We start from the raw sequence: 56,833 nt of genomic DNA, 5'->3' as shown, positions 1-56,833 counted from the left end.
GGCAGCTGCTCGGCGCGAAAACGCTGTCCTACGCGACGAATATGGCCGCGCTGCGGTTCGCGCACCGGATGGGCGCCGACGACGTGATCTTCACCAGCACCGAGAACCGGGTGCTGGAGGGTCCGCGCTCCACGGTGGTGATCGCGCGCGACAAGAAGCTCATCACGCCGCCCGCGAAAAACGGTGTGCTGCCGGGCGTCACCCAGCGCGCGCTGTTCGCGGAGGCGGAGAAGGCGGGCTGGACGTGCAGCTACGAATTGCTCTTCACGGCGGATTTGCTGACCTGTGACAGCATCTGGATGCTTTCCAGCATCAGCCTTGCCGCGCGGGTGAATTCGCTGGACGGTTTGCGTATGTCCGCGCCGGACAACGCGCAAGAGATCATCGACCTGGTCGATCGCGGTATCGATCGGGCGGGAGCCATCGGGGATTGGTGAGGTGACGTCCGCCTCTTCGGGGCGGACGACCTTCGCTTACCGAGGCGTGGTGTCCTAACGCACGTTGATTGCCGGACCCCGGCACGTAGCATTTACTACGACATGTCGTAGACGGTGCTGGAGGGTCGGATGAGTGTGCTGGACATCTCGCGTTGGCAGTTCGGTATCACGACCGTCTACCACTTCGTGTTCGTCCCGCTGACGATCGGGCTCGCCCCGCTCGTCGCGGGCATGCAGACCGCGTGGGTGATCACCGGCAAGGATCACTGGTACCGGCTGACGAAGTTCTTCGGCAAACTGTTCCTGATCAACTTCGCGCTCGGCGTCGCCACCGGCATCGTGCAGGAATTCCAGTTCGGCATGAACTGGAGCGAATACTCGCGCTTCGTCGGCGACGTGTTCGGCGCGCCGCTCGCGCTCGAGGCGCTGGTCGCGTTCTTCCTCGAATCGACCTTCATCGGTCTGTGGATCTTCGGCTGGACGCGGCTGCCGAAACTGTTGCACCTCGGCGCGATCTGGATGGTCGCGATCGGCGTGAACGCCTCGGCGTATTTCATCGTCGCCGCCAACTCGTTCATGCAGCACCCGGTCGGCGCGCGATACAACCCGGAACGCGGGCGCGCGGAGCTGACCAGCATTTGGGAGGTCCTCACCAACAACACGACGCTGGCTGCCTTCCCACACGTGGTCGCGGGCTCGTTCCTCACCGCGGGCACCTTCGTCGCGGGCATCGCGGGCTGGTGGATGGTGCGCAACGCGCGCAGCGGCGACCCGGCGAAGGCGGCCGAGGCGCGCACCATGTGGCGCTCGGGCGGGCGCGCCGGCATGTGGGTGATCGTGGTCTCGGGTCTCGCGCTGGTGCTCAGCGGCGACATCCAGGGCAAGCTGATGTTCGAGCAGCAGCCGATGAAGATGGCCTCGGCGGAATCGTTGTGCCACACCGCGACCGATCCGCACTTCTCGGTGCTCACCGTCGGTACGCACAACAACTGCGACAGCGTCACCCACGTCATCGAGGTGCCGTACGTGCTGCCGTACCTGGCCAAGGGCGAGTTCAGCGACGTCACCCTCGACGGTGTGCAGGATCTGCAGAAGGCCTACATCGAGAAGTTCGGTCCTGGCGACTACCGGCCCAACCTGTTCGTCACCTACTGGTCGTTCCGCGCGATGATCGGCCTCGCCGCGGGCTCGATGTTGCTGGTGCTCGCCGGACTGTGGCTCACCAGACGCGGCCGGGTGCCGGACCAGCGCTGGTACTCGTGGCTGAGCCTGCTGGCCATCCCGACGCCGTTCCTCGCGAACAGCGCGGGCTGGGTGTTCACCGAAATGGGCCGCCAGCCTTGGGTAGTGGTGCCGAACCCGACCGGTGACCCCGCCCTGCGGATGACCGTGCAGCAGGGTGTCTCGGACCACTCGGCGGGCACCGTGATCACCTCGCTGGTGGTGTTCACCCTGCTCTACGGCGCGCTCGCGGTGGTGTGGTTCTACCTGATGCGGCGGTACGTGATCGCCGGTCCGGAACAACCGCACACGCACGAACCGGACGGCCCGGACGACTCGGGCGATGGTGAGCGCAAGCGCGCCGAAGAACCTGCCGTCGAACAGCTTTCGTTCGCGTACTGAGGAGCCCGACGATGAGTCTGCAAGAGTTCTGGTTCGTCCTGATCGGCGTCCTGTTCACCGGCTACTTCGTGCTGGAGGGTTTCGACTTCGGCGTCGGCATGCTGATGCCGATCCTCGGCAAGGGCAGCGACACCCGGCGGCGCGTGGTGCTCAACACCATCGGCCCGGTGTGGGACGGCAACGAGGTGTGGCTGATCACCGCGGCGGGCGCGATGTTCGCGGCGTTCCCCGAGTGGTACGCGAGCCTGTTCTCCGGGTTCTACTTCGTGCTGCTGCTGATCCTGATCGCGCTGATCCTGCGCATCTGCGCCATCGAATACCGCGCCAAGATCGACGACCCGGTCTGGCGGGCCCGCTGCGACATCGGTATCGGCATCGGTTCCTGGCTACCGGCGTTCGCGTGGGGCTGGGTCTTCGCCAACATCGTGCGCGGTGTGCCCCTGAACGAGAAGAAGCAGATCGTCGGCACCGTGGCGGACCTGTTCAGCCCGTACGCGCTGCTCGGCGCGCTGACCACCGGCCTGCTGTTCCTGCTGCACGGCGCGATCTTCGTCAACCTCAAGACCGGCGGCGAGGTGCGGGCCGACTCGATGCGCATCGCGCGGCTGCTGCTCGCCCCGACCGCGCTCGTCGTCGGCGGCTTCGGCGTCTGGACGCAGTTGGCCTACGGGGCCGGGTGGACCTGGATTGCCCTGGGAGTCGCGGCTTTCGGGCTGGGGGTCGCGGCGGTAGCGATATTCGCCGAACGCGACGGGTGGGCGTTCACCGGAACCACCTTCGCCATCGCGGCCGCGACGGTGCTGCTGTTCGGCTCGTTGTTCCCGAACGTGTTGCCCTCCACCATCGGTGACGCCTTCCACCTCACCATCGACAACGCGTCGTCCACGCCGTACACGCTGAAGGTGATGAGCTGGGCGGCGGTGATCGTCACGCCGGTGGTGCTTGGCTACCAGGGCTGGACCTACTGGGTCTTCCGCAAACGCCTGACCGTGGACCACATTCCGGCGCACATCGGACTGCCGCCGAGGCCGGGCAAGGACTGATCGGCCATGGCACGTCCGCCCGTCGACCCGCGCCTGTGGCGGTATGCCCGCTCGGCGCGCCGGTATCTGGTGCTGAGCGTCGCGCTGTCCGTGGTGATCACGGCGTCGATAGTGGTCACCGCCGTGACGTTGGCTCGGGTGCTGGCCGGGGTCATCACCGATCCCGGTGCGCGCGGGTTCGGCTCGTGGACAACCGAACTCGCGGTGCTGACCGTGTCCGTCGGTGCGCGAGTGGCGGCGAGCTGGGTGCAGGCCAGGGTGGCGCACCGAGCCGGGGCCGGTGTGGTCGCGGAGCTCGAGTCGGCCGTGCTCGCGGCCGGTGCACGGCTGTCGCCGCGCGAATTGGAGAGCCGGAGAACCGAACTCGCGGTGGTGGTCGGGACCGGTCTCTCGGGATTGCGGGGTTATCTCAGCGGGTATCTGCCCGCACTTTTGCTCGCCGTGCTGGTGCCGCCGATCGTTTTGGCGGTCATCGCGATGCACGATCTGGTGTCCGGCGGGATCGCGGTGGTCACGTTGCCGCTCATTCCGATCTTCATGGTGCTGATCGGGTTGCTGACGCAGGGGCGGGCGGCGGCGACGCTGGAGGCGACGACTCGGCTGTCGGATCAGTTGCTGGACTTGTTCGCCGGGATGCCGACGTTGCGTGCGCTGGGGCGGGAAAGTGCTGCTGCCGGGCGGTCGCGTTCGGTGCGGGAGCAGGGCGCGGATGCTGCTCGGTCCGGCTCCGGACGGGATGGAGGCGTGGGTGCCGCTCGGGTGGGGAGTGGCTCGGCCGAGGAACGGCAGGGCGCGGTATCGGCGACGGGGCGGGATGCGGACGTGGACCGGACCGGGCGCGAGTCGATGCGGTCGCGGCGAGGCGCGGAATCGGCGGCGGATTCGGATCGTGTGGGTAGCGGGCAGGATTCGGCGCGGACCATGGCGCACCGGGTCCGCGATCTCGGGGACGCGCTGCGCTCGCGCACGATGCGGGCGTTGCGGATCGCGTTCCTGTCGTCGATGGTCTTGGAGTTGCTCGCGACGCTCAGCGTGGCGCTGATCGCGGTGTCGATCGGCCTGCGCCTGGTCTTCGGCGAGATGGAGTTGTACGCCGGGCTGGTCGCGCTGATCCTCGCGCCGGAGGTGTATCTGCCGCTGCGGATGGTGGGAGAGCGGTTCCACGCGGCGCAGGACGGGATGGCGGCGGCGGACAAGGCGTTCGCGATTCTCGAGCCGGATGGAGTGGGCGAGCCGACGCAGGATTCGGGTGCGGCGCGACCGGAGTCGCTCGGCAGCGTCGAGTTTCGCGATCTCGGCGTGCGGGCGCGGGACGGGTTGGCGCCGGACGCACTCTCGGTGGTGTTGCGTCCCGGCGCGGTGACCGTGCTGACCGGGCCCAACGGGAGCGGCAAGTCGACGGCGTTCCTCGCGATGCTCGGCCTCGTGCGGCCGGAGAACGGATGCGTGCTCGTCGACGGGACCGATGTGCGCGAGCTGGACGCCGAGGCGTGGTGGGCGCGGGTGGCTTGGCTGCCGCAGCGGCCGGTGCTGGTGCCGGGCACGTTGCGGGAGAACCTGGAACTGCTGGGCGCGCGGGCCGCCGACGATTCGGATCGCGCAGCAGCGCTCGAAGCCGCCTGCGCCGCTACCGGATTCGACGCCGTGCTGGACGAGTTGCCGCAGCGCTGGGACACCGTCGTCGGTGCGGGCGGCACCGGCCTGTCCCTCGGCCAACGCCAGCGCCTCGCGCTGACCAGGGTGCTCGCGGCCGACCGCCCCGTCCTCCTGCTCGACGAGCCGACCGCCCACCTCGACGCCGAGAGCGAGTCCGCCGTGCTCGCCGCCCTCCGGGCCAAAGCCCGCGAGGGCGCCACGGTCGTCGTCATCGGCCACCGCGCCTCGGTTCTAGCCGCCGCGGATCACGTTGTGCACGTGCGAGCCTCGGTCTACGACGGGGTGAGCGGATCATGAGGACGAAGAACGATCGTGATGTGGGCGACGTCGCCGATTCCCGCTCGAGCACGCGAGGTCTGGCGCGCTCGTCGCTCGGCGGCGACTTCCGCCGGATGTGGGGTCTGCTGGAGTTGTCCCCATGGCGGGTCGCGGTGGCGGTCGGGTGGGGCGTGCTGGCGCTCGGCAGCGGGCTCGGGCTGGCGGCGCTGGCGGCGTGGCTGATCGCGCGGGCGTGGCAGATGCCGCCGGTGCTGGATTTGAGCGTCGCGGTGGTGTCGGTGCGGGCGCTCGGTATTTCGCGCGGACTGTGCCGGTATCTGGAAAGGCTTGCGACGCACGACGTCGCGCTGCGGTCGATGACCACCGCGCGCACGAGCGTCTACCGCACGCTGGCGGGATCGGATGTGTGGTTGCGCCGGGCGCGCGGTACCGATGCCGAGCCGCGGAGCGCGGCGCCGTTGCGGCGCGGTGATCTGCTGGTCCGGATCGGCAGCGATATCGACGATCTCGGTGCGGTCGTGGTGCGGGCGCTGGTGCCGATCGCGGTCGCTGTCGTGCTGGCGTTCGCCGCGATCGGGCTGCTGGCCACGATCTCCGTCGCGGCGGCGGTGATTCTCGCCGTGGCGCTGGGGGTTTCGGGCATTCTCGCGCCCTGGCTCTCGGCGCGGGCCGCGCGGGAAGCGGAGACGGCGGTGCGCGCCGACCGCGCCGAATTCACCGCGCAGGCGCTCACCGTGCTGGACCACGCGGCCGAACTGCGCGTCGCCGGACGACTGGACGCGGCGCTGACCGCGGCGAAGAAGGCGGGCGAACGCGCGGTCGCCGCCGAGGACAAGGCCGCCTCCCACACCGCTTCGGCCGCCGCGGCGACACCGCTCGCCATCGGGGCCAGCGTGCTCGGCGCCCTGCTCATCGGCATCGCGATCTACGGCCCGAACGGTGGCTCGCCCGGCGCCATGACGCCCATGGCGCTCACGATTCTCGTGCTGCTGCCGCTCTCGGCTTTCGAAGCGGTCGGGCCCCTACCGGCCGCCGCGCAGGCCATCACCACCGCGCGGGCCGCGCTGCGCAGGCTCTCGGCCGCCGAAGCCGCCGACCCGCGCCGCGAGTCCGGCCTGCGCGAACTGCCCGAACTCCCCGCCGGACGCCGCATCGCCGTCGTCGGTCCGAGCGGCGCGGGCAAGACCACGCTGCTCATGTCGTGGGCCGGGCTGTTCGACACCCCTAGGCCCGACACCACCTTCTTCGCCGAGGACGCGCACCTGTTCGGCACGAGCGTCCTGGAGAACCTGCGGGTCGCTCGTGGCGACATCACCGAAGCCGAGGCCGAGAAGGCGCTGCGCGCGGTCGGTCTCGGCGACTGGCTGGATTCGCTGGCGGACGGTATTCACACCGAGCTGGTCGGCGGGGCGGCCGCGGTCTCCGGCGGACAGCGCCGCCGCCTCCTGCTCGCCCGCGCTCTGCTCGCACCGGCCCGGGTCCTGCTGCTCGACGAGCCCACCGAACACCTCGAGGCCGAGGACGGCGCCGACCTGCTGCGCGCCCTGCTCGACCCCGCGAGCGGACTGGTCGATCCGGACCGGACAGTGGTGGTCGTCACGCATCAGCTGCCGGACGAGCACCGGGCCGACGCGATCGTCCACTTCGACGCATCGGCCCAGGTCACGGTCGAATATCGAGCAGATTCCGCCCCGCGCGAAAATACGTTGCCGACCTGCTGATCCTTCGCTAATTTCGTCAGTACACAGGAAGGAGGTGGTTCGAAGAATGAGTAATTCCAGGACACGTGAGGTGGCTGTCCGCTAGCGCCACCGCTGCAGGTGGTATCCGCCCGCGCGAGGCGCCGAGCGAATACCAGGCAGTCACCCGACCCCCGAGCCCCCGGTCTTGTCCGACCGGGACCCGCGCAGGTTCCCGAACCCGCCGGGTATGGCTCGGGGGTCGTTCCATTTTTGGTCAACAGCGCGTCCCAAGTGGCGCTACGCTGGGGCGATGACCGTTGAGCCGCTGCCCGATTGGGTGATTCCGCCTGCCGGTGGTTTCACTGTCGAGGAGTTTCTACGGATGCGCGGCCTCCCGAAGCACACCGAGCTGATTGATGGGAGTCTCATCTTCGTGAGCCCGCAGCGGAAGTGGCACCGTCAGGTACTCGACCTCTTCCGGCGGGAACTGGACCTACAGGCACCTCCGCATCTCCGGGCCGACCGCGAGATGGCAGTCAAGCTCGGAAAGCGCCAGATGCCGGAGCCGGACGTGATCGTGGTGACGCTCGACGCGATGAACCGCGAGGACCCGGACACTTATTACTTCGCCGAGGATCTGGTCTTGGCCGTCGAGGTTGTCTCACCGGATTCAGAAGAGCGAGATCGCGAAACGAAGCCGTTGAAGTACTCGAACGCCGGCATTCCGCACTACTGGCGGATCGAGGGGGGAGACGGCACCGTTGTGGTGTACGTCTACGAGATCGATCCAGCCACGCGTCGCTATGTCCCAACCGGGATCTTCCACGACCGACTGAAGGTCAGCGTGCCGTTCCCGATCGACATCGACCTGACCGCGATCGGTCAGCGGGGCTGAGTCACGACGACCGGCTGGCCGCCGACCTCGGCCGGGGAAGACCGGGGCGGCGGGTCAGCCGATGTAGCGCTGAAGGCGGGCGGAGAGGCGGGGTTCGAGGGGCCCGTCGGCGACGACGCGCTCTTCGACGTAGGCGAGGTCGCCGCCCTCGATGATGCCGTAGAGGCGCTTGGCTCCGCCGACGACGACGCCGGACTGGCTGCGGATCACCACGTCGGTGGCCAACTCCCAGGAGGACTGGGTGAGCGCGGTGCCGTAGAAGAGTTCGACGATGCCGGAGCTGTGCGTGAGCAGGAGCTCGATGACCTCGTCGTTGCCGTCGATGCCGACCCGCCAGAAACCGCTTTCGCGGAGATCGGGTCCGCCGTAGCCGCCGTCGGCCTCGATGACCCAGGAGCGGGAGTCCCAGGAAAGGTAGTCGCCGCCGTCGTGCGAGACGACGATCTGCTGGCCGAAGCGGTAGTCCCCGCGCTCGGGGTCGTTGCCCTCGCCTTCGCCACGCCACACGCCGACCATGGGCAGCAGGGCCAGCATGGAGGCGCTCAGATCCGGACCGAGTCGCAGGTTCGCGGTGTCCTCGGGCAGCGGCAGGTCCGGCAGCACCGGAATGTTGCGAGCGCCGGTCGATTTGGCGCGTTCGGCGGCCTCGGCCACGGCTTGGTCGCCGCTGCGCCGGGTCACGTCGTCACCCCGCTCGGGCTTCCCGGCGGGAGCGCTGCCGTTCATCTGTTCACTCGCTCGCTCGGCCGAATTGGAACCTTCGCTCGCGAGGTCACTCATGACTCGGTGAACAGCCGGTAGAAGACGTACAGACCGAACCAGCCGATCAGCACGGACACCAGGACCAGCAGAATTTCGAAGAAGAGGACCACGTCTCGGAGTCTAACGAGCGCCACTTCCGGGCAACACAACGGCCCCGGCGCTTCCTCGGGGAAGCGCCGGGGCCGTTGGTGGTTACTACTACGTGCCTTACTTGGCGACCGCGACGTCCACGGCGTGGATGCCCGCGCCCTCGGGGCGGACCTCGGCCGAGCCGTTGCCCGCGGAGGACAGCGCACGCACGGTCCACGAGCCCGGAGCCGCGAAGAAGCGGAAGTCACCGGTGCCGGAGGCGACGACCTCGGCGGTGAAGTCACCGTTGCCGTCGAGCAGCCGCACGAACGCGCCGCCGACCGGCTGACCGTCGGTGCTCAGGACACGGCCGGTGATGACCGTCTCCTTCTCCACGTCGACGCCTGCGGGGATGGCCTGACCCTGGGTAGGTGCTGCACACATGTTGATTACGCTCCCAACTCGATCGGTGCACCGACGAGGGAGCCGTACTCGGTCCAGCTCCCGTCGTAGTTCTTGACGTTCTGGTGGCCGAGCAGCTCCTGCAGCACGAACCAGGTGTGCGAGGAACGCTCGCCGATGCGGCAGTAGGCGATGGTGTCCTTCTCGCCGTCCAGACCGGCTTCCTTGTAGATCTCGGTGAGCTCGGCGTCGGACTTGAAGGTGCCGTCCTCGTTGGCCGCCTTGCTCCACGGCACGTTGATGGCGCCCGGGATGTGGCCGGGACGCTGGCTCTGCTCCTGCGGCAGGTGCGCGGGAGCGAGGATCTTGCCGGAGAACTCGTCGGGCGAACGCACGTCGACCAGGTTCTTGGTGCCGATGGCCGCGATGACCTCGTCGCGGAACGCGCGGATCGACAGGTCGGGCGCCGACGCCTTGTACTGGGTGGCGGGACGGTTCACGGCCTCGGTGGACAGCGGACGGCCGTCCAGCTCCCACTTCTTGCGGCCGCCGTCGAGCAGCTTGACGTTGTTGTGGCCGTACAGCTTGAAGTACCAGTAGGCGTACGCGGCGAACCAGTTGTTGTTGCCGCCGTAGAGGATGACCTCGTCGTCGTTCGAGATGCCGCGCGCCGAGAGCAGGTCGGAGAACTGCTCCTGATTCACGAAGTCACGACGAACCTGATCCTGCAGGTCCTTCTTCCAATCGAGCCGGACGGCGCCCTCGATGTGTCCGCCGTCGTAGGCGGAGGTGTCCTCATCGACCTCGACGAAGACGACGCCGGGGGCGTTGAGGTTCTCTTCGGCCCAGTCAACGGAGACCAGGACATCGGAGCGAGCCATTGTGTTCCTTTCAGATATGACTTGCAGGGTCAGTTCGGTGCCGAGACTGGGGTCCGGCGGAAGCGGGCCACCAGCGGATAGATCTGGCAACCCAGGCAGATCCCGAACGCCGCGTTCAGGAACGCCGCGAACAGGGCAAAGCCGGCGAACACCGCGCCGACGACTGTGGAGCCGAGCACGAAGCCCAGCAGGCTGACGGCCGCGAACACGAAGCCGAGCAGCTGCGCGAATCGCAGCGGCGGCGTCGGCTCGGTCTCGCTGGTGGGGGCGAGGCGCGGCGCGAGGAACGTGGCGAAGATCCGGCCGTACGGGTGCTTGCGCGGACCGGCGGCCGCGCCGACCGCGAAGACGACCGCTTGCAGCGCGATCAGGACCGCGGCGGCGACGGGCGAGACGGCCGCGGCGAGCAGGACCAAGACGAGGACGGCGGTGGTCACCCAGGCCGCGAAGCGCGGACCGCGCACGTCGACGCGGTCGGTCGCGAGGGGAATGGCTTGATCTTCGGAAGTGTTCCGGGTTTCGGTGGACATTGTGCGTACTCCTGCGCTGAATGCGTTGATTGGCTGGAAAGTTGCCAGTTCGCCGGGGGATCGTGAGATCACTCGCACGGCGGGCAGCGGTCGGCGTCAGGAAAGACTGGGAAGCCGACCGATCAGCGGCACAGGCAGCAACAACCACCGAGCCGACACAGATCAACTGTGCGGCGTCGGGTGAGCATCAGCTCGTGGTTGGCTTGCACGAGAGGCAGTTTACCCAATTGGGACGGAGAATTGGACCCGGGGTACGTCACAGTCGCCATCCGGCGGCGTCAGGACTGGTTCTGCCCCGTCAAGGGGGCCAACGCGGAGCGGAGATCGCCCGCCTTGGGGACGCCCGAAATGCGGAAGCGCTCCTTGCCCTCGATGTCGAAGACGAACGTCGTCGGCAGCGACAGCACGTTCAGCTCCTTGGCCAGTGCGGGTTCGGCGTCGATGTCGACCTCGATGTCCTGCGGCGGGCGCGGGGTCTCGGCCAGATCCGTCGCGACTCCGGCAACCACCCGGCGAACCGCGTCGCACGGTCCGCACCAGTCGGCGGAGAAGTGCAGCACCGCAGGACCCGAACCGGTCACGCCGACCGCGGCGAGCAGGTCGGCGCGCGCCGAGGCGGTTTCGACGGGCGTGGTCGCGCGCAACTTGCCGTGTCGGCCGCGCAGCGCCAGCCCGACGGCCAGCGCGGTGATCAGAACGAGAGCGAGCAGTGTGATTTCGGTCATGGTCTCTGTAGCCGGTCCAGGTCGATCGTCACGTTCTCTCCTTTGCCCTCGACCAAGATCTGCCCGCCGAGTGCGAACACCTTCGTCGGGCGTACGCCGAAGGGCAGGTCCTTCGTATCGATAGTGCGCGTGAAGCGCGCGAGGACGGCGGGGCGGTCGGCCTCGGGGACGACGGCGGTCGTGGTGAGGTCGGTGTCGCTGCTGCGGTAGAAGCCGGTGGCGACGATCTTGACCTGGTCGCCGTCGAGCGTCAGCTCGGCCTGCACCGCGACCTTGTCACCGTTCTGCGCGCCGGACTTGCCGGGCTGGGCGGTGCTGCCCGGCAGCGTGCCGGTGAGCACGAGCGCGCCCTCGGTCGTCATGCCGGTGCCGCCGGAGCCGCCCGTTCCGTCCGATTTGTCCGCCGGGCGCGAATGCACTTGCAGGTCGGGAATATTGAAGAGGCGACCGAGTTCGACCGGTTCGATCCGCATCGCCGCCTGGACCTTCTCCACCGGCACCTTGCGCACGTTGCCGTCGGCCAGATCGCTCATGCTCACCCGCACGCCGGTGAGGGTCGCGTCCACCGAGATCTCGCCGGGAATGTCGGGGCGGACGACGGCCGCGCGGATCACCATGTTCTGGTACCGGCCGTCGATGGCCTGGCCGAGGAACGGGAAACCGTGGATGGTCACCTCGGGATCGGCGCTGAGATCGGCTCCCTCGCGCAGGGTGCGCGAGACGCGGTACTCGGAGTAAGCCGCGGCGCCGAAATCGACGACGACCGCCAAACCCGCGAGACACAGCAGTCCGATGATCAGCTTGCGCATGCCATGAACAGTAATGCGACGGCGTCTCGCGGGTCGCGACGGTCTCACCGTCACCCGGATGGCGAGGTCATCGTGGTCGACGCGCTAATCTTGCACTCGATTACCTATGAATTAGCGATGTGGCTTTCGGCAACGCTGCTGTTGCCCCGGCGCTACGAGATGGGAGGAGGGCTTGTGGAGCTGCTCCTGCTGACCTCCGACCCCAACCCCGAGTCGGTGTTGCCGTCGCTCGCGCTGCTCGCGCACAACGTGCGGCCCGCTCCGACCGAGGTGGCGTCGCTGTTGGAGGCGGGTACCGCCGATGTCGCGCTGGTCGACGCCCGCACCGATCTCGCCGCCGCGCGCGGACTCTGCCGTTTGCTCGGCAGCACCGGCTCGTCGGTGCCGGTCGTCGCGGTGCTCACCGAGGGCGGCCTCGTCGCGGTGAACGCGGACTGGGGTCTGGACGACATCCTGCTGCCCGGCACCGGCCCCGCCGAGCTCGACGCCCGGCTGCGCCTGCTCGTCGGCCGCAACGGTGGCGTGGCGAGCCCCGAGAACACCGGCAAGATCACCCTCGGCGAGCTCGTCATCGACGAGGGCACCTACACCGCCCGGCTGCGCGGCCGCCCGCTCGACCTCACCTACAAGGAGTTCGAGCTCCTCAAGTACCTCGCCCAGCATGCCGGCCGGGTGTTCACCCGCGCCCAGCTGCTGCAAGAGGTGTGGGGCTACGACTTCTTCGGCGGCACCCGCACCGTCGACGTGCACGTCCGCCGCCTGCGCGCCAAGCTCGGCAGCGAATACGAATCGCTCATCGGCACGGTCCGCAACGTCGGCTACAAGGCGGTCCGCCCAGCACGCACCGCCGCCAAAGGCGAGCCCGTCACCTTCCCCGACGACGACTCCGAAGGCGACGACTCCACCCTGACGCCCGTCAACGGCTCGGTGCAGTAGAGCCGAGGCCACCCCAACCACCATTTCTCTCCCGTCGATAGGGAAATGGATTCGACGGTAGTCAAATGGCGGCTCAACACACTCCAGGATCCACCATTTGACTCCCGTCGATCAGAGCTCCCTAGACGCGACCACAGCCGGTCGACCGGGCTGGAAGCCAAGCCCACCCGCCTGACTGCGGGAGGTAAGCCGGGTACGGCACCCGACGCGCCCAGCACCGCCTCGGGGAGAACATCGGATCGCCCAGCCATTTCGGCAGGCGCGCGGGCGGAACGTCTGCCAACGCGCCCACCCTCCGCGCGCGACCGAACGAAAGCCGACCCATTCCAGGGCACAACCACAGCCGACCCACCCGGTTCGCACCGCGACCACAGCCGACCCGGCCCCGGAATGCCGCGCCCGCCTCGAACGCTGACAGACTGCGAAAGGTGCGGCGGCCAGCCCGGTCCCCGCGAGCGGAGGCGTCGGTGGCGCCGTACGGAGAGGGGTAGGTCGTGGTCGATCTGCGATGGGCCGACGAGCTGGATGCCGATGCCGCGCGGGCGGTGCGGGAATTGCTCGGCCGGGCCACTGCCGCCGATGGCGTGGCGCCCGTCTCCGAGCAGGCCGTGCTGTCGTTGGGCGAGAAGGGGGCGGCGAAGCATCTGATCGCCGAGCGTGCGGGCGCGATCGTCGGGTACGCCAATCTCGTTGCGGCGCACGGGGAGCACCCCGCGATGACGGAAGTGGCCGTGGATCCCGAGGCACGCAAGAGCGGTGTCGGAACCGAACTCGTGCGGGCCGCGCTGACGGAAGGCGGTGCGGGCGCGCGGGTGTGGGCGCATGGCGATCGGCCCCCTGCCAAGGCGGTCGCGGCGCGGCTCGACTTGGTGACAGCGCGTGAGCTGTGGCAGATGCGCCGCCCGCTGGCAACACCGGAGCTACCGGAGCTGACGGTGCCGGACGGAATCGTTCTGCGCACCTATTCGGGCCCCGTCGACGACGCCGAACTGCTGCGCGTCAACAACGCCGCCTTCCACTGGCATCCCGAGCAGGGCGGCTGGACCGAGCGCGATATCGACGTGCGCCGCGCCGAACCGTGGTTCGACCCGAAAGGCCTGTTCATCGCCACCGGCGCCGACGATCCCTCGCGCATCCTCGGTTTCCACTGGACCAAGGTGCACCACGAGGAGAATCCCCCGGCCGGCGAGGTCTACATCGTGGGCATCGATCCCGCCGCTCAGGGCCGCGGCCTCGGCCGTCTCCTCACCCTCGCGGGCCTGCACCACCTGCGCGACCGCGGTCTCCCGGAAGTCCTGCTGTACACGGAAGCCGACAACACCGCCGCCGTCCACACCTACACCCGCCTCGGTTTCACGACCGCCCATGTCGACGTCGCCTACGCTGTGCGGGAACGCGATCGGACCTGATGGGCCGAATCGGCTCGCTGGGAGCGAAGCCTGTGACGCACCTGACGCGATTCGGCCGAAACCCGAACGGCGCATGGCGCGAAAGTGACCTGCCGGGGCCACCCAGTAAAGCTGCGGCAAATGTCACACGAAACAGATGCAATCGCGCCGGTGTGTTCACCTTGCGTTCATTCAGCTTGGTCCAACTGTCAACCGGGCGACTCTACGTTACTTAAGGGCAGTGCAGCCGCTGCCTGGTGCGCAAGTTCCCCGCGAACGGCACCACAACACCCGCCCGGGCCGGTGAGGGACCGGGCGTGTCGGACGCGATTCCCGGAGGAATAGTGAATCTCAAGCGCAGCAGCGCCCTGGTCGGTGTGCTGGCCGCCGTCGCCATGCCTCTTGCCGCCTGTGGCAGCGATGACAACACCAGCGGTGACCCGAGCAACGCCGCCAACACCAGCGTCGCCTGCGGCGGCAAGAAGTCGCTGAAGGCCAGTGGCGCGTCCTCGCAGAAGAACGCCATGGAGCGCTTCATCGCCGCCTACGAGGCGAACTGCGACGGCTACACCCTGAACTACACCTCCAGCGGCTCCGGCGCGGGCGTCAACGAGTTCATCGGCGGCCAGACCGACTTCGGCGGCTCCGACTCCCCGCTCAGCTCGAAGAAGGAAGAGCCCGCCAAGGCTCAGGAGCGCTGCGGCGCCCCGGCGTGGAACCTGCCGACCGTCTTCGGCCCGATCGCCATCACCTACAACATCGACGGCGTGACCGATCTGGTGCTCGACGGCCCGACCGCCGCCAAGGTGTTCAACGGCACCATCACCACCTGGGACGCCCCCGAGATCAAGGCGCTCAACCCGAACGCCAAGCTCCCCTCGGAGAAGATCGCCGTGATCTTCCGCTCCGACGAGTCGGGCACCACCGACAACTTCCAGCTCTACCTGGACGCCGCCTCCGACGGCGCGTGGGGCAAGGGCGCGGGCAAGACCTTCAACGGCGGTGTCGGTGAGGGCGCCAAGGGCAACGAGGGCACCTCGGCCGCGATCAAGAGCACCAAGAACTCGATCACCTACAACGAGTGGTCCTTCGCCAAGTCGCAGAACCTCTCCGTCGCGCAGATCGTCACCTCCGCCGGTAAGGACCCGGTGAAGCTGTCGGTCGAGACCGCGGGCAAGGCCATCGACGGCGTGAAGATCAAGGGCGAGGGCAACGACCTGGTCCTCGACACCAGCTCGTTCTACAAGCCGACCGTGGCGGGCTCCTACCCGATCATGATGGCGACCTACGAGATCGTGTGCTCGAAGTACAGCGACGCCGCCACCGGCGAAGCCGTCAAGGCGTTCCTGACCTCCGCTGTCACCAACGGCCAGAAGGGCCTGGACGAGGGCGGGTACATCCCGATCCCCGAGCAGTTCAAGACCCGCCTGACCACCGCGATCAACGCCATCTCCTGATCGCAGAGCAATCATGACCGTGCACCCTGAGGTGACCGCCCCGGGCTCGTCGGATTCGACGGGCCCGTCGGCGGCTGGAGATACTGCGCAGATGCCGAGTGATACGAACACCGAGCCGGCCTCGGTGAAGAGCCGTCCGCCCCACAGCCAGCGCGCCGAGGTGGTATTCCGCTCGCTCGCGACGGCCGCGGGCGCGATCATCGTGGCCTCCATCGCGTTGATCGCGCTGTTCCTACTGATTCGCGCGGTGCCTTCGCTCAGGGCCGACCAGGTGAACTTCTTCACCAGCACGGAGTTCAGCACCAGCAATGCGGACAACCTGCGGTTCGGCATCCGTGACCTGCTCATGGTCACGGTGCTGAGCTCGGTCTTCGCGCTGGTGATCGCGGTGCCGATCGGCGTCGGCATCGCACTGTTCCTCACCCACTACGCGCCGAAGGGGTTGGCGCGCCCGTTCGCGATGCTGGTCGACCTGCTCGCGGCGGTGCCGTCGATCGTCTTCGGTCTGTGGGGTTTCCTGGTGCTCGCGCCGGAGCTGGAGCCGGCGCAGCGCTTCCTGAACGAGAACCTCGGCTGGTTCTTCCTGTTCTCCGACGGCAACGTCTCGATCTCCGGCGGCGGCACGATCTTCACCGCGGGCGTCGTGCTCGCGGTGATGATCCTGCCGATCATCACCTCGGTCTCGCGTGAGGTCTTCCACCTGACGCCGGTCTCGCACATCGAGGCGGCGCAGGCGCTCGGCGCGACCAAATGGGAAGTCGTGCGGATGACGGTGCTGCCCTACGGGCGCAGCGGCGTGATCGCCGGCTCGATGCTCGGCCTCGGCCGCGCGCTCGGCGAGACCATCGCGGTGCTCGTCGTGCTGCGCACCTCGGCACAGGCGGGCGGCTGGTCGCTGTTCGACGGCGGCTACACCTTTGCCTCCAAGATCGCTTCGGCGGCATCGGAATTCAGTTCGCCGCTGCCGACCGGTGCCTACATCGCCGCCGGCTTCGTGCTGTTCGCGCTGACCTTCGTCGTCAACGCGCTGGCCCGGCTCGCGGCAGGCGGAAAGGTGAACGGCTGATGGCAACGCTGACGAAGTTCGACCAGCCGGTCAAGGCCCCGACCTTCCGGCACGTGAGCCCCGCGCGGCGGGTGAAGAACCACATCGCCACCGGCTTGGTCACCGCGTGCTTCGCCATCGCGCTCGTGCCGCTCGGCTGGGTGCTGTGGATGGTGATCAGCAAGGGCATCGCCGCGATCGCCTCCGCCGACTGGTGGCAGAAGTCGCAGAAGGGCATCCTGCCGGACCAGTTCGGCGGCGGCGTCTACCACGCGATCTACGGCACCATCGTCCAGTCGGCGGTCGCGGCGATCATCGCCGTGCCGCTGGGCATCATGGCCGCGGTCTACCTGGTCGAGTACGGCCGCGGCAGGCTCGCCAAGGTCACCACGTTCATGGTCGATATCCTCGCCGGTGTGCCGTCGATCGTCGCCGCGCTGTTCATCTTCGCGCTGTGGATCGCCACGCTCGGCGCGCCGCAGAGCGCCTTCGCGGTGTCGCTGGCGCTGGTGCTGCTGATGTTGCCCGTGGTGGTGCGCAGCACCGAGGAAATGCTGAAGCTGGTGCCGGACGAGTTGCGCGAGGCCTCGTACGCCCTCGGCATTCCCAAGTGGAAGACGATCGTGCGGATCGTCATCCCGACCGCCGCGCCCGGCATGATCAGCGGCACCCTGCTCGCGCTCGCCCGCGTCATGGGTGAGACCGCGCCGGTGCTCGTGCTGGTCGGCTACGCGAAGTCGATCAACACCAACCTCTTCGACGGCAACATGGCCTCGCTGCCGCTGCTGATCTACCAAGAGCTGGCCAACCCCGAAGCGGCGGGCCGCGAACGAGTCTGGGGCGCAGCGCTCACGCTGATCCTGCTCATCGCGCTGCTGTACCTGGCGGCGGCGGGCGTCAACAAGCTGCTCACGCGGAACCGATAGAAGCGAACGGATATTCAGATGGCCAAGCGCATCGACGTCAAAGACCTGAACATCTACTACGGCAAGTTCCACGCGGTTGCCGATGTCTCGCTCACCGTGTTGCCGCGCAGCGTGACCGCTTTCATCGGCCCGTCCGGCTGCGGTAAGTCCACCGTGCTCCGTTCGCTGAACCGCATGCACGAGGTGACCCCGAGCGCCCGCGTCGAGGGCGCCGTGCTGCTGGACGGCGAGGACATCTACGGCGCCACCGTCGACCCGGTCGGCGTGCGCCGCACCATCGGCATGGTGTTCCAGCGGCCGAACCCGTTCCCCACCATGTCGATTCGCGACAACGTGGTTGCCGGGCTGAAGCTGCAGGGCGTGCGCAACAAGAAGGAACTCGACGAGGTCGCCGAGCGCTCGCTGCGCGGCGCCAACCTCTGGAACGAGGTCAAGGACCGCCTCGACAAGCCGGGCGGCGGCCTGTCCGGCGGTCAGCAGCAGCGTCTGTGCATCGCCCGCGCCATCGCGGTCTCGCCCGACGTGCTGCTGATGGACGAGCCGTGTTCGGCGCTCGACCCGATCTCCACGCTCGCGATCGAGGACCTGATCACCGAGCTCAAGAAGGAATTCACGATCGTCATCGTGACGCACAACATGCAGCAGGCGGCGCGCGTGAGCGACCAGACCGGCTTCTTCAACCTGGAGGCCCAGGGCAAGCCGGGCAAGCTGATCGAGATCGACGACACCGAGAAGATCTTCTCCAACCCCGGCCAGAAGGCGACGGAGGACTACATCTCCGGTCGCTTCGGCTAGAAGCACGAAACAGCAAGGGCCCGCGCGAAACCGCGCGGGCCTTTGCTGTCTGCACAGAGCGGCTCGCGTCTCCCGATACCGCCTAGCCCAGCGCCGGTACCGCCGAACCGGGCGCAGCCGCGGCATGTGTCTCCGCAGAAGGAGCGCGGCGAAATGGCCGCAGTGCGGCGCCGATTGCGACCGCGCGCCGCGGTAGCCGATGCCCTGTTCTCTAACCGGATATGACTCGGCCCCGGCGTCTTCCGCCGGGGCCGAGAGAGTTTCCTCGCGATCCGCGCGTGCCCCCTACTGTTGCCCGCCAGCAGTGCGCGTCGGGCGGCGCGCTCTATGCGTACCGCCGCCATCGCTCCGAGCCATGCGCGGGCTGACGACGGACGCCGTCCGGCTGTGTTGTCTATCCTTCGGCGTCGGGGTCCGCGGGGAGCACGCCGGTGACGAGGAAGATGACCCGTCGGCCGATCTCCACCGCGTGGTCGGCGAAACGCTCGTAGTAACGGCCCAGCAGGGTGACGTCCACCGCCGCGGCGACGCCGTACTTCCAGTCTCGGTCCATCAGCAGGGTGAACAGGTGGCGATGCAGGTCGTCCATCGCCTCGTCGTCCTGGTTGAGCTGCGCGGCGCGGTCGGGGTCGCGGGTCTCCAAGACTTCCTTGGCGCCCGCGCCCATGTTCACCGCGATGCGGCCCATCTCGGCGAAGTAACCGTTCACCGATTCCGGCAGCGCGTGGTTCGGGTGACGCCTGCGGGTGACCTTGGCGACGTGCAGGGCCAGCGCGCCCATCCGATTGACGTCCTGCACGATCTGGATGGCGCTGACCACTTGGCGTAGGTCACCGGCGACCGGCGCCTGCAGCGCGAGGAGCGCGAACGCCTTCTCCTCGGCGTCGGTGATCATTTCGGCGATCCGGTCGGACTCGGTGATCACCTGCTCCGCGAGCGCCAGATCGGCCTGTAGCAGCGACTGGGTGGCCCGGTCCATGGCCGTACCCGCGAGGCCGGCCATCTCGCCCAGCAGGTGGGCGAGGTCGGCCATTTGCTCGTTGTAGATGACACGCATAAAACCAGACACTAGTTCCCGGCGCTGTCCAAGTCACCAACGGAGGGTGAATGACGCGTGCTACCAGGGGCTGCGGCCGAACTCACTCGCAGATGTCGTCGGCCGCGTTCACGTGCTCCAGGTCCGAGGGCAGCGTGAGCGGGGTCGCACTCGGCGAGGTGGTCGCGGGCACGTCCGAGATGGTCTCGCCGACCGGGGACGGCGCCTGCACGACCAAGCCGTTCGCGGAGTCCGCGCCGATCACGACCTCGACGATGCTGCCGAGTTCGTCGGCGAGTTCGATGCTCGCGCCGGGGATCGCCGATGCCACGGTGGCCGCTTCGGCTTCGCGCCCGCTGGCGTAGCGGACCTTGGTGGTCTGCGAGGTGCCGTCGGAGTAGTTGCCGGTGCTGTAGATCTGGAAGCCCTGGTTGCCCAGCTTGGTCGCGGCGGTCCGCGCGATGCCCGTCACGCCGGAGCCGTTCGAGACCAGCACGGAGATGTTGTTGGGGTCGACGGCCACGTACTTCGGCGGTTCCGGCGGCGCCGAGGTGGTGGTGGTCGGATCGGTGGACGGCTTCTCACCCGGCAGCGGCCGGTCGTCGCGGATGGCGGCGAAGATCGCCTTGATGTCCGACTCGCGCGGGATCTCGTTGCCGTAGGAGGTGGTGCCCGCGGTCGGGATGGTCAGGAAGGTGACCGCGCCCGCCTCGACCTTCTGCAGCGAGCGGCCGAGCATCAGCAGGTCCTGCGGATTGACGCCGTCGACCCAGGTGTGCTTGGTGAAGGCGCCGATGAAGCCGTTGAGCTTGCCCGGATCGAACAACACCTTGCTGGACAACGCGCCGCGCAGCAGCGACGCCATGAAGCGCTGCTGCCTGTTGATCCGGTCGTAGTCGCTGCGTTCCTCGCCGTAGACGTGCCTGGCGCGCACGTAGTTCAGCGCGGTCTCGCCGTTGACCTTCTGCCTGCCCGGCTGCTCGATGACGGTGCCGAGGACGCCGTCGACGATCGGCTTGCTCGCGCACACCTCGACGCCGTCGATCTGATCGACCATGGCCTCGAATCCGGCGAAGTCGATGCCGATGAAGTGGCCGATGGACAGACCCGTCATCTTGCGGATGACGTTCACCAGGCACTTGGGGCCACCCAGCGCGTAGACGGCGTTGAGCTTGTCGCCGATGGCGGACGGAAAGGTCTCCTGGGTGTATTCGGCCTTGTCGTTGTCCCAGCCCGCGCACTGCGGACGCGTCACGTCGAGGTCGCGGGGAAAGGAGACCGCGACGACGCGCTGCCGGTTCTTGGGGATGTGCACCAGCATCACGGTGTCGGCGCGGGAGCCCTCGGCGTCGTCCAGGGTGCCCGCGCCCATCTTGCCGTTGGCGCCGGCGCGAGTGTCGGTACCGACGATCAGGTAGTTCTCGTCGCCGAGCTGGGCGTTGGAATCGACGACGTCTTCCGGGTTGTCGTCGAGCGCCGAGACCTGGGTGAAGTTGTTGTTGGTCGAGCGTAGGTAGCTCCAGCCGCCGCCCGTGATCAGCAGCACCAGCACCGCGAACATCGTCGCGGACGCCCGGCCCGCGGTCTTCATCCGGCGAGTGCGCCGCTGCTTCGAGGCGGCGAGCCGGGACAGCGGCGGGCTGCCGACGGCCTTGGGCGGCGCCGCGATCTTGGACGCCGACTTGGCGGCAGGGGTCGCGGCGGACTCGGTGGTCGGCCACTTGGTGGTGGCGGTTTCGGGCGTCTCCGGCTCGTCCAGCGGCGGTAGGACGTCCGTGACCTCTTCGGGCTCGGCCTCGGTGACGCGCCGCGGCGGGGCGGCGGGCGTCGCACCGGTGATGTCGTCGACGACGGCGGACGGAGCGCGGCGTGTCGCTTGCCGGGCCGGTGCGGCCGGTGCGGCCGCTCGGCGCTTCTTCGCGGTCTCGTCGGGCCTGCCCGCCGGTGCGGACCGGGTGGGCGTGGCTTCGGGAGCCCTGCGGGGCGGATGAGCGGCGTTGCGAAGGGATGCGTCCGGCACAGGGCGCTGTGGGCCTTCCGGGGCACGCTTGGGCCCGTCACCGCGCTGTGGCCCCTCCGGCGCGCCGCGCTGCGGCCCATCGAGCGCAGCGCGCTGCGGCCCATCGACCGGACCACGCTGCGGCCCTTCGTGCGCCTTGTGGTGCGGAGCCTTGGGCATCCCGCGCTGCGGACCTTCCGGCGCCCGGCGTTGCTGCGGGGCGGGGCTCTCGGGCGCGCGGCGCGGGGGCTCGGCGGGGCGGGCCGGTGCGGCGGCGCGGGTCGGGTGCTCCGGCGCGGTCTCGGCGCGGCGGTTCGGGTGGCCGCCGGCGTTGTCGGCGCGGCGCCTGCGGCCGGTGCGCTCGTTGTCGACCTTCTCGACCAGATCCTGGACCGTCAGCGGCGCGGAGCCCGCCTCGGCTGCGGCGTCGGCGTGCCGGGAGCGGCGGGACGTGCGTGCGCCATCTCGTTCGGTGTTCTCCGCCGTGGGGTAGCGCTCCCACGGGGCGCGACCTCCGGGCCGTGGCGCGCGCCCGTGCCGATCGTCACCCACCAACGAACCTCGCTTTTCGTCTTTGCTGCCCGCCGGCGCCGAGCTCGACCAGCATGACCGATTTCGCCAATGATAACGATTCCGCCACGGCGGGCCAGCCCGGAGCGAAATCGAATTGCCGCAAAGCCGTATCCCAATTCGCTGTTGATCGGTAACCGAATGGTAGCGAAACGAGACGCGAAACAGCTGGTACTCGGATGATTCCGACGTGTGTCGGTTTGCCCGTGACCGCGGCGGCGGAATCGCCCGCGATCAGCCTCCGCTGTGCATCACGTCGGCGGCCGTCGGCACCGCCGGGTCGTCGGGATCGTCGAGCCAGCCGTGCGGCAGCGCGACCTTGCCCGGCGAACCCTGCCGTCCGCGCGGTCCCTCGGCGTCTCTGGGGAACGGCGCGGTCTGGTCGAGCTTGCCGATCAGGTCGCCGAGTTCGGTGAGACTGGACACAGTGGCGAAGGCGCGGCGCAGATCCGCGCCGACCGGGAAGCCCATGAGGTACCAGGCCATGTGCTTGCGCAGATCGCGCATGGCCTTCTCCTCGCCGAGGTGGTCCGACAGCAGCGCGCCGTGCCGGTGCAGCACCTCGCCGACGCGGCCGAGATTCGGCGGCTCCGGCAGTGCCTCCCCGCGCAGCGCCGCTTGCAGTTCGGCGAACAGCCACGGCCTGCCGAGGCAGCCGCGTCCGACGACGACGCCGTCGCAGCCGGTCTCCGCCATCATGCGGACCGCGTCGTCGGCGGAGAAGATGTCACCGTTGCCGAGCACCGGGATGGCGGTCACCGCCTCCTTGAGCCGGGCGATGGCCGACCAGTCGGCCTGGCCGGAGTAGCGCTGGGCCGCTGTGCGCGCGTGCAGTGCGACGGCCTTGGCGCCCTCGGCCTCGGCGATGCGGCCCGCGTCCAGGTAGGTGAGGTGCTCGTCGTCGATGCCGATGCGGAACTTGACCGTCACCGGCACACCCGCGGGTTCGGCCGCGGCGACCATCGCGCGCACGATCTTGCTGAACAGCGCTCGCTTGTACGGCAGCGCCGCCCCGCCACCGAGCCGGGTGACCTTCGGCACCGGGCAGCCGAGATTCATGTCGATGTGATCGGCCCAGCCCTCACCGACGATGATGCGCACCGCCTCGCCCAGCGTGGCCGGGTCGACGCCGTAGAGCTGCATCGAGCGCGGGTGCTCGTCCTCGTCGAAGGACATCATGTGCAGCGTCTTCTCGTTGCGTTCCACCACCGCGCGCGCGGTGATCATCTCGCACACATAGATGGAGGTGGAGCTGCCGAACTCGCGACACAGCTTGCGGAAGGCCAGATTGGTGATGCCCGCCATCGGCGCGAGCACCACCGGCGGGTCGACCGGATACGGCCCGATCCGCAGCGTGGTCGGCGCCTCGGTAGTCATCGTCACGCGTTCCAGTGTCTCATCAGGGCGTGCCGGAGCCGGCGTCGCCGTGGCGTGACGTGCGCTGATTCACTGGCTGGCGTGCGGCGCCGAGCGACCTCGCGCTCACTCCCCGCGCAACCGCCGGTGGTAGATGTCCCGCACCGCCGGATCCGCCTGCGAGTACGCTGTGGTCGCGCCGGTGACCTTGGCGACGGCGAGCTGGACCCGGTAGGGCATCAGCTGGGTGGACTTGATGATCGCCGCCAGCCTGCGCGGCACCGTCACCAGCGGACGGGCCCGCCGCACGGTGTCCACGATCGCCGCGGCGACCTGTTCCGGGTCGACGGTGGTGAGCGGCTCGATCCAGTCCGGCATGTTCGCGCCCGCCGAGAGCTCGGTGCGCACGATGCCGGGCAGCACCGCGCTCACCTGCACCCCGTGCTCCTTCAGCTCCAAGTGCAGCGCGGAGGTGAAGCCGACCACCGCGTGCTTGGTCGCGCAGTAGGTGGCCAGGCCGGGGAACCCTTGAGTCCCGGCGAGCGAGGCGATGTTGATCAGGTGGCCGCTGCCGCGCGCGAGGAACCGCTCGGTGGCCAGCCTGCTGCCGTGGATGACGCCGCGCAGGTTGACATCGATGATCCGTTCGGTCATCGCCTCGTCCTCGTCGGCGAACAGCCCGGTCGGCATGATCCCGGCGTTGTTCACCAGGACGTCGAGCGGCCCGAGCTGGGCCTCCACCGCGTCGAGGAAGGCGGCGAAGGAATCGCGGTCGGTGACGTTCAGCGGCAGGCCGATGATCTTGGCGTCCGGGTCGGCCCCGAGTTCGGCCGCGGTCTTCTCGACCAGCTCGACATCGACGTCCCCGATCGCCACGGCTGCCTTCGCGGCCAGGAACGCCTCGGCGGTGGCCCGCCCGATCCCGCGGGCGCCGCCCGTGATCGCCACGACCTTGCCCGCAAGAACCACGCCCGCAGCCATGATGGCCTCCCTCGATGAGCTCCTACCTCACGGTAACTTCGGCGGCACCTCGCGCGCGGCCGAATGCGCTCGACGGCTTAGTCTGGGACAGTGGGTGCGCGGGGGCCGCACGACGGCCACTCGCACTCCCGACCAGCGGCGATATCGGCGACCTGGCTGTGACGCCTACCGCGACCGGCGGTTATAGCGCGAACGCATTATCAATACGACATCGGAGTACCCATTGCCTGCCGACGACAAGGCCACCACCCCGGAACAGAGCGCGAGCACGTCGGACGTGCGTCTCGACAAGAAGGACGATTCCGCCCCCGCCCCGAAGTCCGGCGCCACTGTCTCCATCCCGGTGTCGACGGTGCTGTGGGGCGCGGCCGTCGCCGTTCTCGCCGTGCTGACGGTGTTGTTCGGCGTGCTGTGGTGGTCGGCGAAGAGCGATCTCGACGAACAAGCGCAGCGTGCCGCCGACGACCGCCGCGCCGAACAGGTAGCGACCGATTACGCGGTCGGCGCGGCGACGGTGAATTATCAGGACATCAACGCGTGGATCGGCAAGCTCAAGGCCAACACCACCCCGCAGCTGGCGAACAAATTCGACGCGACCGCGCCGAAGCTGGAGCAGATTCTGGTTCCGCTGAAGTGGACGTCCACCGCCTCGCCCATTTCCGCGAAGGTCGTTTCCGAGGACAGCGGCGTCTACAAGGTGAATGTCTTCGTGAACGTGAGTTCCACGAATGCGCAGAGCCCGGAAGGCGCCCAAACCACGGTCACTTACAACGTCACGCTGGACGAGAACTCCGACTGGAAGATCACCGATGTCGGCGGTACCGACGGCGCATTGCCGTTGAACTGAAATAAGGGTCGGACAAAAGCCGCGCCGCCGCCGGAATGATTCCGGCGGCGGCGCTTGCTTTTATGGCTGCGATCAGATCGCGGCGGCGCCGGTGAGTTCGCGCTTCTTTGCTTCGCGGGCCAGCATGCGGTCGCGCTGCTCCTCGAACTTCACGACGTCCTTGCCCAGCTTCTCCAGGAAGTTGCCGAGCCGCTCACGGACGGCCTCGCCGCGCGGGGTGAAGTCGTCGCGCTCGAAGATGTTCCACTTCTTCAGCACCGGCTCCACGACGTCCTCGAGGTGCTGGCGCAGGTCGTAGATGCCGTGCTTGGCCATCAGCACGCCGTTGCGGCGGAAATTGGGCATGCCCGCGCCGGGCATCTGGAAGTTCTCCAGGATCAGCGTGATGGCCTCGAGGGTCTGGTCGGGCGCCAGATCGAGGGCCGCACCGCACATGTTGCGGTAGAAGATCATGTGCAGGTTCTCGTCGGCGGCGACGCGCTGCAGCATGCGGTCGGCGATCGGGTCGTCACAGACCTTGCCGGTGTTGCGGTGCGAGACGCGGGTGGCGAGTTCCTGGAAGGTCACGTACGCCACCGAGTGCAGGAAGCCGGCGTCGGCCTCGGTGGGGGAGGCGAAGCCGTTGGTCATGTGGACCATGCGGGCCTCTTCGAGCGCGACCGGGTCGACACCGCGGGTGACCACCAGGTAGTCACGCATGACGATGCCGTGCCGGTTCTCCTCGGCGGTCCAGCGCCCCACCCAGGTGCCCCACGCGCCGTCCTGCGAGAAGTTCTCGGCGATCTCGCGGTGGTAGGAGGGGAGGTTGTCCTCGGTCAGCAGGTTCGTGATCATGGCCGCCTTCGCGACCTCGCTCAATCGGGACTGCTCCGGGTCCCAGTCGACACCCCCGAGTGCCGCGAAATTGCGGCCCTCGTCCCACGGCACGTAGTCGTGGGGATGCCATTCCTTTGCCAGTGAGAGGTGCCGGTTGACGTTTTCTTCGGCAACCGGCTCCAACTCCGTGAGCAGCTCGAGTTGAGTCAGATCCCTTGCCATGTAATAGCCCTTCATTGAGTGCGTGCACGCTTGCAGGTCGTCCCCCCGGGTAGACCGTGCTGATGCGGCCATACCTTACGGCACCGTAGGTGTGATGCGAAACGCATCCGGCTGACTGCCGGTGCCCGGTGATGCACTTCATACGTCGTCGTTGACGCTCGGCGCACCCCCCGAGTGTAAGCCGCGTCGAGCCTGGCGTCCGGTGACAGAAGACACGTCGGCCCGCAGCGACTGGTCTATCGTCGCGAGGCCTTCGGCGTTAGCGCCGGGTGACACTGTCCTCTTGCGCGACCGCCCGAGGAGGCGCTACGCGCCCGCGCGACGCTGTGCCGCAACCGATCTGCTCGTCCCGTCGGCTCGGACGCCGCCGCGTCGAGGCAGCCGCCCGGGCCGCGCCGTCTCGACCGCGCATCGCTGCTCGATGAAAGTTTTCAGCGGGGTTTACCAGATCTTCAACTGCGCGGCCGCGGCCGCTGTGATGGCGGTCACCGGCCACGGCGGGCCCGGAAACGCCGCAGGCGCCCGGACGGATCCGGGCGCCTGCGGCGGTGTGCCCCCAGTAGGGCTCGAACCTACGACCTGCGGATTAAAAGTCCGTAGCTCTACCAACTGAGCTATAGGGGCGCGAAGGGAAAGTGTAGTGCGCGGTGTCCGTATCGCCCAACCCGGGCGGGGGTGGGTCGGGAGGGGTGGAGACGGGCGGTCCGCGGGGTGCGCGGCGCGGTTCGAGTGGCGCCGGCGCGTGCGGTAACAAGGGAGGCGGGCGCGGCGATGCTGCCGGTAAACATTTGGCACCCAGCTTTGTTCATTCCGTGAAGAACTGGATATCATCCAATCATGTTGGCTTCCAGGGACTTTGGATTTGCAGAGGGTGGGAGACCGAAGCTCGGGGGAGCGCGTGTACGGCGCGGGCGATGGTCGCGTGGACGGCGGGCGGGCGCCGAGCCTGCCGGTCGGCTCGGGTGAACAGCGCTGCGACGCTGCCGAATTCGGTAATCCGGGCGACATCCGATTCTGATTGCGAGATGTTTGCTGTAACAGATATCCGAGTCCGGCGGCTATCTGACTCTTCGGTTTGCCGCGTGTCGCAAGGCGATTCCGGGTACGGTGACGCCTTGGTGAATTCCGGAAGAATCGCCGCCACACCCGGCGAACTGGAATTCGGCTTATCGTTGTTGTGCCCGAACGTGTCACGAACGGTACGGCCGATCGTGGCGAACAAGGAGTCGATGCCGCAGGAGGCTGTTCCGAGACGATGTTTGCCCGGGTGCGCACCCCCTGCGGCGCACCCGGGCAGGCAAACTATACCAGCTGGTGTGTTTCAGGTTTTTCGCAAGTTTTCGTACCGAAAGTTTGAAACTGGGCGAAAACCCGGTTTGAAGTATTGATAAAACTCATAACTTCGCGCCAAGGGTTCGTTCCTATGGGGGGCACCGATTGGCGGCGAGTAGGCTTCGGAGGCGTTTCGAGCATGGCACGGCAGCAAGAGCGGGCCCGCCGGACACGTGCGGCGATTATCAGGTCCGCCGCCGTTGAGTTCGGGAAGAGCGGCTATGCCGCTGCATCGCTCAACCGCATATTGGAGGGATCGCGCGCGACCAAGGGGGCGATGTACTTCCATTTCGATTCCAAGGAAGATCTGGCACGCGCGGTACTGGAGACGGCGGTGGAGCGGTATCGGTCCTCGGCCGAACGCTGGCTCGCCAGAACGGATCTCGGTCCGCTGGACACCTTGCACGGGATGATCGACGAGATGGCGCTCCGGCTCGAGCACGACATCATCGTGCAGGCGGAGTATCGCTTGATCATCGAGCCGGACTTCTATCGCGACGTGCAAACCGGCGGCGGTCGCATCCTCGGCCGCGCGACAAGGGTGCTCGCCGTGCGCGCCATCGAGCACGGGCAGCTGCGCGCCGACGCCGACCCGGACCGGTTCACCCGGACGCTGGCGGCCGGTCTCGCGGGGCAGCGCTACATGCTCGATCTGCTGGGCGGCGCGACCGATCTGCGCTCGCGCTTCCAAGAGGTGCTCGAGGTGGTGATCGATGCGATGTCCACCCCGGAGTGGGGCGCCAAGTTCCGGGTCGACGGGTGGCGCGCGTCCGCACGGCTGGAAGAGCTCGGTCTGGGCCTCTGACCAGCCGATTTGGGAAACTCGACGAGACTGTCATAAGCTATGCGAGCTCCCAACGGACAGTCGTTGAAAGCCGGTCCGGAGAAATCCGGGACGAGCCCCCTTCGTCTAGCGGCCTAGGACGCCGCCCTTTCAAGGCGGTAGCGCGGGTTCGAATCCCGTAGGGGGTACGGTCTTCGGACCGTTGGTAGCAGAGCAAGGCCCTGTGGCGCAGTTGGTTAGCGCGCCGCCCTGTCACGGCGGAGGTCGCGGGTTCGAGTCCCGTCAGGGTCGCAAATAAGCGCCGGAGAAATCCGGCGTTTAGCGTATGGCATTCGGAACGGGTGTCTGCGGCCAGGTAGCTCAGTTGGTACGAGCGTCCGCCTGAAAAGCGGAAGGTCGCCGGTTCGATCCCGGCCCTGGCCACCACAATCCCCTCGCCGGTCCGGCGGGGGGATTTTTCGTTTCGCGGGGTCGGCGTCTCCCGGTCCGGTCCCGGAAACGCGGACCGGGTGGTCGGCGAGGTGGGATGCTGGGGACATGGCTGAACGGTGGTACTACTGCTTGAAGCACCAGCGTGCCGAGAAGGGACGCCAGTGCTGGTTCCGGGACCGGATGGGCCCGTACCCGGACCAGGCCACGGCCGAACGCGCGCTGGAGATCGTCCGGGCGCGCAACGAGCGCGAGGACGCGCGCGACCGATCCTGGCGCGACGGCGACTGACACCCTTCCTGCGCGACAACGGATTTCGCTCACCAGGGCGCGGGAGCCCGCGGCGGCGCGACCGTCGCCGCAGGTCCGCGACTTGATCTTGGTCAGGATCACGGCGCGTAATACCCTCGACGCCGAATGCGGCCGCTCAGGTGCCCATCAGGTCGATCGAGTACGGTTTCTCAGAATCGAACGAGTGCTCGGCGGTCCGGCGTGGGCTGCGGGCTGGACCAGGTGAGCAGGGAGGGCGACCCTTGAGGGTTACCGTTGTTGTGCCGACCTACAACGAGCGGGAGAATCTGCCGGTGGCGGTGGAGCGGCTGACGGCGCTGCCGGTCCCCGACCTGCACATCCTCGTCGTCGACGACAACTCGCCGGACGGCACCGGGGAGGTCGCCGACAAGCTGGCCGCCGAGCTGCCGAACGTCGTCGGCGTGCTGCACCGCACCGAGAAGGACGGACTCGGCCGCGCCTACGTCGCCGGTATCACCCGGGCGCTGGACGAAGGCGCCGACGTGGTGATCCAGATGGACGCCGACCTCTCGCATCCGGCCGAGGTGATTCCGGCCATGCTGGAGAAGTTGCGCGACACCGAAGCGGGCGTGGTCCTCGGCTCGCGGTACGTCCCGGGCGGCTCCACCGCCGAGGAGTGGAAGTGGTACCGCAAGGCGCTGTCGGCCTGGGCGAACTTCTACGTGAACCTGATCCTGCGTCTGGGCGTGAAGGACGCCACCGCGGGCTTCAAGGCATGGAAGGCCGACACGCTGCGTGCCATCGACGTGGCCTCGATCCGGAGCAACGGCTACTCGTTCCAGGTCGAGATGAACTACCGGACGGTCAAGCGGGGCATCGCGATCGCCGAGGTGCCGATCCGGTTCGAGGAGCGCACACTCGGCGCTTCGAAGATGAGCCTGAAGGTGCAGCTGGAGTCGGCGCTGATGCCGTGGAAGCTGCTGTTCGGCCGCTCGGTCTGATCACACCGCAGAGCCCCGCTTCCGGAGACGGAGGCGGGGCTCTGGTGTGTTCGGTGCGCACTCGGCCGGGCTCAACGCTCGATCAGGTGCTTGCGCAGGCCCTCCATGCTGACGACGATGACCGGCACCAGCAGCACGTGCATGATCGACAGGGCCACGGTGGACGCGGTGTCGAAGGCGGCCGCGACGGTGCCCGCGATGGTGGCCAGGGCCAGCACCGAGCCGACCACTTCGGCGACCCGCAGTACGCCCACCCAGCGGTAGGACAGCAGCGCGGCCACGGTCAGCCCGATCAACAGCGGGACGGCCGACATGACGATCACACCGCCGGGCGCGACGTCCTGGGTGGTCGTGCCGTCGACCACGACGAAGGAGCCGCCCGCGGCGGCGCCGATCAGCCAGACGACGAGATTGGTCAGCACGGCCGCGGCGACAGCGCCGAGGACGGCGACCGGGCGGTTCAGCGCGGGGATCTGGATGGTGGATGCGGTGGTGGCGTGTGCGACTGACATGGTTCCGGTCTCCTGAGGCGAAGCTGTGAATTCGTTGTGAGACCTATCGTGGAACCTCAAGAAATGTTGAGGTCAATCGCGCTGGGCCGCAGTGTGTTCCATCTCACCCGAACCGGCGCCGGGCCAGTCGAGCAACGTCGCGAGAAACAGCTGCCGTACCGCTTCGACCTGCTCGCTCATCGCCGCCGGATCCCAGTCGCGCACGTCGATGGGGGCCAGGATCGCGACGTCCACCGTCCCGCGCCGCGCGATCATCGAATTGCGCCAAGAGATCTCGCCCGCGTTGCGGATCACCACCGGGATCACCGGAACGCCCGCCTGGTGCGCGATGTGGAAAGCGCCCTTCTTGAACGGGCCCACTTCCGGTGTGTACGAACGGGTCCCCTCCGGCGAGACGGCGATCGACAGCCCACCGCGCAACGTCTCGACCACGGGCGCCAGCGCCGCCTTGGCGCGGTGGGTGTCCGATCGGTCGATGAAGGTCACGCCGACGAAGCGCATCAGCGGGCCGAACAGCGGATTGCGGGTCAGCTCCTTCTTGCCGATGCCGGTGACCCCGCCGCCGAGCACGTTCGGCACGATGATCACGTCGAACTGGCTCTGGTGGTTGAACAGGAACACGGCAGGGCGCGGCGCTCGCGCGTGCTCGGCGCCGGTCACCCGGACGCGCACGCCCAGCGCGCGCAGCGTCGCGCCGGTGCCGTACGCCATCAGCGCGTCGGCCATCTTCCTGCGCTGCCCGGTGTACGACTTGGCGAGTACGCCGAATACCGCGCCGCCGAGCAGCGCCACGAAGCCGGCGATCGTGCGCAAGTAGTCCAGCGGTCGCGGCGCTTTGCGCGGTCGGAAGGCGAGCGACGGCCAGGCGTTGTCGGTCGCCATCGTGCCCAGCTTGCGTTCGGGGTTGACCGCGACCGGGTGGCCGACGAGCGCCAGCAGCGGTAGGTCCGCGACACCGTCGGCGTAGGCGTAACTGCGGCTCAGATCGATCCCGTTGGCCGAGGCGAACGCGCGCACGGCGTCGGCTTTGCCGTGCCGCCACAGGGTTTTCCCCACGGTGTAGCCGGTGAGCACGCCGTCGCTGGTCGCCATCTCGGTACACAGCACGTGCCGGACGCCGAGTGCTGCGGCGGCGGGCGCGACCTGGAACCTGGTCAGCGAACTGGTCAGCACCACGGTGTGCCCGGCCGCCTCGTGCGTCCTGATCAATTGCCACGCTTCGGGATACAGGTGCCCGTAGACGGCGCGGCGGAACAGCTGGACGCCGAGTTGGTCGAGCTCGTCCTCGGTCCGCCCGGCCAGCGCCTGGGCGGCCTGCTGGAGGAAGCGGCTGTACTCGCCGTCGGTGAGCCCGTTGCGGATGCTGCCGAGCAGCGTCGCGGACAGGCCACGTGCGCGCCCGCCGAACGCCCTGCGATACAGCGGCGGCCGAGGGAACCCGTCCACGACGGTTCCGCCGAAGTCGAACACCGCGGCGATCTCGGGTCCCTGCGGCCCGGACCGGATGGCGGACAGCATCGCGCCGAGATCGGCGGGCGAATCTGCCGGTCCGCCTCGATCATCGGCGGCCGGGCGCGGAGCTGCGGCCTGGCTCATCGCGTCCCCAGCCCCGGGATGTTGGACGGGTCGAGGGCCGCGGCCTGCGCGATGCGGGCTCCGATGCCGCGCAGGCGGTCGGCGAATTCGGTACGGCGTGCGATCAATTCGGTGCGGTCCTTGGCCGAGGTGCTGGATACCGGTCGCAGCAACCCGCGGTTGTCGGCCAGTTTCAGCGCACTGCCGAACAGCTCGGTGGATACCGATTCCGGGCTGTGCAGGCGCTGCTGGAGCAGCATCTGCCTGCCCACCGAAACGCATTCGTCGAGGAATTCCTTGCGGTCGATGGCGGCGCCGGGATCGCGCGCGGCCAACCGCTCCGCGACGACGAGCTGCGCGTCGAAGAACGAGCGCAGCACGCGGTGGGCCATCATGAATCCCGAGGCGGTGAGCTTGCCGAGGATGTCGGTACCGAGGGTGTCCTTGCGGCTGCGGCCGTTCCACTCCGGATCGACGAGCAGCATCTCGGCGGTGATCTGGGTGGTGAATTCCGCGCGGTCCGGGAAGAAGAACTCGAACTTCAGCAGGTCGCGCAGCCGGAACGCCTCATCCCATCCGGTCCGCAGCTGATCGGGCGCACCGGAATCCACCGCGGCGAGGATCGACAGTTCCAGGATCGCCCGGTTCACGAACCAGTGCACGGCGCTGTTGCGGTAGAACGCGGCCTCCAGGTGCGCGCCGCTCTCGATCGAATACACCGGCTCCAAGCCGCCGCGATAGACGGTCACCACCTTGGCCAGCGAAAGCTGTTCCAGCACGACGGCCAGATTCGGTTCGTCGCGCAACGCGTCGAGTTCACCGCTCGGCAGGTTCCGCTTCTCGATGTAGCCGAGAACGGGCGCGAGCAGGGCGCACACCTCGCCGAGGGTGAGCGCTCGCTCGTCCACGCCGAGCAGAGCCAGCGTGACCAGCGAGTTGACGGTGATCGGCGTGACCGCGTTGATTCCGACGGCGATCTCGAAGGCCAAGCGCTGCACGGCCTTTCGCTCCCGCTCCGTGGTCTCCGGATCGGCGTCGGCGATCGGCTCGGCGGCCGACTCGGTGTGGTGCAGGGGAATCGAGACCCGCGGCGGGGCGAGCGGGTCGCCGTGCGCGGCCAGCCGGTCGCGGGCCGAGAGCGGCGCGCCGAACCGGACGTAGACGTGGCCCGCCGAATGCTGCTGGCTGCGGATGTAGCGCGCCAGCCAGGTCAGCCCCTCCGGTTTCTTTTTGCCGCCCGCTTGCTCGGTGGCGATGGCGCCGAGTTCGTTGAGCCGTTCGTAGGTGATCGAGACCGGAACCAGCATCACGTCGTCGACGCGGTCGGCGCGTACCGCGGCGGCGAGGTAGTTGAGCAGGCCGTAGCGCGGCGGGCGCAGCTTGCCGGTGCGGGTGCGGCCGCCCTCGAAGTACCACTCCAGGTTGAAGCGTTTGGCGACCAGATAGGCGAAGTACTCCTCGACCACCGCCTTGTACACCTCGTCGTCGCCGAAGCTGCGCCGGATGAACACCGTGCCGGTGCGCCGCGCGATCGGGCCGAGCGGCCAGAACCGCAGATTGGCGCCGCCGATCACGTGGTTGGGCGGGAAGTCGTTGCGGGCCAGCACGTCACCGAGCACGAACGCGTCCACGTAGGAACGGTGCGAGGGCAGGAAGACCAGCGGATAGCGGCGGTTGAGCGCGCGCAGCGCGGCGAGGCCGGACTCCTCGGTCTCGACCTTCCACGTCGAGGCGTGCACCGGGCGCATGGCCTGGGTGAACAGATCCGAGACCGTGCGGCTCTGGGCGGCGACCAGTTCGTTGAGCGCCTTCTCCGCGCGGCGATACACCTCTTGGGGATCCGCGCCGATCTGGTCGGCGATCAGCTCCAGCCTGCGCGTGAAGTCGGGGGAGTCGAGGATCTCCTCGGCCACCAGCCGTGGCACCTTGTATCGGTCGCCGATGATGGAGCGCTCCGCGCGTTCCAGCGCGACCACCGCGGCGCGCAGGATGGCGCGGGCGAACGGCTCGGCCGTTCCCGCCGCGTGCAGCGCGGACGCCTCGGGGTTGTTGACGCGCAACTCGCTGAGCAGAGCGGGTTGCCCCGTCAGGATGACGTGCCGGTCCGGCGATTTACGCACCAGCTTGCGCTGGGCGATCCAGTGCGGTTTGCGGGGATTGGTCAGCATCGCCAGATCGGCGAAGGTCATCCGGCGCACGCCGTCGCGCTCGGGCGGCAGCCACAGCACCCGGATCGGCACCACCAGCGGGTCGTCGCGGCGACCGATCAGCCTGTCCGCGATCGCGCCCGCGTCCAGGTCGAGCTGGGTGATCGGCGCGTCGGTGCCGATCTCCTTGGCGATGCCGCCGTCGCCGAGCCAGGCGCCGACCAGCTCGCGCTCGACCCCGGAGGTGGCGTCCACCAGCGCCACCACCGACCGGGGCGCGGTAGCTGACTTCGTCGGCGAGCCGCCGCGGTGATCGATCATCGATGTTCTTCCCTCCGCAGGTGACGCTTCCTTCATTCAAGCTTGCCGCGCCGTTGTGCGCAGGCACTCCGCGCGGCGAGTTCGATTCCGGTGCGGTGAACGTGCGCGGTCGGCTATCCGCGAACGAGGGCGCGGCGGGCGGGAAGCGGCGGTTGCGGGAGGCGCGCGGCGGGGCGCTCGACGGTGCGCGGCGGCCGTTGCGGCGGGATAACCGGTGTCACCCTGGGCGTTTGCCCAACTCCGAGATCGTGTGGCCGCGAGCACACTTTCGCAAAGCCGAGGTAATGCTAACCTTACCTCCTTGAGTTAGGTCAGGGTAACCTTTGGAGGATCGTTGTCGACCACGGACGAGCGCTTGCGCATAGAGTATGTGACCGATCCGGCGGCAGCGATGTCACGGCTGGCCGCGGCGGATCGCTTCGGCGAGTACGTGATGTACGAACGTCCGGGGGAGTGGGTGTTCGCGGCCGACCCGATCGGCAGCATCGAACTCGACGTGCGCGAACTGCGCGTCACCTGGGAGGGGAAGACCACCACCACGAGCTGGACGGGCACGCCCGCGCGGGCTCTGGACGAGGCCCTCGCTCTGCTGCCGCTGGACGGCCGCCGCGCCTACGGCTGGATCGGATTCGAGTTCTGCGCCTGGGCGCTGGACGCGACCGCGCACCTGGACGAGCGGACGACCTTGGCGCACTTGATGATTCCGCGCATCGAGGTTCGCGTCGACGAATCCGGTATTCGCGTCTCGGGCGCGACCCCCAGCGAGACCGGTGACATCCACGATCTCATCGCCGAAGCGCAGGGCAGCGAGCTGCCGCAGCCGCACCCGGCCGACATCCGGGTGGACCCGACCGGTTACCGCGACCGGGTCGCCGAGGCGGTCGAGGAAATCCGTTCCGGCCGTTACCAGAAGGTCATCCTGTCCAGGAAGGTCGAGCTGCCGTTCGCGGTCGACGTGCCCGCCACCTACCGGCTCGGCCGGGCGAACAACACGCCCGCCCGCTCCTTCCTGCTGCGGCTCGGCGGTCTCGAAGCCGCGGGCTTCAGCCCCGAGCTGGTCGCCTCCGTGGACGAGGACCGGGTGGTCACCACCGAGCCGCTGGCGGGCACCCGCGCCTTCGGCCTCGGCGCCGAGGTCGACATGGCGGCCCGCGCCGACCTCGTCAGCGATCCGAAAGAGATCGTGGAGCACGCCATTTCGGTGCAGACCTCGTTCGCCGAGATCAGCGCGGTCGCCGATCCCGGTACGCCCGTGGTCTCCGATTTCATGGCGGTGCGCGAGCGCGGCAGCGTGCAGCATCTGGCCTCCACCGTGCGCGGCAGGCTGGCCGCCGACCGCTCCAGCTGGGACGCGCTCGAGGTGTTGTTCCCGTCGGTCACGGCGTCCGGCATCCCCAAGCGCGAGGGCGTCGACTCGGTCTTCCGCCTCGACGGCGCGCCGCGCGGGCTGTATTCCGGTGCGGTGGTGACGATCTCGCCGACCGGCGCGATGGAGGCCACGCTGGTGCTGCGCGCGGTCTACCAGACCACCGAGGGCGCCTGGCTGCGCGCGGGCGCGGGCATCGTCGGACAGTCGCGTCCCGAGCGCGAATTCGAGGAGACCTGCGAAAAGCTCGGCAGCGTAGCGCCGTACGTGGTCAAGGCATAACGCAAGCACGAGAAGGGCCGCTCACCTAGGTGGGCGGCCCTTCGGCGTATTCGGTTGATTCGAACCGTGTTACGGGTCGGCACCGGCGTCCGGCCGACGGGACTATCCGGCGCGCAGCGCCTTCTTGTCGATCTTGCCGACCGCGGTGATCGGCAGCTCGTTCGCCTGCCGCAGCACATCGGGCAACTTGTAGGTGGCGAGACCGCGGTCGGTGAGGAAGGTCTTGATCTCGGCCAAGGTCGGCATCGCGCCGTCGACGACCAGCACCGCGCAGACCTTCTCGCCGAGCGCCGCGTCGGGCAGCCCGACCGCGGCGGCGTGCCGGACGGCCGGGTGGGCGAGCAGGTGCTCCTCGAGCTCGTCGCAGGAGATGTTCTCGCCGCCGCGGTTGATCACGTCCTTGATCCGGCCGGAGACGACGAGGTGGCCGGAGGGCAGGCGGCGGACCAGGTCGCCGCTGCGGTAGTAGCCGTCGGGAGTGAAGGCGCGGGCGTTGTGCTCGGGCGCGCGGTAGTAACCGCGAATCGTGTAGGGGCCCTTGGTGAGCAACTCTCCCTCCTCGCCGGGCGCGACGTCGTTGCCCTCGCCGTCCACCACCCGCACCTCGTCTGCGGGGGAGAGCGGCCTGCCCTGCGTGGTGTGCAGCAGCTCGGCGGGATCGTCGAGCCGGGTGTAGTTGAGCAGACCCTCGGCCATGCCGAACACCTGCTGCAAGGTGGCGCCGAGCGCGGGGGTGACCTCGACGGCGTTCACCTCGGCCAGGCGCGCGCCGCCGACCTGGAGCAGGCGCAGCGAGGTGAGGTCGGCCTCCTCCCATTCGGTTGCCGCGCACCACAACTGGGCCAGCGGCGGCACAACGGCGGTGACGGTGACCCGATGCTTCTCGATGGCGGCGAAGGCGCTCTCGGGGCTGGGATCGGTGACGAACGCGACCGCGCCGCCGACGCTCACGGTGCCGAGGATGCCGGGGCAGGCCAGCGGGAAGTTGTGCGCGGCGGGCAGTGTCGCGAGGTAGACATCGTCGGCCGTGAGCTCGCACACCGCGGCGCTCGCGGTGGCGTTGTAGGCGTAGTCGTCGTGCGTGCGGGCGATCAGCTTCGGCAGGCCCGTGGTGCCGCCCGAGACCAGCATCAGCGCGATGTCGCTCGGGTCGACCTCCGGGAGTGCGGCGCCTTCGCGTGGCACCGAATTCAGGTCGGTGAACGCGCCGGGCTCGCCGAGCACGAGGACGTGACGCAGGCTCGGCACGGATTCTCGCACCGTCGCGGCCAGTTCCCGGTAGTCGAAATCGCCGTGCCGGTCGACGATGACGTATCCCACCGCCTCGGAAAGCGCTGCCAGATGCTCGATTTCGGCCCTGCGGTGCGCGGGCAGCGTCAGCACCGGGATGATGCCCGCCCGCAGCAGACCGAACAGCACCGTCATGAATTCGGGCACGTTGGGCAGCTGCACGACGACGCGGTCGCCCGGCGCGATGCCCAACGCGAGCAGGCCATGCGCCATCCGATCGGCTTCGGCGTCCACCTCCGCGTAGCCGCGCGCGCCCGCGTCGGTGATCAGCGCGGTGCGCCCCGGCTCCCGGCGCGCGGTCTCGCGTAGCAGATCGCCGAGCGCGCGGCCGGTCCAGTAGCCGGCGGCCCGGTAGTTCTCGGCCGCGTCGGCGGGGAAGGGGACGTAGCCCTCTCGGTGGGTGCTGGATGTGGTGGTCACGGGCTGCCTCACGAAGTCGGGACGGGGACCTGGTTATTAGGGTCTCTTTATGTAGGTTAGGCAACCCTATCTCAGTGCGATACGCTAGCGCCGAGCAGTCTCGATCCGCCGGATGCGGCGGCGACCAAGGAGTACAGCGGCACATGCAGCCAGCACAGCGACCGGGGGACGGAGCGGGGAACGCCGCGCACGCGGTGATCGGCCGGGACGAGATCCGCGCCGCGATCGCCGGGCAACTCGGCATCGATATCGACGCGATCGCCGACGAGGACGATCTGATCCAGCTCGGCCTGGATTCCATCCGGACCATGAAACTGGCCGGTGGCTGGCGCAAGCGCGGTGCGGACGTCAACTTCGCTCAGCTGGCCGCGACGCCGACCGTCGCGGAATGGTCCCGGTTGCTCGGCGCGGACGCCGTACCCGCAGAAGCCGCAGAGCCGGAAGCCGCGACGGCCGAATCTGCCACGGCGCTCGCCGAATCCGGCACAGCGCCCACCGAGTCGGCCACCGCGCCGGTCGAATCCGCCGGGGCCGGAGACGAATCCGAGCCCTTCCCGCTGGCGACCATGCAGCACGCGTACTGGATCGGCCGTTCCGACGAACAGGATCTCGGCGGCGTCGCCGCGCACCTGTACGTCGAATTCGATGGCGCCGCCGTCGATCCCGAGCGGCTCGAGCGCGCCGTCGCGGACCTCGTCGCCGCGCACCCGATGTTGCGCACCCGGGTGCTGCCGGACGGAACGCAGCAGACCATGCCCGCGCCGGGTCGCCCGGTCTTCTCCGTCGTCGACCTGCGCGCGGAGTCCGCCGAAGCCGCGGCCGCCGAGCTGGAACGCCTGCGGGACGACAAGACCCATCAGCGCCTCGACATCGAGGCCGGGCAGGTCCTCGACGTGACACTGAGCCTGCTCGCCGACGACCGCACCCGCCTGCACCTCGACGTCGACATGCTCGCCGGCGACGCCATGAGCTACCGCGTCCTGATCTCCGACCTGGCCGAGCTCTACCACGGCGGGTCGCTGCCCGCCGAGACCTACAGCTACCGCCGCTACCGCACCGAACGCCAGATCGACGCGGCCGCGCGGGAGCGCGACAAGCAGTGGTGGCAGGAACGGCTGCCGCGACTGCCCGGTTCGCCCGAGCTGCCGACCATTCCGGTCAGCGAGCGCGCCGACCCGCACCGGACCGTCCGCTACAACCACTGGCTCGAGCCGGAGGCCAAGCAGCGGCTGCTGGACGCCGCGCACGCGCGCGGCATCACCCCGGCCATGGCGCTGGCGGCCGTGTTCGCCGAGACCATCGGCGGCTGGTCCGCGCAGAGCCGCTTCCTGCTGAACGTGCCGCTGTTCCACCGCGAGCCGGTGCATCCCGGCATCGACCGTGTCATCGGCGATTTCACGTCGTCGATCATGCTCGAGGTGGACGTCAGCGCGGACATGACGGTCGCCGACCGGGCGCGGGCGTTGCAGCGCTCGATGCACGAAAGCGGCGCGCACACCGCCTATTCCGGTCTCGAGGTGCTGCGCGACCTGGGTCGCCATCGCGGCGAGCCGGTGCTCGCGCCGATCGTCTACACCAGTGCGCTCAACCTCGGCGAGCTGTTCGCCGATTCGGCGACCGAGACGTTCGGCGAGCCGGTCTGGATCATCTCGCAGGGCCCGCAGGTGCTGCTCGACGCGCAGGTCACCGAGGTGCGCGGCGGCCTGTTGCTGAACTGGGACGTGCGCGAATCCGCCTTCCCCGAGGGCGTGATCGACGCCATGTTCACCAGCTACACCGACGCCATCGCGCGGCTGGGCGCGGGCGAGGCCGGGTGGAACGCCGAGGCGGCGGTGCGTCTTCCGCTCGCACAGGCCACCGTACGCGCGCAGGTGAACGCGACCGACGGACCGGTTACCGGCCGCGCGCTGCACGAGGGCTTCTTCCAGCACGCCGCGGCGACGCCCGACGCGCCCGCGGTGCTGTGGCAGACCGACGGCGTCGACGGCGGGTGGAGCTACGGCGAACTGGCCGCGCAGGCGCTGGCCGTCGCCGGTGCGCTGCGGGATCAGGGTGTGCGGCAGGGCGATACGGTCGCGGTGCAGTTGCCGAAGGGGCCGGATCAGATCCTCGCGGTGCTCGGCGTGCTCGCCGCGGGCGCGACCTACGTGCCGATCGGCTTCGACCAGCCGGTGGGCAGGCGCGCGGAGATCCTGCGCACCGGTGAGGTGGTGGCCGCGCTCACCGTCGACGGTGCCGACATGGGCCGTCCCGAGATCGCCTGCCTACCCATCGCGCAGGCCAGACAGCATCCGAACCCGCTTGCCGCGCCGGTGATCCCGGATACCTCCGCCATCGCCTACGTGCTGTTCACCTCGGGTTCGACCGGCGTGCCCAAGGGCGTCGACCTGCCGCACAGCGGCCCGATGAACACCATCGACGCCGTGAACGAATGGTTCGAGGTCGGTCCCGGTGACCGGGTACTCGGCCTTTCCGCGCTCGAGTTCGACGCCTCGGTCTACGACATCTTCGGCATGTTCTCGGTGGGCGGGTCCGTCGTCGCGCTGAACCCACGGCAGCGCGAGGAGGCGACGACCTGGGTCGAGCTGCTGCGGCACTTCGGGGTGACCATCCTCAACTGCGTGCCGAGCATGCTCGACATGATCCTGGAGATCGGCGGCGACGAGCTGGGCGACTCGCTGCGCGCGGTGACCCTCGGCGGCGACTGGGTCGGCGCCGATCTCGCGCGCAGGCTCGCCGCGCAGGTGCCCGGCTGCCGCTTCTCCGGCCTCGGCGGCGCGACCGAGACGTCCATCCACAACACCATTTGCGAGGTGAGCGATCCGCCAGCGCACTGGACGACGGTGCCGTTCGGCGTTCCGCTGCGCAATGTGCGCTGCCGCGTGGTGAATTCGGCGGGACGCGACTGCCCGGACTGGGTGCCCGGCGAGTTCTGGGTCGGCGGCGCGAATGTCGCCGCGGGCTATCGCAACGATCCCGAGCGCACCGCCGAGCGGTTCGTGACGCACGACGACATCCGCTGGTACCGCACCGGCGACATGGCCCGCTACTGGCCCGACGGCACGATCGAATTCCTCGGCCGCGCCGACCACCAGGTCCAGATCCGCGGCTACCGCGTGGAACTCGGCGAGGTGGAGAGCGCGCTGCGCGCGGCGCCGGGCGTCCGGCACGCGGTCGCGGCCGTGGTCGGAACGGGCGCGCCGAAGCTGGTCGCGGCCGTGGCCGGATTCCCGGGCAGCACCGTGGATCTGGTCGGCGTGATCTCGGATCTGTTGCCCGGCTACATGATTCCGACTCGCATCGAACTGCTGGACGACATGCCGCTCACCGACAACGGCAAACTCGACCGCCGCGCGGTCGTCGCGCTGCTCGAGCCCTCGGCGCAGGACACCGCGGACCTCGCGCCGCGCACGCCGCTGGAGTCGGCGCTCGCGGCGATCGTCGCCGAGGTGCTCGGCGTGCCGCGGCTGGGCGTGCACGACGACTTCTTCGGGCTCGGCGGCGACTCGGTGCTCGCGACCACGGCGATCGCCCGTGTCCGCGAATGGCTCGACGCGGAGCACGCGCTGGTCGCGGACATCCTCGTCGGCCGGACGGTGGCGGGTCTGGCCGAGCGCTTGCTCGCGAAGGAGGCCGAGGCGGGCACCCCGGACCGGCTGGACGAGGTCGCCAAGCTGTATCTGGAGGTCGCGGCCATGACCGACGAGGAGATCCTGGCGCAGGCCTGACCTGGTTTCCCGTCGCCTCGATTTCGATCGGGGCGACGGGTCGCGCTTCCAGGACTAAACTTCCCGGCATGACCCGTTGGGACGCCTCGAACATCCCCGATCAGACCGGCCGGACGTTCATCGTCACCGGCGCGAACAGCGGCTTGGGCGCGGTGGCGGCGCGCGCGCTCGCCGGGGCGGGGGCCGATGTGGTGCTGGCCTGCCGCAACGTCGCCAAGGGTGAGCAAGTCGCCGCCGATCTCGGCGAGCGCGCCACCGTGCGCGCGCTCGATCTGGCCGATCTCTCCTCGGTGCGCGAGTTCGCCGAATCGGTGGACCGGGTCGACGTGCTGATCAACAACGCGGGCGTCATGGCCGTGCCGGAAGGGCGCACCAAAGACGGCTTCGAGATGCAGATCGGCACCAACCATCTCGGCCACTTCGCGCTGACCGGCCTACTGCTGGACAAGATCTCGGACCGGGTGGTCACGGTGTCCAGCGGCGCGCACGCCATCGGCAGGATCGACCTGGACGACTTGAACTGGGAGCGTAGGAAATACCAGCGCTGGGCCGCCTACGGTCAGGCCAAGCTGGCCAACCTGATGTTCGCCTACGAGTTGCAGCGCAAGCTGACCGCCGCCGGATCCGGCAAGATCTCGGTGGCCGCGCACCCCGGCTACGCCGCGACCGAATTGCAGTCGCACACCGAGTCGCTGCTCGACCCGCTCATGTCGATCGGCAACCGGCTGTTCGCGCAGAGCGCCGAAATGGGCGCGCTGCCAGAGCTTTACGCCGCCACCGTCACGCCGATCGAGCCGGGCGCGTTCTACGGACCCACCGGGCTGGCGGGCATGCGCGGCTACCCGGGCACCTCGGGTTCGACCAAACAATCCCGCGACGAGGCCGTGGCCAGGGGGCTGTGGGAGTTGTCGGAGAAGCTCACGGGCGTCACCTACTCGTTCTCCTGACGGTTTCTCGCCTGAGCGTCCGCCCGCGCCCCGGGCGGCCCGATCCATATGCGTTCTACCTCGTGACCGGGCTCACGACGGGCGATGTCACACCTCGGGGCGGTGGGCCGTCATATCGGTATACGCTGCGGCGCCCGCCGGAGCGACGATCCGAGAACCCGAGGGGCACACCATGGAAGCGCGTTTCGACTACTACGGCACCGAGATCGGCGCGAAGTTCGCCAAGCGCGTCGGCAACGCGGGGTTGGTCGTCGAGCAGTCCACCCTCCCCCGCGCGACTCAGGAGCTGGTCAAGCTGCGGGCCAGCCAGATCAACGGTTGCGGCTTCTGCACCGACATGCACAGCAAGGACGCCCTGCACGCGGGCGAGGATCAGGTGCGGCTGAATCTGGTGGCCGCGTGGCGCGACGCCACCGTGTTCACCGAGGCGGAGCGGGCCGCGCTGGCCCTCACCGAGGAAGGCACCCGGCTCGCCGACGCGCACACCGGCGTATGCGAGGAGACCTGGGCCCAGGTGCGCAAGCACTACGACACCGACCAGATCGCCGCGCTCGTCTCGCTCATCGCACTGATCAACGTCTGGAACCGGATGAACGTCATCACGGGCACCCCCGCGGGCGGGTACCAGCCGGGCCAGTGGAGCTGATCACGTTCCTGGCCGCAGGAGTCGGTAGCCGACGAGTATCGATGTGACGACCGACGCCGTCTCGATCATGGAAGTTGGCCCCTGCGTCACCCGGCTGCCAACGGCTGGTACAGTGACCGACGTGCAGCGCGCGTATTTCTGGTTTAGCAAGCCGGCCCTGGGTGGGTCGGTCTGCGGCAACCACATGCGCTGACTTCTTCCACCCCGAGCCGGATGATGGACCGGCTCGACGGTATTCATGTCCGTGGGTCGGCCTGAAGAAAAGGAACCCACACAAATGACAACCGCAGCCGACGTCGACGCGCGGCATTCCGATCTCGACGACCAGCGCACCCTGTCCGTGAGCCCGTTACGCTCGCCGGCCGAAGTGCGCATGGTGCACCCGATCAGCGATCCGCTGGCCGACACCGTCCGCGCGGGCCGCAAGGCCACGGTGGACGTGCTCGACGGCGCCGACGACCGCCTGATGGTGATCGTCGGCCCGTGTTCCGTGCACGACCCCGCGGCGGCGCTGGACTACGCGCGGCGGCTGGCCGAGAAGGCCGCCGAGCTGAGCGACCGGCTGCACGTGGTGATGCGGGTCTACTTCGAGAAGCCGCGCACCAGCCTGGGCTGGAAGGGCCTGATCAACGACCCGCACCTGGACGGCTCGTTCGACGTCAACACCGGTCTCGGCATCGGTCGCAAGGTGCTCGTCGACATCACCGCCCTCGGCCTGCCGGTGGCCTGCGAGTTCCTCGACCCGATCACCCCGCAGTACATCGCGGACCTGGTCTCCTACGGCGCGATCGGCGCGCGCACCGCGGCCAGCCAGGTGCACCGCCAGCTGAGCAGCGCGCTGTCCATGCCGGTCGGCATCAAGAACGGCACCGACGGCGACGTGCAGGTGGCCGTGGACGGCGTGCGCGCCGCGGCGGCCAGCCACGTCTTCCCCGGCACCGACCTCGACGGCCGCTCCGCGCTGATCCGCACCACCGGCAACCCCGACTGCCACGTGATCCTGCGCGGCGGCAGCACCGGCCCGAACTTCGACGCGGCCTCCGTCGCCGAGGCCTGCCTGCGCCTGGAGAAGGCGGGCCTGCCGGAGCGCATCGTGGTCGACGCCAGCCACGGCAACAGCAACAAGGACCACAACAAGCAGGTCGACGTGGTCACCGACATCGCCGAGCGCATCGCCGGTGGCGAGCGCAGCGTCGTCGGCGTGATGCTGGAGAGCTTCCTGGTCGCGGGTCGTCAGGACCTCACCCTCGGCCGCGCTGCGGACCTCACCTACGGCCAGTCCATCACCGACGCCTGCATCGACTGGTCCACCACCGCCGCCCAGCTCGACCGCCTCGCCGACGCCGTCGCCCAGCGCCGCGCGGGCTGACACACATCCTTTCGACGCCTCACAGGCAGGACGGGTCTGTGAGGCGTGGGAACGGTGTGGGGACTAAGCGAGTGCGGCGATCACGCACAGCAGATCGCCGGACGCGACGGTGCGCACGGTGAACCCGGCGGCCGTCAGGTGCTCGCCGAGCCGTCCGGGCGGCGGCTTCGGTGACGAGGACGCGCCGTCCGGGTCGCCGTAGCCGTAGCACAGGTAGAGCCCGCCGCCGGGGGCCAACAGCCGTTCGATGAGCGCGAGCTCCGCGGTGGGCCGCTTGGTCCAGAACAAGTTGACGTTGACCGCGAGGATCTTGTCGAAGGCGTCGATCCCGAAGTCGTCGAGCACCTGTTCCGGTCGCAGCTTCGTCAGTTCGGCCTGTACCAATCCGATGCGGCCCGGATCACCCTGCGCCGCTGCGCCTTCGCGCGGTGCGGTGCGGCCTGTCGATGCACCGCGCGCCGCGGTCCGAGTTGTCGACGCGCTTCGAGCGGGCGTGCCCTCGCCGGATGCCGCGCCGTGGACCGACGGATCGTGCCCGGCCGCGCGCAACCGTTCCGCGGCGCGGGCGACCGCCGTCGCGGAACGCTCGACCGCGATGACGCGCCCCTCGGGCACCCGTTCGGCCAGCAGCGACAGCGACGGGCTCGCGCCGGGCCCGATCTCCAGCACCCGATCCGCGCGCCCGAGCGTCATCGTGTCGGCGAACCAGGGAAAGCGTGCGTCACCCACGGCCGACCGCCCTTGCATGTTCGGCGCGCGAGGCATCATCGGCGGATCCGAGCGCCGTCGCGTCCAGGAACCAGCGAATCCCGTCATCACCCATGGGAAACAGTCTCGCCGAGCGCCGGGAACTCCGTGGGCCAATCGGCGACCGGGCCGGGCGGATCGCTGTGCAGGCGGGCCGCCAGCCACTCGTCGCGCCGGACGCCGCGCTGCCATCCGCCGAGCCGGGCCAGGCCCTCGTAGCGAAAGCCGTTGCGGCGCACGGCGGCCACCGACGAATAGTTGCCGACGAACGCGCGCCAGCTGATCCGAGCGAGTCCCATGCCGTCGGCGGCGAAGCCGAACTCGCAGACCAGCTTCACCGCGCGCGCCATATGGCCGCGGCCGCGGTGCTCGGAGGCGAGCCAGAAACCGATCTCGCACGCGCTCGGGTCCTTTTGCTCGAGTCCGATCATGCCGGCGACGGGTCCGTCCGCCGCGAGGCGCAGCGCCCAGGTCGGGCTGCGCGCAGCCCAGCCGGGCACGACGAAGTCGGCGAAGAATTTCTCGGCGTCCTCCGGGCCGTAGGGCACCGGGATCGTCGTCCACTCGCCGATGGACGGGTCCTGGCAGCGGGCGATGATGACATCGGTATCGGCCGCGGTGGGCGGGGAAAGCCAGACCGCGCCGTCCGTGAGCGTGCGGATCTCCATCGGGTCATCGTGACACGGACGGGTCGGCAGGGGCATCCGGTTATCGGATGACCGGATGGATACCGCGGTGATAGCCCGACCGGGCGGACCGTAGAATCGGCCCGATGGTTGCCGCTCTTCTCGCCGACTTGTTCGAATCGCATCGAGCTCATTTGCTTTCCGTCGCCTACCGGCTGACGGGCAGCGTCGGCGACGCCGAGGACGCGGTTCAGGAGAGTTTTCTGCGGTTGGCGGGGACCCACCAGTCCGAGATCGACGATCTGCGGGCCTGGTTGACCACCGTGGTGAGCCGAATCTGTTTGGATCACTTGCGCAGTGCGGCGACGCGCCGGGAAACCTATGTGGGCCAATGGTTGCCGGAGCCGATCGTCACCGGCGTCACGCCGTCGAGTACGCCGGATCCGCTGGAGTCGGTGGTGCGCGGGCAGGAGTACCGGTTGGCCGCGATGGTCGTGCTCGACGCCCTCACCCCGCCGCAGCGGGTGGCGTTCGTGCTGCACGACGGGTTGTCGGTGCCGTTCGACGAGATCGCCGAAATCCTCGGCGTCTCCGCGGATGCCGCGCGGCAGTTGGCTGTTCGGGCGCGCAAGGCGGTCGCGGGTGTACCGGCCCCGGTGTCGGACGACGAGCACGAGGCGGCCGTTCGTCGCTTGCTCGCGGCGCTGTCCACCGGCGACGTCGCCGCGGTCGCCAAAGCGCTGCATCCGGATTCGGTGCTCATCGGCGACGCCAACGGCACCACCTCCACGGCGGTGAACATCGTCGGCGGCGCGGAGAAGATCGCCCGCTTCATGCTGGGGCTGGTGCGAAAGTACGGCATTGGCGACACCGATCAGGCCGCGACCCGCTACGAATTCGCCACGGTGAACGGGCAATTGGGGCTCGTGATGAATTTGGACTCGGAGACCGAGGAACAGGATTGGCATCCGGCGCGGGTCGTCGGCTTCACGGTGCGCGACGGATTGGTCTGGGGCACTTACGATCACGCCAACCCCGCCAAGCTGACCGGCGTGCGGCTGGCCTGACCCGCCGGGCCGGACCCTCATCGCCCGACCCGGCGGGTCGGACGGGGTCATGGCGTGGTCGAACCGGTGAACCAGTCGCCCGTCGAGGATCCGGCGCCGCCGTTGCCGGTGGTGGAACCGGTGAACCAGTCGCCGGTCGACGATCCGGTGAACCAATCGCCGGTGCCCGCGATCAGATCGTGCGCCGCTTCGCGAATCAGACCGAGTACGGTTCCGGCGACCTCCGACGTGGCCGGATTCAGTACGAGGTCGAGATAGGAGGCCATGAGCGCCCCTTTCGAGACACCGCCGCGGGAAGCGGCGGCTTGTGAGCTAGAACACGGCGAGGCTAGCTGTCCGCCGGAGAACGCACAACAGGCCAGGTAGAAGCACCAAAATGAATGTGAAACATAGCCATTCGCTATCTAATGGCAACAATGGCGATCGCTCCGCTACTCTCCGGGGTATGCCCGCACGCCCCGCGACCGTCGCTCGCCTCCGCCCGTTTGCCGCCACGATCTTCGCCGAGATGACCGAGCTCGCCGTACGGCACGAGGCGGTGAACCTCGGCCAGGGCTTCCCCGACACCGACGGACCCGCGGGCATGTTGGAGGTAGCCAGGCAGGCCATTGCCGACGGCGTCAACCAGTACCCGCCGGGGCGCGGCATGCCGGTGCTGCGCCGGGCGATCGCGGCCGACCGGGCCCGCCGCTACGGCACCGAATACGACCCGGACACCGAGGTGCTCGTCACCGTCGGCGCCACCGAGGCGATCAGCGCCGCCATGCTCGGGCTGGTCGAACCGGGGCAGGAGGTGGTGTTGATCGAGCCGTACTACGACTCCTATGCGGCGGCGGTCGCGCTGGCGGGCGCGCAACGGCGCACGGCTCGGCTGGTGGCCGATGGGGATCGTTTCGTGCTGGATCTGGACAGCCTGCGCGCCGCGATCACCCCGCGCACGCGGATGCTGGTGGTCAACTCGCCGCACAACCCGACCGGCACCGTCCTCGATCGCGCCGATCTGACCGCGATCGCCGAGCTGGCCTGCGAGCACGACCTGATCGTGCTCACCGACGAGGTCTACGAGCACCTCGTCTACGACGGCAACGAGCACATCAGCCTGGCGACGCTGCCCGGCATGGCCGAGCGGACCGTCGTGGTGTCCAGCGCCGCAAAGACTTTCAGCGTCACCGGCTGGAAGATCGGCTGGGCGTGCGGGCCCGCGTACCTGATCGACGGCGTGCTCGCCGCCAAGCAGTTCCTGACCTTCGTCGGCGGCGGCCCGTTCCAGCCCGCCGTCGCGCACGCGCTCACCAACGAGCTCGACTGGGTCGCCTGGTTGCGAGATGTCCTCTCGGACAAGCGCCTTCGCCTCTCGGCGGCTCTCGCCGATGCCGGCTTCGGCGTGCAGGCCAGCGGCGGAGGTTATTTCGTCTGCGCCGACCTCACGCCGACCGGCCGCACCGACGGACTCGAGTTCTGCCGGGAGATTCCGGAACTGATCGGCGTCGCCGCGGTGCCCGTCAGCGTCTTCGCCGACGACAAGTCCGCGTGGAACCACCTGGTGCGGTTCACCTTCTGCAAGCGCGACGAGACGCTCGACGAGGGTGTGCGGCGTTTGCGCGCGGCCGTCACGATGAGCTAGCTCGCGCCGTGGTAGAGGAATCCGCCGAGGCCGATGGTGAAGGCCAGGCAGCCGTAGAGCGCGTGCTCGACCGAGACCACCAGGAGCGAGCCGGTCCGCCGGTACCGGTAGCCGAAGAGAATGCCGCCGACCAAGGTCAGCGCCACGGCGATCCAGTTGCCGAAGATGATGTGCGCGAAGCCGAATGCGGCGGCGTTCGCCGCGATCAACGCCCACCCGGTGCCGAAGGCGGGCGCGTACCGCTGGAACAGGAACTTCCGGAAGATCAACTCCTGCGGGTACACCGAGAACAGCGGATAGAACACCATCACCATCGTCCACAACAGCGGTTCGGTGCGCGGCAGCTCGAAAAGCCGGTCCGGGCTCAGCAAAGCGAGTGCGACGCCGATGGCGACGGCGGCGGCGAACCAGAGGGCCAGCATCGACGGCAGGACGGCGCGCAGCGCGCGGAAGTGATCGCGGAGCCCGTAGGTGGGCACGTGCTGCTCGCGCAGCCAGAAGTGCGCGCCGACGGCGAGCACGATGAGGAACGGAATGGGACTGCCCGGGCTGCCGAGCGCGGCGTAACCGCCGACCAGTCCGAAGTAGAGCACGGCGAATTCGATGGCGAGCCAAGTCATGCGGCGATCGCGCTCCGGTCGAAGGTCCTGCCGCAGCTCGGTCGCCGTCACGTTCCCGAGGTTACGGGCGGGGGCGCGAGGGTGCCATGTCTCTTTCGGTCCAGCGGCGCTGGGGTCCATCGGGGCGCGAGGCGCAGGTTCGTCGCGTGCGAGGTGCTGGGTCGGTCGGGCTGGAAGCGCTGGCTTGTCGGATGCGGGGCGCGCTGGGGAGGTCGGCGTGAAGCGCTGGGTTCGTCGGGCGCGGGGCGCTGCGTCGGTTCGGCGCCGGGTGCCCAGCCCATGTCCTTCGACTGTGCGCCGTGGTCAGTCCGGTGTGGGATCGAGGCGGCCGGTGTTGCGCCGGGCCTGCGGCGCGTGCCAGCCGTAGTGGCGAGCCAGCAGGCGGAAGGCGATGGCGAGGATGGCGGCGAGCAGACCGGTCCACGCCCAGTAGGCGTCGAAGTGCAGCAGCGTCGCGGTGGCGGCCGCGCCGAACAGCGCGGGCACGGCGTACAGGTCCTGGTCCGGGCGCAGCACCCGCGGCACCTCGCCGCCGAGTACGTCGCGGATGACACCGCCGCCGATCGCGGTGACCATGCCGAGCAGCGCGGCCGTCGGCGCGCCGACGCCCTGGGCATAGGCGACCGCGGTACCGGTCACGCAGAACAAGCCGAGCCCGACGGCGTCGAATACCTCGAGCGGGCCGGTGAGCCGATGCGAAGGATGCTTGAAGAAGATGACCAGCGCCGTCAGCAGGGACGCGCACAGGTAGGTCAGGTCGGTGAACGCGGCGGGCGGCGTGCGCCCGATGAGCAGGTCGCGGATGACGCCGCCGCCGAGCGCGGTGCTACAGGCCAGCACCGCCATGCCGAAGACGTCGAGATTCTTGCGGACCGCGAGCAGCGCCCCCGAGGCCGCGAACGACACCACCCCGAGCAGCTCGCCGATGCGCTGGGCGGCGTTCACGGCGGAATCCAGCTGCGTTGCCATGACGTCCAACCCGGCGACCATGCAACCGCTCCTTTCACCCTTCTTCGCCCAGCAGGTTTGCACGTCGGTTGCGCTGTGACTTCCGCGACACCCGGTTACCCACCGGCGAGGCGGCCCCAAAGGCGTGACGATGGTTGCTGCACGGACGCCGCTGCGGGCGGGACCGAGCCGACGTGACGGCCCCCTCTGCGCCGCCGAGCCGTGGGAGTGAACTGCTAGCTCGAGCAGCGCCTCAGGCGGGTGCCGGGCGGGCGCGGTCGGTCGCGAGCAGGACCGCGACCGAGCCGAGCATCGTGCCCATAACGTATCGCTGGGCGCGCAGCCACAGTGGGCGACCGGTGAGGAACGTCGAGATGGTGCTCGCGGCGAGCACGATCAGTCCGTTCACGGTGAGCGCGACGGCGATCTGGATCGCGCCGAGGGACAAGCTCTGGAGCCAGACCAGACCGCGGTCGGGCACGACGAACTGCGGGATCAGCGCGAGGTACATGATCGCGATCTTCGGATTGAGCAGGTTCGTGACCAGGCCCATCGTGAACAGCCGCCGCGCCGGATCGGCGGGCAGCTCCGACGGCGCGAACACCGAGACACCGCCGGGCCGCAGCGCCTGCCAGGCCAGCCACAGCAGATACGCCGCCCCCGCCAGCTTCACCGCGAGATAGAGCCCGGGCACCACCGCGAACACCGCGGTGATACCGGCGGTCGCGGCGGCGAGATACACGCCGAAACCGGCCGCCACCCCGGTCAGCGACACCAGCCCGGCCCGCCGCCCCTGAGACACCGTGCGCGAAACCAGATACATCATGTTGGGCCCGGGGGTGAGCACCATGCCGAGCGCGGCCACCGCCACGCCGACAACCGCCGCTGTCTCGATCATGTCCACGATCGTCGCCGACCACGCCGCGTCCCGTCTCGGTCCACTTCGAGACCGCTGGACCCCGACCGTGACCCGCGCAACGGAACAAAAAGCCCGTGCCGGACGCTGGTATCTCGGGAGCCGAACCCGCCGTGCGCCCCCACCGCGGCCTGCGGGTTGTCGGTGGCCTCGGGGAGAATGGGCCGAACAGGCGAACGGACAATGCGTGAATGGACTGAGCACGTCCGCACCCGCCCGATACGAGGAGAGACTGTGACCGACGGTCCGCTGATCGTTCAGAGTGACAAGACGCTGCTGCTGGAGGTCGACCACGAGTTGGCCGACACGGCGCGTCAGGCCATCGCGCCGTTCGCCGAACTGGAACGCGCGCCCGAGCACGTGCACACCTATCGGGTGACGCCGCTCGCGCTGTGGAACGCGCGCGCGGCCGGGCACGACGCCGAGCAGGTGGTCGACGCTCTGGTCAGCTACTCCAGGTACGCGGTGCCGCAGCCGCTGCTCGTCGACGTCGTCGACACCATGGCCAGGTACGGCAGGCTGCAGCTGGTGAAGCATCCCGCGCACGGCCTCACGCTGGTCAGCCTGGACCGCGCGGTGCTCGAAGAGGTGCTCAGGCACAAGAAGATCGCCCCGATGCTCGGCGCACGGATCGACGACGACACCGTGGTGGTGCACCCGTCCGAGCGGGGCCGGATCAAGCAGATGTTGCTCAAGATCGGCTGGCCCGCCGAGGACCTGGCCGGATACGTCGACGGCGAGGCCCATCCGATCGATCTCGACTACACCGGCGGCCACTGGCACCTGCGCGACTACCAGCAGATGGCGGCGGACTCGTTCTGGGCGGGCGGCTCGGGCGTCGTGGTGCTGCCGTGCGGCGCGGGCAAGACGATGGTCGGCGCCGCGGCGATGGCCAAGGCCAAGGCGACCACGCTGATCCTGGTGACCAACACCGTCGCGGGCAGGCAGTGGCGGCGCGAGCTGCTGGCCCGCACCTCGCTGACCGAGGACGAGATCGGCGAATACTCCGGCGAGCGCAAGGAGATCCGGCCGATCACCATCGCGACCTACCAGGTGATCACCCGCCGCACCAAGGGCGAATACAAGCATCTCGAGCTGTTCGACAGCCGCGACTGGGGCCTGGTCATCTACGACGAGGTGCACCTGCTGCCCGCGCCGGTCTTCCGGATGACCGCGGACCTGCAATCCCGGCGCAGGCTCGGCCTCACCGCGACGCTGGTGCGCGAGGACGGTCGCGAAGGCGACGTGTTCTCGCTGATCGGCCCGAAGCGCTACGACGCGCCGTGGAAGGACATCGAGGCGCAGGGCTGGATCGCCCCGGCCGACTGCATCGAAGTGCGGGTGACGCTCACCGACGCCGAACGAATGGCGTACGCGACCGCCGAACCGGAGGAGCGCTACAAGCTGTGCTCCACCGCGCACACGAAAATTGCGGTGGTGGAATCCATTCTCGCCAAGCACAAGGATTCGCCGAGCCTGGTGATCGGCGCGTACCTGGAACAGCTCGACGAATTGGGCGCGCACTTGAACGCGCCGGTGATCCAGGGTTCGACGAAAACCAAAGAGCGCGAAGAGCTTTTCGACGCGTTCCGGCGCGGTGAGATTCCGGTGCTCGTGGTGAGCAAAGTCGCGAATTTCTCCATCGATTTGCCGGAAGCGTCGGTCGCGGTGCAGGTTTCGGGCACTTTCGGTTCGCGCCAGGAAGAGGCGCAGCGGCTGGGCAGGCTGTTGCGTCCCAAGCACGACGGCGGCCAGGCGCACTTCTATTCGGTGGTCGCCCGCGACACGCTGGACGCCGAATACGCCGCGCACCGGCAGCGTTTTCTGGCCGAGCAGGGGTATGCCTATCGCATTACGGATGCCGACGACTTGCTGGGTCCTGCCATCGGATAAGTGGAGGCAAATCCTCCGCAACGTGTGCTAGGAAAGAGACGTGCGACGCTTCGAATTCGCGGTGGACCGCAGGCACGCCCATGCGGTGAACGAAGTGTTCGCCGACCTGCGCCGGTTGCGCATCGCCGCGATCGCGGCCGCCGTCATCGGCGCCACCGTGACGGCCTATTTGATCTGGCTGAACCACCCGTGGTCCTATCTGCTCGCGGTCGCCTTCGCGCTCGGCACGGTGACCGCGCTGTGGGTGGCGCTGTGGGCGCCGCACCGGTCGAGCATCGATCGCCTCTACGCCGACGGTGAACTCGTGCCCGCCGTGGTCTCGGAGACCTATCCCACCGGCGTCGTGCTGCTCGCGCTCGTCGACGTGTCGACGCCCGAGGCGACCGATCCGCGCTACGCCCTGGTGATCCGCAAGGTGCGCGACCTGCCCGGGCACGAGAAGCGCGCGGGCGAGCGGGTGCCGTCGGTGGCGATCCGCACCGACCGCGCGCCGCGCCAAGTGGGGGAGCGCTGGCAGTCGGTGAGCGCCATGCCGATCGCCTGGGGGACAAGGGACGACCGGGTCATCGCCCGGGCGCGGGCCGCCATCAGCGAGGTCGAATGGCGGCTGCTCACCGACAATCTCGCGCTCGCCGCGCAGGTGCGCCGCACCTCGGCCAAACGCCTGCTGCTCGATCCGCAGCAGCTGCCGGACGATCTCGGCAACTGACCGCGCCGCCCGCGCTCGACACGCCGCGTGCCGTCCGCGGCGAATTACACTGCCGTGATGGTTCCCATGACCAACCTGTTGGCGTTCATGGCCGCAGCCACCCTCATCGTCGTGATCCCCGGCCCCGGTGTGCTGTTCACCGTCGGGCGGGCGCTGGCCCTCGGCAGGCGGGCCGCGCTGATCTCCGCCGTCGGCCACTGCGCGGGCGTGCTGATCTGTCTGATCTTCGTCGCGATCGGGCTCGGCACCCTGCTCGCCGCGTCGTCGCTCGCTCTCACCGTGGTGAAGTTCGCGGGCGCGCTGTATCTCGTCTATCTGGGCGTGCAGGCGATCCGGGAACGCAAGGCTTTGCGCGACGCGCTCGGCGCGAACGTGGACACCGGCGCCGATGTCCGCGTGTTCCGGCAGAGCGTGCTCGTCGGGGTGACGAACCCGAAGGGCATCGTGTTCTTCTCCGCCGTGCTGCCGCATTTCGTCGATCCGGCGACCGGGTCGCTGCCCTTGCAGTTCGTCGTTCTAGGAACGGCGTTCCTGGCCATCGCGCTGGTGTCCGACAGCGCCTGGGCGTTGCTGGCGGCTTCGGCGCGCAACTGGTTCGCCAAGTCGCCGCGTAGGCTCGAAGCCGTCGGCGGTGCGGGTGGCGCGATGATCGTCGGACTCGGCGCGTCGGTGGCGCTCAGCGGCACGGCGGACTGAACCGGCTACCATCCACCTGCGCGGTACGCCGGTACCGGTATGGGGTGCGGTGAGAGGGGCGGTAGTCGAATGAGGTTGTCCGGCTTGGTAAGTGCCGCGGTCGCCGCGGTTCTGCTGACGGCGGCGGGACCGGCGAACGCCGACCCGTTCGTCGGTGCGCCCGGGCTCGGCGATCCGTACTACCCCATGGACGGCAACGGCGGCTACGACGTCCGCCACTACGACGTCACCATCGATTACGACCCGCCGAGTCGTCAGCTCGACGGCAGCACCCGCATCGACGCCGTCGCGACGCAGGCGTTGCGCGCGTTCAACCTCGACTTCGCCGGGCCGCCCGTGCGGATGGTCTCGGTCAACAACCAGCCCGCCTCTTTCGACCGCAACGGCGAGCACGAACTCACCGTCACCCCGCTGCTGCCGATCCTGCCCGGCTTGCCGTTCACCGTGACCGTCGACTACGCGGGGGAGATGGTCGGCACCGAGGGCGAAGGCTGGATGTTCTCACCGAGCGGCGGCGCGTTCGTCGCCGGTGAGCCGCACTCCGCGACCACCTGGTACCCGCTCAACGACACCCCCTTGGACAAGGCCACCTTCGCGCTGCACGCGACCGTGCCCGCGGAGTGGGAGGTCATGTCCAACGGGCTGCGCACCCAGAACTCGGTGCAGGCCGACAAGCGCACGGTCGGTTGGGAATCGCGCGCTCCGGTCCTCGGCTACCTGACCACCGTCGCCATCGACCACTTCTCCTACCTCGAGCAGCAGCGCGCCAACGGGATGCCGCTGCTGAGCGCCTTCGCCCCCAATGCCGAGCGCAACCGCGAGAACGAGACGCGGCTGCCCGAGGTCCTCGATTTCACCGAGCAACTCTTCGGCCCGTACCCGTTCGACGCGGCGGGCGGCATCTACGTCGACGCCGACATCGTCTTCTCCCTGGAGACCCAGACGCGTCCGATCTACGCGCCGTGGACCGATCTGCAGACCGTGGTGCACGAGATCGCGCACCAGTGGTGGGGTGACGCGGTATCGGTGCGGCAGTGGTCCGACATCTGCCTCAACGAGTGCTTCGCCAGCTACACCGCCGACTACCTGTGGCCGGAGCGGATGGAGGGCGAGGACGTCGACACGCAGTACCGCGAGACGATCGCGAAATGGTACGACCAACAGCGTTTCTGGGATATTCCGCTGGAAAACCCCGGCGCCGGTTTCGAATTCACCTCGGTCTACTACCGAGGTCCGCTGTTTCTGCACGCGCTGCGCAAGCAACTCGGCGACGCCGTGTTCTTCGGTGCGATAAGGGAATTCCTTGCCAAGCACGCCTACGGCAACGCCTCGATGCCGGAGTTCCGCGCGTTCGTGCAGTCGAAGACCGGGACGGATCTGCGCGGGTTCTTCGACGCGTGGCTGAACCAGACCGCACCGCCCGCCGACGAGTACCTCTTCCCTGGCGACCTGCGACTCTGAGCTCAGCCCTCCACACGCGCCTGCGCCCGAGCCACCCAGCGCCGCACCCGGTCGAGTTGCCGCTGCGCCGATCGCAGCTCGTCCTGCGCGCCGCGTTCGGCGGTGCGGGCGAACTGTTTCTCGTGTTCGGCGTGCTCTAGTTCCGCGCGCAGCGCGGTGATCCGCTCCTCGATCTCGGTGCGCCGCGCCGCCGTCTCGTCGGCCTCCCGCTGCGCCGAATCCATTGCGGCGTTCGCCGATTCGAGCGCGGCGCGGGCGTCTTCCAGTTCCTGAAGAGCCTCCGCATCGGGTTCGGGTTCCTCGGCCTTCGGTTCTTTGCCCTTGGGTTCTTTGCGCCCTTGCTTCTTCGCGGGCGCCGAGCCCTTGCCGTCGATCGCGACCAGCTCCGGCCCGGCCGGACCGAATCCCTCGTAGCTCGCGGCGGTGGCCAGCGTGCCGGTGCGCACCTGATCGGCGACCTCCGGGTCGGCGAGTGCCGCGGTCAGGGTCTGGCCGACCTCGCGCAGCACGCCTTCGTTCACCGGTTTGCCCGCCTCGGCGGCCAGCGCCCCCGCCCGCCGGGACAGCGCGTTGACGACCTGTTGCCGCTGCGCGGTCAGCGTGCGCAGCTGGTCGCCGGACAGTTCGCGCTGCGCCGCGCGCAGGGCGTCGCCGAGCCGAAGCAGGGCGTCGACCTCGTCGGGGACCGAACGGGCGAGCAGGTTCACCGTCCATGCGGTGACCGTCGGCTTGCGCAGCTTACCGATGGCGGCCGCGAGTTCCTTGTCGCCGGACTCCTTGGCCTCGGCGACTCGTGCGGCGCGCGCCGCGACGAACTCGGAGGGCTCCACTGCGTACAGGTCGCCTGCGACGTCCTCGAGCGTCATACTTGCCAAGCGTAACGACACGCCGTGCGCCGACGACAGAGTCGACGTATTGGACGAACGTCCATCAAGTGGACGATCTGTGGAAGGCATTG

The 56,833-nt window shown here is 68.9% G+C and carries 49 protein-coding genes and 4 tRNA genes (1 of these 53 running past the window's edge); 30 read left to right on the top strand and 23 right to left on the bottom strand.

The genetic code is table 11. The features are described 5' to 3' along the window. The 6 genes from FB390_RS02760 to FB390_RS02735 all read left to right on the top strand — a co-directional run. On the top strand, positions 1 to 437 hold the final stretch of the coding sequence (locus FB390_RS02760) for an aminodeoxychorismate lyase (protein ID WP_141807527.1). The gene continues 484 nt to the left of window position 1, outside the view; the window shows 437 of its 921 coding nt (coding positions 485-921); its start codon lies off the left edge, out of view; it ends in the stop codon at positions 435 to 437. Positions 438 to 566: 129 nt separating this feature from the next. Next, positions 567 to 2,060, top strand: coding sequence for a cytochrome ubiquinol oxidase subunit I (locus FB390_RS02755; RefSeq protein WP_141807526.1), 1,494 nt, complete (start codon positions 567 to 569; stop codon positions 2,058 to 2,060). An 11-nt stretch (positions 2,061 to 2,071) separates the two neighbouring features. Beyond that, positions 2,072 to 3,103, top strand: a complete 1,032-nt coding sequence (gene cydB, locus FB390_RS02750) for a cytochrome d ubiquinol oxidase subunit II (protein ID WP_141807525.1) — start codon at positions 2,072 to 2,074, stop codon at positions 3,101 to 3,103. A gap of 6 nt (positions 3,104 to 3,109) precedes the next feature. Beyond that, on the top strand, positions 3,110 to 5,056 hold the full coding sequence (locus tag FB390_RS02745) for an ABC transporter ATP-binding protein/permease (protein WP_141807524.1): 1,947 nt from the start codon (positions 3,110 to 3,112) through the stop codon (positions 5,054 to 5,056). Between the two features lie 95 nt (positions 5,057 to 5,151). After that, on the top strand, positions 5,152 to 6,759 hold the full coding sequence (locus tag FB390_RS02740) for an ATP-binding cassette domain-containing protein (RefSeq protein ID WP_141811506.1): 1,608 nt from the start codon (positions 5,152 to 5,154) through the stop codon (positions 6,757 to 6,759). A gap of 271 nt (positions 6,760 to 7,030) precedes the next feature. After that, a complete protein-coding gene (locus FB390_RS02735) occupies positions 7,031 to 7,615 on the top strand; it encodes a Uma2 family endonuclease (RefSeq protein ID WP_141807523.1) in 585 nt (194 codons plus the stop codon). Between the two features lie 54 nt (positions 7,616 to 7,669). On the opposite strand, the gene FB390_RS02730 is transcribed toward FB390_RS02735, so the two are convergent. The 6 genes from FB390_RS02730 to FB390_RS02705 all read right to left on the bottom strand — a co-directional run bounded on the left by FB390_RS02730 (position 7,670) and on the right by FB390_RS02705 (position 11,793). Then, on the bottom strand, positions 7,670 to 8,395 hold the full coding sequence (locus FB390_RS02730; RefSeq protein WP_141807522.1) for a heme-binding beta-barrel domain-containing protein: 726 nt from the start codon (positions 8,393 to 8,395) through the stop codon (positions 7,670 to 7,672). 189 nt (positions 8,396 to 8,584) lie between these two features. Further along, the gene (locus FB390_RS02725; RefSeq protein ID WP_063023277.1) at positions 8,585 to 8,890 is read right to left on the bottom strand and encodes a DUF1416 domain-containing protein; all 306 of its coding nucleotides are present in this window, start codon (positions 8,888 to 8,890) and stop codon (positions 8,585 to 8,587) included. Between the two features lie 5 nt (positions 8,891 to 8,895). After that, on the bottom strand, positions 8,896 to 9,729 hold the full coding sequence (locus FB390_RS02720; protein WP_141807521.1) for a sulfurtransferase: 834 nt from the start codon (positions 9,727 to 9,729) through the stop codon (positions 8,896 to 8,898). Between the two features lie 29 nt (positions 9,730 to 9,758). Continuing rightward, positions 9,759 to 10,259 (bottom strand): DUF4395 domain-containing protein, encoded by a 501-nt coding sequence (locus FB390_RS02715; RefSeq protein ID WP_141807520.1) that lies wholly within the window; start codon positions 10,257 to 10,259, stop codon positions 9,759 to 9,761. A 278-nt stretch (positions 10,260 to 10,537) separates the two neighbouring features. Beyond that, a complete protein-coding gene (locus FB390_RS02710; RefSeq protein ID WP_141807519.1) occupies positions 10,538 to 10,984 on the bottom strand; it encodes a thioredoxin family protein in 447 nt (148 codons plus the stop codon). After that, entirely contained in the window at positions 10,981 to 11,793 is an 813-nt protein-coding gene (locus FB390_RS02705; RefSeq protein ID WP_141807518.1) for an LmeA family phospholipid-binding protein, read from the bottom strand. Before FB390_RS02705 ends, FB390_RS02710 begins: the two co-directional genes overlap by 4 nt. A 174-nt stretch (positions 11,794 to 11,967) precedes the next feature. Here FB390_RS02705 and FB390_RS02700 point away from each other — a divergent pair, with 174 nt between their 5' ends. From FB390_RS02700 to pstB, 6 genes are all read left to right on the top strand, one after another. After that, positions 11,968 to 12,729 (top strand): winged helix-turn-helix transcriptional regulator, encoded by a 762-nt coding sequence (locus FB390_RS02700; protein WP_141807517.1) that lies wholly within the window; start codon positions 11,968 to 11,970, stop codon positions 12,727 to 12,729. A gap of 503 nt (positions 12,730 to 13,232) precedes the next feature. Beyond that, on the top strand, positions 13,233 to 14,138 hold the full coding sequence (mshD, locus tag FB390_RS02695; RefSeq protein WP_141811505.1) for a mycothiol synthase: 906 nt from the start codon (positions 13,233 to 13,235) through the stop codon (positions 14,136 to 14,138). Positions 14,139 to 14,461: 323 nt separating this feature from the next. Next, positions 14,462 to 15,574 carry a phosphate ABC transporter substrate-binding protein PstS gene (pstS, locus tag FB390_RS02690; RefSeq protein ID WP_141807516.1) on the top strand — a complete coding sequence of 371 codons (1,113 nt, stop codon included), beginning with the start codon at positions 14,462 to 14,464 and terminating at the stop codon, positions 15,572 to 15,574. A 91-nt stretch (positions 15,575 to 15,665) separates the two neighbouring features. Then, positions 15,666 to 16,640: a phosphate ABC transporter permease subunit PstC gene (gene pstC / locus FB390_RS02685; protein WP_185756925.1), complete on the top strand. Its 975-nt coding sequence runs from the start codon at positions 15,666 to 15,668 to the stop codon at positions 16,638 to 16,640. Then, positions 16,640 to 17,545 carry a phosphate ABC transporter permease PstA gene (gene pstA, locus FB390_RS02680; protein WP_185756924.1) on the top strand — a complete coding sequence of 302 codons (906 nt, stop codon included), beginning with the start codon at positions 16,640 to 16,642 and terminating at the stop codon, positions 17,543 to 17,545. Before pstC ends, pstA begins: the two co-directional genes overlap by 1 nt. A gap of 18 nt (positions 17,546 to 17,563) precedes the next feature. After that, the gene (gene pstB, locus FB390_RS02675) at positions 17,564 to 18,340 is read left to right on the top strand and encodes a phosphate ABC transporter ATP-binding protein PstB (RefSeq protein ID WP_067790438.1); all 777 of its coding nucleotides are present in this window, start codon (positions 17,564 to 17,566) and stop codon (positions 18,338 to 18,340) included. Between the two features lie 394 nt (positions 18,341 to 18,734). Here the strand turns inward: pstB and phoU are convergent, their stop codons facing one another. The 4 genes from phoU to FB390_RS02650 all read right to left on the bottom strand — a co-directional run bounded on the left by phoU (position 18,735) and on the right by FB390_RS02650 (position 24,270). Continuing rightward, positions 18,735 to 19,397: a phosphate signaling complex protein PhoU gene (phoU, locus tag FB390_RS02670; RefSeq protein ID WP_141807515.1), complete on the bottom strand. Its 663-nt coding sequence runs from the start codon at positions 19,395 to 19,397 to the stop codon at positions 18,735 to 18,737. Between the two features lie 82 nt (positions 19,398 to 19,479). After that, the gene (locus FB390_RS02665) at positions 19,480 to 21,927 is read right to left on the bottom strand and encodes an LCP family protein (RefSeq protein WP_246123825.1); all 2,448 of its coding nucleotides are present in this window, start codon (positions 21,925 to 21,927) and stop codon (positions 19,480 to 19,482) included. A 252-nt stretch (positions 21,928 to 22,179) separates the two neighbouring features. Then, positions 22,180 to 23,322, bottom strand: a complete 1,143-nt coding sequence (dusB, locus tag FB390_RS02655; protein WP_141811501.1) for a tRNA dihydrouridine synthase DusB — start codon at positions 23,320 to 23,322, stop codon at positions 22,180 to 22,182. A 105-nt stretch (positions 23,323 to 23,427) separates the two neighbouring features. Further along, complete coding sequence (locus FB390_RS02650) at positions 23,428 to 24,270, bottom strand: SDR family oxidoreductase (RefSeq protein WP_141811500.1); 843 nt, start codon at positions 24,268 to 24,270, stop codon at positions 23,428 to 23,430. Positions 24,271 to 24,505: 235 nt separating this feature from the next. Here FB390_RS02650 and FB390_RS02645 point away from each other — a divergent pair, with 235 nt between their 5' ends. After that, entirely contained in the window at positions 24,506 to 25,129 is a 624-nt protein-coding gene (locus FB390_RS02645) for a hypothetical protein (protein ID WP_141807514.1), read from the top strand. A gap of 72 nt (positions 25,130 to 25,201) precedes the next feature. Here FB390_RS02645 and FB390_RS02640 read toward each other — a convergent pair whose 3' ends face one another. After that, positions 25,202 to 26,167: an acyl-ACP desaturase gene (locus tag FB390_RS02640; RefSeq protein WP_141807513.1), complete on the bottom strand. Its 966-nt coding sequence runs from the start codon at positions 26,165 to 26,167 to the stop codon at positions 25,202 to 25,204. Positions 26,168 to 26,718: 551 nt separating this feature from the next. Next, positions 26,719 to 26,791 (bottom strand) — tRNA-Lys (locus FB390_RS02635). Between the two features lie 847 nt (positions 26,792 to 27,638). Between FB390_RS02635 and FB390_RS02630 the strand changes: the two genes are divergently transcribed. The 6 genes from FB390_RS02630 to FB390_RS02605 all read left to right on the top strand — a co-directional run bounded on the left by FB390_RS02630 (position 27,639) and on the right by FB390_RS02605 (position 29,965). Next, positions 27,639 to 28,304: a TetR/AcrR family transcriptional regulator gene (locus tag FB390_RS02630; protein WP_141807512.1), complete on the top strand. Its 666-nt coding sequence runs from the start codon at positions 27,639 to 27,641 to the stop codon at positions 28,302 to 28,304. Positions 28,305 to 28,398: 94 nt separating this feature from the next. Next, positions 28,399 to 28,471, top strand: a tRNA-Glu gene (locus tag FB390_RS02625). 29 nt (positions 28,472 to 28,500) lie between these two features. Continuing rightward, a tRNA-Asp gene (locus tag FB390_RS02620) sits at positions 28,501 to 28,574 on the top strand. Positions 28,575 to 28,632: 58 nt separating this feature from the next. Further along, positions 28,633 to 28,709 (top strand) — tRNA-Phe (locus FB390_RS02615). A 111-nt stretch (positions 28,710 to 28,820) separates the two neighbouring features. Then, the gene (locus FB390_RS02610; RefSeq protein ID WP_067790454.1) at positions 28,821 to 29,003 is read left to right on the top strand and encodes a hypothetical protein; all 183 of its coding nucleotides are present in this window, start codon (positions 28,821 to 28,823) and stop codon (positions 29,001 to 29,003) included. A 242-nt stretch (positions 29,004 to 29,245) separates the two neighbouring features. Next, positions 29,246 to 29,965: a polyprenol monophosphomannose synthase gene (locus tag FB390_RS02605; protein WP_281256209.1), complete on the top strand. Its 720-nt coding sequence runs from the start codon at positions 29,246 to 29,248 to the stop codon at positions 29,963 to 29,965. 71 nt (positions 29,966 to 30,036) lie between these two features. On the opposite strand, the gene FB390_RS02600 is transcribed toward FB390_RS02605, so the two are convergent. From FB390_RS02600 to FB390_RS02590, 3 genes are all read right to left on the bottom strand, one after another. After that, the gene (locus FB390_RS02600) at positions 30,037 to 30,477 is read right to left on the bottom strand and encodes a DUF6069 family protein (protein ID WP_141807511.1); all 441 of its coding nucleotides are present in this window, start codon (positions 30,475 to 30,477) and stop codon (positions 30,037 to 30,039) included. 72 nt (positions 30,478 to 30,549) lie between these two features. Next, positions 30,550 to 32,073 carry an HAD-IB family hydrolase gene (locus tag FB390_RS02595; RefSeq protein ID WP_141807510.1) on the bottom strand — a complete coding sequence of 508 codons (1,524 nt, stop codon included), beginning with the start codon at positions 32,071 to 32,073 and terminating at the stop codon, positions 30,550 to 30,552. Next, positions 32,070 to 34,520 (bottom strand): glycerol-3-phosphate 1-O-acyltransferase, encoded by a 2,451-nt coding sequence (locus FB390_RS02590; RefSeq protein ID WP_141807509.1) that lies wholly within the window; start codon positions 34,518 to 34,520, stop codon positions 32,070 to 32,072. Before FB390_RS02590 ends, FB390_RS02595 begins: the two co-directional genes overlap by 4 nt. Before the next feature lie 334 nt (positions 34,521 to 34,854). On the opposite strand from FB390_RS02590, the gene nbtS reads away from it, so the two are divergent. Further along, complete coding sequence (gene nbtS, locus FB390_RS02585) at positions 34,855 to 36,168, top strand: nocobactin biosynthesis salicylate synthase NbtS (protein ID WP_141807508.1); 1,314 nt, start codon at positions 34,855 to 34,857, stop codon at positions 36,166 to 36,168. Positions 36,169 to 36,270: 102 nt separating this feature from the next. Here the strand turns inward: nbtS and FB390_RS02580 are convergent, their stop codons facing one another. Further along, the gene (locus FB390_RS02580; protein WP_141807507.1) at positions 36,271 to 37,878 is read right to left on the bottom strand and encodes a (2,3-dihydroxybenzoyl)adenylate synthase; all 1,608 of its coding nucleotides are present in this window, start codon (positions 37,876 to 37,878) and stop codon (positions 36,271 to 36,273) included. Between the two features lie 143 nt (positions 37,879 to 38,021). Between FB390_RS02580 and FB390_RS02575 the strand changes: the two genes are divergently transcribed. The 4 genes from FB390_RS02575 (at position 38,022) to FB390_RS02560 (ending at position 44,568) form a co-directional block, all read left to right on the top strand. Then, positions 38,022 to 41,606 (top strand): non-ribosomal peptide synthetase, encoded by a 3,585-nt coding sequence (locus FB390_RS02575; RefSeq protein WP_141807506.1) that lies wholly within the window; start codon positions 38,022 to 38,024, stop codon positions 41,604 to 41,606. A gap of 68 nt (positions 41,607 to 41,674) precedes the next feature. Further along, the gene (locus FB390_RS02570; protein ID WP_141807505.1) at positions 41,675 to 42,553 is read left to right on the top strand and encodes an oxidoreductase; all 879 of its coding nucleotides are present in this window, start codon (positions 41,675 to 41,677) and stop codon (positions 42,551 to 42,553) included. Between the two features lie 172 nt (positions 42,554 to 42,725). Next, on the top strand, positions 42,726 to 43,199 hold the full coding sequence (locus FB390_RS02565) for a carboxymuconolactone decarboxylase family protein (RefSeq protein WP_141807504.1): 474 nt from the start codon (positions 42,726 to 42,728) through the stop codon (positions 43,197 to 43,199). 277 nt (positions 43,200 to 43,476) lie between these two features. After that, a complete protein-coding gene (locus tag FB390_RS02560) occupies positions 43,477 to 44,568 on the top strand; it encodes a 3-deoxy-7-phosphoheptulonate synthase (RefSeq protein WP_141807503.1) in 1,092 nt (363 codons plus the stop codon). Positions 44,569 to 44,631: 63 nt separating this feature from the next. Here the strand turns inward: FB390_RS02560 and FB390_RS02555 are convergent, their stop codons facing one another. Both FB390_RS02555 and FB390_RS02550 read right to left on the bottom strand, forming a co-directional pair. Further along, positions 44,632 to 45,297: a class I SAM-dependent methyltransferase gene (locus FB390_RS02555; RefSeq protein WP_141807502.1), complete on the bottom strand. Its 666-nt coding sequence runs from the start codon at positions 45,295 to 45,297 to the stop codon at positions 44,632 to 44,634. Positions 45,298 to 45,383: 86 nt separating this feature from the next. Beyond that, on the bottom strand, positions 45,384 to 45,983 hold the full coding sequence (locus FB390_RS02550) for a GNAT family N-acetyltransferase (protein WP_141807501.1): 600 nt from the start codon (positions 45,981 to 45,983) through the stop codon (positions 45,384 to 45,386). A 104-nt stretch (positions 45,984 to 46,087) separates the two neighbouring features. On the opposite strand from FB390_RS02550, the gene FB390_RS02545 reads away from it, so the two are divergent. Continuing rightward, complete coding sequence (locus FB390_RS02545; RefSeq protein ID WP_141807500.1) at positions 46,088 to 47,008, top strand: sigma-70 family RNA polymerase sigma factor; 921 nt, start codon at positions 46,088 to 46,090, stop codon at positions 47,006 to 47,008. A 47-nt stretch (positions 47,009 to 47,055) separates the two neighbouring features. Here the strand turns inward: FB390_RS02545 and FB390_RS02540 are convergent, their stop codons facing one another. After that, the gene (locus FB390_RS02540; protein ID WP_141807499.1) at positions 47,056 to 47,274 is read right to left on the bottom strand and encodes a hypothetical protein; all 219 of its coding nucleotides are present in this window, start codon (positions 47,272 to 47,274) and stop codon (positions 47,056 to 47,058) included. A gap of 179 nt (positions 47,275 to 47,453) precedes the next feature. Here FB390_RS02540 and FB390_RS02535 point away from each other — a divergent pair, with 179 nt between their 5' ends. Next, on the top strand, positions 47,454 to 48,632 hold the full coding sequence (locus tag FB390_RS02535) for a pyridoxal phosphate-dependent aminotransferase (protein WP_141807498.1): 1,179 nt from the start codon (positions 47,454 to 47,456) through the stop codon (positions 48,630 to 48,632). On the opposite strand, the gene FB390_RS02530 is transcribed toward FB390_RS02535, so the two are convergent. The 3 genes from FB390_RS02530 to FB390_RS02520 form a co-directional block, all read right to left on the bottom strand. After that, on the bottom strand, positions 48,629 to 49,303 hold the full coding sequence (locus FB390_RS02530; protein WP_246123824.1) for a CPBP family intramembrane glutamic endopeptidase: 675 nt from the start codon (positions 49,301 to 49,303) through the stop codon (positions 48,629 to 48,631). The genes FB390_RS02535 and FB390_RS02530 overlap by 4 nt on opposite strands. Before the next feature lie 252 nt (positions 49,304 to 49,555). Beyond that, positions 49,556 to 50,242 carry a trimeric intracellular cation channel family protein gene (locus FB390_RS02525; protein ID WP_141807497.1) on the bottom strand — a complete coding sequence of 229 codons (687 nt, stop codon included), beginning with the start codon at positions 50,240 to 50,242 and terminating at the stop codon, positions 49,556 to 49,558. A 211-nt stretch (positions 50,243 to 50,453) separates the two neighbouring features. Beyond that, positions 50,454 to 51,098 (bottom strand): LysE family translocator, encoded by a 645-nt coding sequence (locus FB390_RS02520; protein ID WP_141807496.1) that lies wholly within the window; start codon positions 51,096 to 51,098, stop codon positions 50,454 to 50,456. Between the two features lie 252 nt (positions 51,099 to 51,350). Here FB390_RS02520 and FB390_RS02515 point away from each other — a divergent pair, with 252 nt between their 5' ends. The 4 genes from FB390_RS02515 to FB390_RS02500 all read left to right on the top strand — a co-directional run bounded on the left by FB390_RS02515 (position 51,351) and on the right by FB390_RS02500 (position 55,875). Further along, a complete protein-coding gene (locus FB390_RS02515; protein ID WP_141807495.1) occupies positions 51,351 to 53,009 on the top strand; it encodes a DNA repair helicase XPB in 1,659 nt (552 codons plus the stop codon). 40 nt (positions 53,010 to 53,049) lie between these two features. Next, on the top strand, positions 53,050 to 53,718 hold the full coding sequence (locus FB390_RS02510; RefSeq protein WP_141807494.1) for a DUF3239 domain-containing protein: 669 nt from the start codon (positions 53,050 to 53,052) through the stop codon (positions 53,716 to 53,718). Positions 53,719 to 53,775: 57 nt separating this feature from the next. Next, positions 53,776 to 54,414: a LysE family translocator gene (locus FB390_RS02505; RefSeq protein ID WP_141807493.1), complete on the top strand. Its 639-nt coding sequence runs from the start codon at positions 53,776 to 53,778 to the stop codon at positions 54,412 to 54,414. An 84-nt stretch (positions 54,415 to 54,498) separates the two neighbouring features. Then, positions 54,499 to 55,875, top strand: coding sequence for a M1 family metallopeptidase (locus FB390_RS02500; RefSeq protein ID WP_342780387.1), 1,377 nt, complete (start codon positions 54,499 to 54,501; stop codon positions 55,873 to 55,875). Between the two features lie 2 nt (positions 55,876 to 55,877). Here the strand turns inward: FB390_RS02500 and FB390_RS02495 are convergent, their stop codons facing one another. Then, complete coding sequence (locus FB390_RS02495; protein ID WP_141807491.1) at positions 55,878 to 56,741, bottom strand: hypothetical protein; 864 nt, start codon at positions 56,739 to 56,741, stop codon at positions 55,878 to 55,880. Between the last annotated feature and the right edge of the window lie 92 nt (positions 56,742 to 56,833).

The organism is Nocardia bhagyanarayanae (genome assembly GCF_006716565.1).
GTDB classification, from domain to species: domain Bacteria; phylum Actinomycetota; class Actinomycetes; order Mycobacteriales; family Mycobacteriaceae; genus Nocardia; species Nocardia bhagyanarayanae.
Note: the sequence above shows the minus strand (reverse complement) of the source record. Positions and strands in the feature narration are given on the sequence as shown.

What these genes read in the sequence shown, in the direction of transcription:
- FB390_RS02755 (WP_141807526.1), top strand. Translation starts at nt 567, where the DNA reads ATGAGTGTGCTGGACATCTCGCGTTGGCAGTTCGGTATCACGACCGTC.
- cydB (WP_141807525.1), top strand. Translation starts at nt 2,072, where the DNA reads ATGAGTCTGCAAGAGTTCTGGTTCGTCCTGATCGGCGTCCTGTTCACC.
- FB390_RS02745 (WP_141807524.1), top strand. Translation starts at nt 3,110, where the DNA reads ATGGCACGTCCGCCCGTCGACCCGCGCCTGTGGCGGTATGCCCGCTCG.
- FB390_RS02740 (WP_141811506.1), top strand. Translation starts at nt 5,152, where the DNA reads ATGTGGGGTCTGCTGGAGTTGTCCCCATGGCGGGTCGCGGTGGCGGTC.
- FB390_RS02735 (WP_141807523.1), top strand. Translation starts at nt 7,031, where the DNA reads ATGACCGTTGAGCCGCTGCCCGATTGGGTGATTCCGCCTGCCGGTGGT.
- FB390_RS02730 (WP_141807522.1), bottom strand. Translation starts at nt 8,395, where the DNA reads ATGAGTGACCTCGCGAGCGAAGGTTCCAATTCGGCCGAGCGAGCGAGT.
- FB390_RS02725 (WP_063023277.1), bottom strand. Translation starts at nt 8,890, where the DNA reads ATGTGTGCAGCACCTACCCAGGGTCAGGCCATCCCCGCAGGCGTCGAC.
- FB390_RS02720 (WP_141807521.1), bottom strand. Translation starts at nt 9,729, where the DNA reads ATGGCTCGCTCCGATGTCCTGGTCTCCGTTGACTGGGCCGAAGAGAAC.
- FB390_RS02715 (WP_141807520.1), bottom strand. Translation starts at nt 10,259, where the DNA reads ATGTCCACCGAAACCCGGAACACTTCCGAAGATCAAGCCATTCCCCTC.
- FB390_RS02710 (WP_141807519.1), bottom strand. Translation starts at nt 10,984, where the DNA reads ATGACCGAAATCACACTGCTCGCTCTCGTTCTGATCACCGCGCTGGCC.
- FB390_RS02705 (WP_141807518.1), bottom strand. Translation starts at nt 11,793, where the DNA reads ATGCGCAAGCTGATCATCGGACTGCTGTGTCTCGCGGGTTTGGCGGTC.
- pstC (WP_185756925.1), top strand. Translation starts at nt 15,666, where the DNA reads ATGCCGAGTGATACGAACACCGAGCCGGCCTCGGTGAAGAGCCGTCCG.
- pstA (WP_185756924.1), top strand. Translation starts at nt 16,640, where the DNA reads ATGGCAACGCTGACGAAGTTCGACCAGCCGGTCAAGGCCCCGACCTTC.
- pstB (WP_067790438.1), top strand. Translation starts at nt 17,564, where the DNA reads ATGGCCAAGCGCATCGACGTCAAAGACCTGAACATCTACTACGGCAAG.
- phoU (WP_141807515.1), bottom strand. Translation starts at nt 19,397, where the DNA reads ATGCGTGTCATCTACAACGAGCAAATGGCCGACCTCGCCCACCTGCTG.
- dusB (WP_141811501.1), bottom strand. Translation starts at nt 23,322, where the DNA reads ATGACTACCGAGGCGCCGACCACGCTGCGGATCGGGCCGTATCCGGTC.
- FB390_RS02640 (WP_141807513.1), bottom strand. Translation starts at nt 26,167, where the DNA reads ATGGCAAGGGATCTGACTCAACTCGAGCTGCTCACGGAGTTGGAGCCG.
- FB390_RS02630 (WP_141807512.1), top strand. Translation starts at nt 27,639, where the DNA reads ATGGCACGGCAGCAAGAGCGGGCCCGCCGGACACGTGCGGCGATTATC.
- FB390_RS02610 (WP_067790454.1), top strand. Translation starts at nt 28,821, where the DNA reads ATGGCTGAACGGTGGTACTACTGCTTGAAGCACCAGCGTGCCGAGAAG.
- FB390_RS02600 (WP_141807511.1), bottom strand. Translation starts at nt 30,477, where the DNA reads ATGTCAGTCGCACACGCCACCACCGCATCCACCATCCAGATCCCCGCG.
- FB390_RS02595 (WP_141807510.1), bottom strand. Translation starts at nt 32,073, where the DNA reads ATGAGCCAGGCCGCAGCTCCGCGCCCGGCCGCCGATGATCGAGGCGGA.
- FB390_RS02590 (WP_141807509.1), bottom strand. Translation starts at nt 34,520, where the DNA reads ATGATCGATCACCGCGGCGGCTCGCCGACGAAGTCAGCTACCGCGCCC.
- FB390_RS02575 (WP_141807506.1), top strand. Translation starts at nt 38,022, where the DNA reads ATGCAGCCAGCACAGCGACCGGGGGACGGAGCGGGGAACGCCGCGCAC.
- FB390_RS02570 (WP_141807505.1), top strand. Translation starts at nt 41,675, where the DNA reads ATGACCCGTTGGGACGCCTCGAACATCCCCGATCAGACCGGCCGGACG.
- FB390_RS02565 (WP_141807504.1), top strand. Translation starts at nt 42,726, where the DNA reads ATGGAAGCGCGTTTCGACTACTACGGCACCGAGATCGGCGCGAAGTTC.
- FB390_RS02560 (WP_141807503.1), top strand. Translation starts at nt 43,477, where the DNA reads ATGACAACCGCAGCCGACGTCGACGCGCGGCATTCCGATCTCGACGAC.
- FB390_RS02550 (WP_141807501.1), bottom strand. Translation starts at nt 45,983, where the DNA reads ATGGAGATCCGCACGCTCACGGACGGCGCGGTCTGGCTTTCCCCGCCC.
- FB390_RS02545 (WP_141807500.1), top strand. Translation starts at nt 46,088, where the DNA reads ATGGTTGCCGCTCTTCTCGCCGACTTGTTCGAATCGCATCGAGCTCAT.
- FB390_RS02540 (WP_141807499.1), bottom strand. Translation starts at nt 47,274, where the DNA reads ATGGCCTCCTATCTCGACCTCGTACTGAATCCGGCCACGTCGGAGGTC.
- FB390_RS02535 (WP_141807498.1), top strand. Translation starts at nt 47,454, where the DNA reads ATGCCCGCACGCCCCGCGACCGTCGCTCGCCTCCGCCCGTTTGCCGCC.
- FB390_RS02525 (WP_141807497.1), bottom strand. Translation starts at nt 50,242, where the DNA reads ATGGTCGCCGGGTTGGACGTCATGGCAACGCAGCTGGATTCCGCCGTG.
- FB390_RS02520 (WP_141807496.1), bottom strand. Translation starts at nt 51,098, where the DNA reads ATGATCGAGACAGCGGCGGTTGTCGGCGTGGCGGTGGCCGCGCTCGGC.
- FB390_RS02505 (WP_141807493.1), top strand. Translation starts at nt 53,776, where the DNA reads ATGGTTCCCATGACCAACCTGTTGGCGTTCATGGCCGCAGCCACCCTC.
- FB390_RS02495 (WP_141807491.1), bottom strand. Translation starts at nt 56,741, where the DNA reads ATGACGCTCGAGGACGTCGCAGGCGACCTGTACGCAGTGGAGCCCTCC.